The following is a 57,671-nucleotide window of genomic DNA, read 5'->3' as shown; positions in this document are numbered from 1 at the left end:
TGCGAAAAGCTCGAGCCGCACTTTCAACAATCTTACCTCGTACTTTTATCTTATGTCCTTTGGGATAGGGCATGATCATTCACTCCATAGTTTCATCATTATGCTTTTTAAAATATTATAGTCATCATAATAAAGCCTGTCAATTTGGCGACTGAATATATCTGTTGCTTTACAAAAGGATAAAATACGGTTATTGACGGTATTAAAATATGATGGTTATAATATATTACGATCATCATATTTTAAAATGACTTCAAATCGGGAGGTATCAGAATATGAGTAAGCTTGAATCTGTGGATACGTTAGTTATTGGATCAGGTCCAGGGGGATATGTGGCGGCGCTTCGTTCTTCGCAGTTGGGGATGAAGACGGCGATTGTTGAACGTAAACAGCTCGGCGGGGTCTGTACACATGTGGGTTGCATACCATCCAAAGCCTTAATTGCGGAATCGCATCGCTATGATTGGTTCAGACAGTTCAATCAAGCTGACGCGGCAGCGACATTTAAGACTGCTCAGGATTTTAAACAGGGAGTTGTGAATAAACAGGCAGGTGGCGTCCACTATTTGTTAAAGACTGCGGGTGTGACCATTCTGGAAGGAGAGGCCAGTCTGGTGGATGAGCACACAGCCATGATCCAGCAAACTGGACAGGAGCAAAGCATTTCTTTTAAAAATCTCATATTGGCAACGGGGTCTCGTCCAATTGAGTTGCCCGCATTTCCAGTTGGAGGTCGCATCTTATCTTCCACTGAAGCATTATCTCTACAGGAGTTTCCGAGTAGTCTGATTGTGATCGGCGGAGGTTATATTGGGGTGGAGCTTGGACAGATGTATGCCAAATTCGGAACCAAGGTAACGATTCTGGAGGGAGGCGCACAAGTATTGCCTGGATTCGAGGAGGAACTGGCAGCCCCGGTAGTCAAACAATTAAAGGCGGACGGCATCCAGATCGTAACCGGAGCGATTGCCGAAAAGGTGGAGCACAATGCGGATTCCGTTACACTGCATTATTCGAAAAATCAGGAGCGGCAACAAGTTACAGCAGAATATGTACTGGTTACAATCGGCAGGAAACCCAATACAGACGGCCAGTTAGGACTGGAACGCATAGGTATGCCCGTAACGAACAAAGGACTGGTTGAGACGGATGAACAGTGCAGAACGGTTATCCCGCACATTTATGCCATTGGAGATATTACAGCCGGTCCGGCACTCGCTCACAAGGCATCCTATGAAGCCAAAGTAGCTGCAGAGGCCATTGCGGGTCTCACCTCCAAAGTGGATTACAAGGTGATTCCGCTTGTCGTGTTTTCTGATCCGGAGCTATCCAGTGTTGGAGTAAGTGAGACGGAAGCCAAAACACAGGCCGTTCCGGTGGTTATCGGGAAATCTTCTTTCGGAATCAACGGAAGAGCATTGGCGTTAAGGGAAACCAAAGGTTTTGTGAAAATAGTGGCTGACCCGACTTCAGGAATTGTCATTGGCGCGCAAATCGTCGGCGTGGAGGCATCTACACTGATATCGGAGCTTGCACTTGCGATCGAGATGGGCGCAACCGTGGAAGATCTGGCCATGACGATTCACCCTCATCCCACTTTGGGAGAAGTGATCATGGAGGCAGCCGAGAATGCGGTCACCAAAATGAAAAAGCAAAAATAGTCAGCAAATTTAACCATACACGAGGATTGGGAATGGGAGAGATATAAGAATGAAAATAAAAGCAGGTTTGTATATTGGAATTACGATGGTGCTCATTGTTGGAGGTTCACTTTTGGCTGTTAAAGGAAAGGATGCTGTAAGTCAGGCCGAGAGCCGGAAACAAGGCATACTTGAGGCAGAGCAAACGACTTTATTTTATCTGAATAGTCCCGGGACGATTGCAGAGGTTGGTGCATCTACGGGGGATTCTGTGAAAGAGGGAGAGGTTCTTTTCAAAGTGAAATCAACCGGGGAGGGAGATGTGGATGTACTCGCACCATATGACGGATTAGTTGACCGAGTCGCTGTAGAGAAGGGAGATCAAGTCCAAGCAGGAGTCCCGCTAGCATTTGTGCAAAAGAAGACGTATTACACCGACCTTTACATACAGGAAAGTGAAATTCAACAGCTTGAAGTGAATCAAAGCATTGATGTTCATTTCCCTTATTTGGATCAGCCAACGCAGGTGAAGGGGAGCGTTATTTCCATCTCAACTGCTCCTCAGTTTGCGAATTTGCGTATGTCGCGGGAAAAAGGGCAAGCCGATTTAAGTATGTTTCTGGTCCGAATATCGATGGATTCGAATACCGATTTGCTTCCGGGGATGACGGCAGAGGTGAAACTTGATGAAATCACTGATTGACGAGTGGAAGTACGTCGCGGGCAGTAAGTATATACGGCTAATTTTTATTGGGCCAATGATTGCAGCCCTATTTTTTGGACTAATGTTCTCGCAGAATCAACTCAGTAAATCACCAGTTGTGGTCATTGATGAGGATCATAGCGAATATTCACGGCAATTGATCTCCAAAATAAATGCGTCACAATACATGAGCGTCAAAAGCGTATATGCGAGCCGAATGAGTCCTGAAACATTGCTTGCCAACGAGCAGGCTGTAGCGGTCATTATGCTTCCCAATCAGTTGGGATTGCGCCAACAACAAGGGAAATCGACAAATATCGGCATATTGATGGATAACACGATGCCCTCGGGGCTAAGCGGTATTCGCACTGCGATTCAGGAGATCATACAGACAGAGAATATGACCCTTTCCATGACACGTCTGATCCAAAAAGGGATGGATGCCGAGACAGCTAAAGGAATCGTGTCACCGTTATCCCTTCAGCAGCGGATGCTGTTTAATCCAACCTCCAGTTATGTCGGTTTTATGGTGCTTGGATTTGTAAATATCGTAGTATTGATGATTACGACAAGCGCAGCGGGATCGATTGTACCTCGGCTTCGTCAGGAAGGGAAACTGTTTGCCAACGGAAAGTCACCTTTTCAACTATGGGTTCGGAGTGTACCTTACGCTGTGTTCAGTTCACTTTCGCTGCTTCTATCCTATGGATTATTAAAGCAGGTGGGGGGAATGCGGTTTGAAGCAGAGGCTTATCTTTTTATCATTCCGTTAGTTGTTTATGCTTTTGCCTTGTCACTCATGGGTATGCTGATTGGATACACTGCCAAAGATATGTCGAAAGTAAGCCTACGAACCGGTTTTGTATTGTATCCCTCCTTTCTGGCTACGGGAATTCAACTAACGCCACTGGCGTTCCCAGAACCGTTCCAAATGTTCGCATGGGCATTACCCATGAACTGGCTTAACCGTCTGATTCGTGGAATGGCGTTTAGGGACGGGGCGCTGACAGCCTATAGTCAGGAGTTGGGGGCATTGCTGATTATTATTGGCGGAGTGTCCTTGTTCATGGGATTACTGTTTCTGCGGGAAACAAGGAAAGTTTCTTCCAGCAGAGCACCCCTGTTGAATACGGATATATTGCCGAGCAGTAATTAATTATTTAAGAATTGTTAAACAACGAAAAAAGGCGCACGGGAGTCATTCCTGTTGCGTCTTTTTGTTTTCTTTTTAGATCTCATCGTGCCTCTCATACGGTGAGTTATTTTCCATCGTTGAGGGCTTTATACAATTGTTCTTCGTAAGTTTTCACACTATCGCTATCGATATCTTCTACACCTGTAAATACATTTTTGGTGTTGTGATAAAAAGCAAGAGCGAAGTCCCTGACGGCGTGAACATCGTGATGTTCTAACACAATCGATTGAAACAGATTGCTTAACATATATTCAGCATTTGAGCCATCTTTTAGATAATTGAAACTCATAAATTCTTGAAGGACATGATACTTAAATTCTTCGAGTTCTTCAGTAGTAGGATTGTATTCCCGAGCAAGCTTTTCTGTTGCTTCGACTTTTTCTGTAGGTGATTGATCGCTTCTAGCAAGTTCGTTAACCGATGTCTGCCAGTCTATCGCTGCTTGCTCCGTCTGTTCGACGGCATCAGATGTAGATGCTTCCTCTGTTACCACATCTGTATTCTCAATCTGTGATACTACTGTACTGACTTGTCTAGTTTCCTCTGTTTTGGTCACAGTGCACGCACTTAATAGAGAGGACAACACAAGAACTGATAAAACTAGTATTGATTTCTTCACAATATTTCCTCCATTGGTATGTAATCTTAGTTAGTCTATCAGACTGAAGGTTATGTTACTATGTTCAGTTAAAATCGTATTAAAAAAATGGATAGTGATCGTAAGAGGGAAATACCATAGATTGTTTCTCATTAATCGTCATCATTATATGATATAATTTCTCACTGAGAGTACAGAAATGGAGAGCAAGAACGGCTTGATCCAGCTACTCCATAGCTGCGCCCATTTGTGACCTACTGCTCAGATGAAGACTTCCAAGGGAGCACTGGCTTTTAGGATATAGAGCTGCACGCAGATAAAATTATATATTGTGGGAGTTGTCTAACGAATCATGAATAAAAAAGAAGTCGCGCATATACGCAAGCAATTTAAACTCGATCACGATCTACTGAATATTTACGATATTCTCAATGTGTATATTACGAAGGAAACGAATGAGGTATATCATTGGGAGCGTCACCCGTTCGAACTGGTGGACAGAGAGAAGCAGGAGCTGTACATGGGCAATTTCAAAAAATTGCTAACAGGTGATTTAGATCAGAAGTTGTTTGAGTTGAAGTTCCAGGAAGCGGCGGAGGACCCGGCGCAAGTACTACTTCACCAGGCTTTGGTAACAGGTGATCCGGATGAATGGCAGGATCTGATGCTGCTGCTCGTGGATCGAATGTTAGTGGATGCGAAGTTTGAGCGGGATATGGTAGCTACGTTTGTGCGTGGACAGTATTATCTGCCGACCAAGGCTAGAAACGAAGCCACGGAAGAGAGTGAGAAGAATGAGGTGTTCGCTCATCCGTTCATTCTGTGCAGCGTAAATTCCACGGAGAAACAAAGGAAGACACTCTTGTTTGATTACGTGGAGAGAGAATTCAAATACAACATCATTGTAGATCCAATTATCAAATTAAGCACGCCAGAGCAAGGATTCCTGTACCCTAGCGTAACGGACAACTACTCCGATGTGAATCGTGTTCTATATTGTACAGGGAAATCCAATTTCCCGGATCCGCATTTTGTTGAAAATGTATTGAATGGAGAAAGATCCGTAACCGCACTGGAAGAACGGGCGATCTTCGAAGATATCGTCAAGGAAGTGGCTGGTGAACAGCTAGATTCAGCCACCATTGCACATGTATACGAGGAGATCAACCGAGTCATCGAAATTAACGAAGAGTCCCATGAGGAAGAACCTCCAAAGCTGGATTATAAAGATCTGGAACGTGTACTGACCGCAAGCGGTATAGAGGATCTGACAACAGAGAAAGTAGAACGTGCCTTCGAAACGATCGTTGATAACAAGAACTATGAGATGAAGGCAACCAGTGTTATGCCGAAGTTTACGTCCAAGTCCATTAAGATCGAGACCAAGGTTGCTACGATTTCGGTTAGCCCGCAAGACCTGAGATATGTGAAACAGGTGAACTATCAAGGCAGACGTTGCATCATGATTGAAGTGGACGAAGATGTCGTGATTGAAGGCTTTACCCTTAATACAGAAAAACTTATAAATGAGTAATTGATTCTAGACAATGATGATGTAAAATCATCCGACCAGAACGAACGAACGAACGAACGAACGAACGAACGAACGTCCATCTATTGCAAAAAGCCCAAGCCTAAAGCAACACTGAACTGCTCCCTGTCATAGTAGACCGTAGAAGACTACGATGGGAGCAGTTCATTATCGCCAAGGCATGGGCCTTTTTGCTGTTTCATGATTGCTGCAGCAGTTGTTTGATATCCGCTGCCGGACTGGAACCAAGTTCCTCTTTGAGCAGTTCCTCCAGCACCAGATACTGGCGCTGCGCTTCGGTTCTTCGTCCAAGCGATAGGTACAACAGGATGATCTCGCGATGAATATCTTCCCGAATCGAATCAATCTGGAGGATACGTTCAAAATAATACAGCGCCCGTAACGGCTCGCCTTCCTTCGCATGATAGTGGGCAGCAGTTTCCATCGTCATGATGAAATCCAGCTCCAGCTGTCTGGACCACGCGAAAGCCCACTCATAATGCCTTCCCTTCAGAAGTTCACCCGTATACAACGTATCCATCCGCTCGAAGAGATCGGGTTGATGTGCTGATGCCTGACGCATCTGCCGGAACAAAGCCTCGAACTCGTACAGATCGCAGTCAATCGCTTCCCGATCGATCCGGATACCGTTCCGGTCCTTGAGAATAATCGGCACGTCACTATTATCGCCGATGGCACGCCGCACGTAGTACAGTGTGGAATTGATGTTAGTCCAGGCTTTCTGCGGACTGAGGTCTTTCCACAACGTATCGGCCAAGGCATCGCGGGTGGTTGATTTGGTATACAGCAAGAATGCAAGTAACTCTTCGGTTTTGGGCGTTCTAAGCTTGATGGGACTGTCTGCTCCAGCACCGCCAAACACGGTGAATTCACCGAACAGACGAACGTTCAGTTTGGGTCCAGGCACCGCTGGTTCAGGTGTTGTCACGGACTTGTGAAGCTTTTCCTGCAATCGCTTGATGCTGCGGTTCAGTCGCTCAGCCGTGACCGGCTTGATGACGTAATCGATCACCTCTTTGTCGAAGGCTTGCACCGCATATTCCTCATATCCAGTCACCAGCACGATGGGAAGCGAAGGATGATGTTTACGCAATTCACCAATGAGTTGCATACCCGAGATGCGAGGCATCGTAATGTCCAGAAATGCCGCATCGAAGCTATTCTCTGCCGCATATTCACAGGCTTCCTCCGGGTCATGGAATGCGCGAGACACCTCAACTTCTCCGCTTTCTGTCAAAATGCGATTCAGTCGCTTCAGCGACAAATCCTCATCGTCCACGATGATGACTTTCATCTTCATGTTTCATAACCCCCGTTCCCATTTGTGCTTAGACGTTGATTTGGAAGATCAAAGGTAATCCGCGTTCCCTCGCCGTCCAGACTTTCCATCTGAAGGTGTCTGCCATACAGCAGGTTCAACCGGCTGGAAATATTCCATAGTCCAACGCCGTTACTGCCGTCCGTGGATTGCCGAATCTCGTCCATCCGTTGCTTGGTTATGCCGATTCCGTTGTCCTCGATGGTGAACCGTGTTTCAGTATCATTCAGATTGCGGATAGACAACATGACCCGACCACCGCGAATGCTGGACATCAGGCCATGCCGAATCGCGTTTTCAATCAGGGGCTGTAACGTGAGCGGTGGAATGTCCATGTTTCGGTTCACATCCGCATCCACATCGATAATGACCTCCAACCTTGAGCCAAAACGGGCTTGCTCTATGGCTACGTATGCCTCGATCATCTCCAGTTCGTTCATCAGGCTAGTTTTTGAGTCCAGATGTTTAAAGTGCACACTCCGCCGTAAGTAACTCGATAATTGCAAAATCAATTGTTCTGCCCGATTCGGCGCATCCACGCACAATTCGGCAATGGCGTTCAGGGCGTTATATAGAAAGTGCGGGTTCATCTGTGACCGTAAAAAGGATATCTCGGCATCTCGCGCAGCTTGCACGGATGTTTTCATCCGAGTCAAACCGCCGATCCGTGCCAGCAGTTCCTCTGATTCGAACGGTTTGGATACAAAATCATTGGCACCTTTCTCCAAGGCCAGCTTCAATTGATTAGCTTTATTACTCGCCGTCAACATGAGTACAGGCAATTCGGAAGGAGAGAAGCGCTCCCTGATTCGTTCCAGCAATTCGTAACCCGACATGTCAGGCATCATGATATCAGCAATGACGAGATGCACGGCAGGTAGCTTGTCCAGCAGCTCCAGTACGGAAGGGGAGCGTGAAGTGACTGCGTAACTGTATCCTTCCAACTTCAAGAGATTCACTATTGTCTGCAAATTAGCCGAGTCGTCATCCACAACGATGATCCATTCGTCTTTATTCCCTTGTACAATCGTTGGTTCTTCGAACCGGAGTAGCCGATTACCAGGACCTGTAGGAGCGATGGTAAGCGGCATGACGTTGGAACGTTTCTCACCTTTGCCATCCGCCAGCGGAAAGTTCAGGATGAACGTAGCACCCATGCCGGGTGCTGATTCCGCATGAATGGTTCCGCCATGCAGCTCGACCAGCTTGCGTGTAATGCTTAGTCCTAGACCGGTGCCTCCAGCAACGACTGGCCCCGTATCCGCTTCCTGCTCGAACGGCAGGAAGATATGTTCCAGCTTGTCCGTACCGATACCACGGCCGGTATCCACAATGCGTATTTCCGCTTTGCCTTGCACAACCGTAGCTTTGATGCTTACCGTGCCACGTTCCGTGAACTTAACGGCATTGCCGATCAGATTATGCAAAATCTGAATCAGTCGGTTGCCGTCTGCATAGATCGGCGGGAAATACGCCGGGATGCGGTTGATAAGCTCCACCTTTTTTGTACCAAGCAGGAAGGAGTGCATACGCATAACCGATTCGACAAACGAGTACAGATCGGTCGAAGACCGCTGGAGCGGGATGTCGCCATGTTTCATTTTCGAATAATCCAGCAATTCATCCACCAAATAGGTTAATCGTCGGCCGCTTCCTGTCACGATCGCCAGATTGTGCGCCTGTTCGTCGGTAAGCGGGCCCTCGGCGCCTTTGAGCAGGCTTTCACTGATATTTACAATCGCGTTCAGCGGTGTTTTGAGCTCGTGCGAGGTATTGGACAGGAAGTCGTCCTTCACCTTGTCTAGCAAGAGCAACTGATCTTTGAGGGTGCGGACCGTACGATAGGCCTCGAAGAACCGAAGCACCGCCAGAAACAGCATCAGGATGCTGAACAGGACAATGGAAGCCTGCCCGATGTTCATATTTTCCTTGAGCGAGATCGAGAAGAGATTAATGTCCAGACAGTACAGCACGATGCTTAAGAGAGACGCATACCACAAGAAAGTAGACAATCGATCGCCCTTCTCGCTGGTTAGAAACTGTGATGCACATTGATACAGTAACCAGAGCAGCAGCAACGTGTACATAACGACGACGTAAGGTGCAACAACCCCATAGACAGAAATAGGCAGGAGCGCGACCATGCATAAGTAAGCTCCGAAGATGATCAGGATCACCGTCGTGAGCAAACCGGACAGGATGCCTGTTTTGAATCGGTAGAAGTAAAAGGTTAACAGACCCAGACATGCGACAGAGCAGAAATCTTTTAATTTATAGAGCGTGCTAAAGGAGATTTCCGTGCCCACCATGGATAACACACGTTCGCTGACCATGCCGTTATAAAGTGCATACAGCAGACAGATTAGACCAATCAGCAGCAGGGAATCGTCCCTGTTTCGGTAGAGTGCAGACCCCAGGTAACTGATGAGGAATATGATCGAAATGGTACCCAGGACTGCCAGCGTGCCGAATTCGATAGCTGTGCTGGCTTGATGTTTTTTCAGCATAGCTGCTTGTTCACCGAAAAAGAGTGGACCCGGAATGCCAGAGTCCGTGTAATCGTAATTAGCCACCCGGATCAAAATCTCAATGTCACCGCCATGATAGGGGAAAAAAACAATCTGGGGGGAGTTTCCAGGTCGGTAACCTGCAGATTTTGCCACGGCATGCCCGTCTTCCAGCAGCTTGTTGCCATTGATGTAGATTTCGCTAGCAAAACGAATGTTCATTTTTTTGATCGCCAGCGTTCCCTCAACAGGTGCATTACGCAGCACTAGTCGATACGTGGCGAAGCCGTGGGTAGGCAGTCGTTCACCATCCACTTTAAGTCGATTCCAGGAGCCGGGAACGGTTGCATAAGTGTCGGGTGCTTTCGTTGGACCAGCCTGATTCGATGTTGCAGATTCGTCAGGAAGCAATCGCTCCCAGTAAAATTCCCACTCCCCGTCCAGCTTGATCCGCTCGTCTTGTTCAGGGTTCCAGGCCGAGAGGTCCAGAACACCTTGACGGGCATGAAGCGCAGCAGATTGTGGTTCTCTGATCGTTGACAGCAGCAGTACGGTAATGGCAAGTACAACAGTCAGGACAACGCCTGAAATTTTTAATAACACGAAATGCTGCTCCTTTAGAGATTGTTCAATCCTTTGGTAGCTTCGGACAAAATCTCTTGTATTCTATCGGCATTGTAGCGAATATCTCTAGGGGGCGCAATCATATTTCGACAAATTCCTTCATACCCACCCCGTGAATTCCAATATCGACGCTTTTGCAGACTGTGCTTCTGTATGAGCCCCTTTGCGCCAGGCTTTGGGGGATTCTCCCATCAGTTTGGCGAAGCAGCGGTTAAAGCTGGAGATGGAGCGGAAGCCAACTTGCTCAGAGATGGATAGAATGGAGGCCTCGGTGCTTTTTAATCGTTTGCATGCCTCTTCAATCCGGGTACTGTTCAGAAAATCAAGCGGCGTGGTTCCCATAATTTCATGGAACTTGCGGCGAAAATGCGTTGTACTCAGATGACAAAGTTCAGCGAGGTAATCGATGGTCACAGGCATCATATAGTTTTTGGTGATAAACTCCAGCACGGGTGAGATGACCAAGTCACCTTGGAGGTCTCGTTCCCGTTCCTGATCCTGAGATGACAAGCGTTCGCTGCTCGCATGAATTCGAAGCAGTTCGATATATAGAGACATCAACAAGCCGTACGCGCTCTCCCGATAATAGGGAGACTGCTGCTTCATTTCTTCAACGATTGAAGTTGCGAGCATATGAATTTTGGGATGCTGTTCCTTATTAAGAATGCAATTGGTTCCCTGAATCGCCCATAGATTCGGTTCAATGTGAGTTTGTGCTGTTTTGAGCGAATGACGGAAGAGTTCTTCCGGTGAAAAAAAGATATAAGCCCACAGGCTGGCGTTATTAGGTGAACTGTATGTGGTATGCGGAAGATATCGGGGAATGAACGTGATGTCGCCTGCCCGAAAAGGCACAGATTCCCCCTTAATCTCCATGATGCCTCCATCTGAATAACAGATGCCAATCTCCATGTGGTTATGGAAATGAAGATGCTCACTCTTGATATCGGATATTCTCCAGCGGTCTCCACTGAGTAACAGGACAGGGAAATCAATGGGCAGGCTGTAGTGACGATATTCAATGACAGGTTTCTTCGGTTTGGGCATTTTCGAGGACTCCTATGTATAAATGATTGAAATTGCGCAGTTTTGTTATGAATATGCTTAGATTGAGACTATTTTACTGCGTACAATGGAATAAGTAAAGCGTTTACAAAAATGGACGGACACCTCTCAGGGCGCACTTGGGGGCGTGTGCGCAGGGAGAGGGGAATAACAATGCTTCAAGTGAAATATGACAGGGATCAGATTCTACACGTAATCGAGAACGTTACCAAGAAAACACTGGATATGGATCTGACATGGGATTGGCCCGGTGGAGTGGCTTATTATGGTGTATCCAGAGCCTATCAAACGACAGGCAACCAAGAGATTCTGGACAGGCTGGTGAAATGGGCAGACGAATATATCGAGCTAGGCCTGCCAAGTTGGACGGTAAATACATGTGCTATGGGTCATGTGCTCATCACTTTATATGAAGAAACCGGAGATCAGAAATATTGGGATATTGTCCTCAGCAAGGTCGATTATCTCCAGAACCATGCACTTCGCTTTGGAGACAATGTGCTTCAGCATACGGTATCCGTTTCCAATGATTTTCCGGAACAGGCTTGGGCGGACACCTTGTTTATGGCGGCATTTTTCCTGCTCCGCGTAGGTAGCAAATTAAAAGATGAGGCCATGATTCAGGATGCGCTGAATCAGTATTACTGGCATATCAAATATCTTCAAGATCCGACCAGCAGTCTGTGGTATCACGGTTATAACAATATCAACAAGGACCACATGTCCGGATTTTACTGGGGCAGAGCGAATGCTTGGGGAGCCTATACGATGTCTCAGGTGAAACCTCAATTGAACGACTGGTACTTGTATCCGCAATGTATGGATGTAGAGTGTGCCCTTCGTGATCAATTGGCGGCTCTCAAGCTGGTACAGACCGAGAACGGCTTGTGGCGTACGGTTCTGGATGACGAAGAATCGTATGAAGAGGTGTCCGCTTCCGCGGGTATTGCAGCAGCGATGATCAATAACGGCAATCCACTACATACCAAATACGTGCAAAAGGCACTGGAAGGCATCCTGAACAACATTAGCGAAGATGGACGCGTGCTAGGTGTATCTGGAGGTACCGCGGTGATGAAGGATCGGGATGGCTATCGTAATATTCCAAAAGACTGGATTCAGGGCTGGGGTCAGGGCCTGGCACTCGCTTTTCTGTCCGATATGTTGAGATAGGGAGGGAACCACATTGTCCAAACCAACCAAAGGCTCCTTTACACTACCGGGAGAATCCGGTTATGAAGCACTGACGCTGGAACTTGCCGATCGCTGGGGTGCGGATGTGATCCGTGACAGTGACGGTACAAAGTTGTCCGATGAGATTATTAATGCCGGATACGGCATCTATTCAACCATTTGCATTATTCGGGATCATAATGAGTGGGCATCCCGTAATCTGGATAAGCTGCAGCAATGTTTTCTAATAACGAATCCAAAGGTCGCTGTACAAGATTATGTATCCATCTATCTGATGGAGGACTTCTTTGCTGAACAATTCAGGGTGAATGATTCCAAAGAAGCGTTTAAGTATTGGCAGGTGTACGACCGAACGACTGGGGAAGAAGTTCCTAGAGGACAGTGGAATTATGAAAGGGAATCTGGCAATGTTGTCATTACCGGCGTTGCTCCTTGGCATAAATACACGGTGAGTTTCATGGTTTATCGGATATGGGAAGAGATTTCCATGTACAATCACACGACGAATAATTGGGACAAAGAGCATCTGATGCAGATTGACCCGATCTATACAGACACCCAAACCTATTTGCTGGATTGGATGGAAAAGTGGTGCCAAGGCCACCCGGAAACAACGGTTGTACGTTTTACGTCCCTATTTTATAACTTCGCCTGGATCTGGGGCAGTGATGAGCGGAATCGCCATCTGTTCTCGGATTGGGGTTCATACGATTTCACAGTAAGTTCGAGAGCACTGGATCTGTTTGCTCAAAAATATGGGTATTCACTCTCCGCCGAGGACTTTGTAAATGGCGGTAAATATCAGGTCACTCATATGCCTGCGGATCAGCGCAAACTGGATTGGATGGCATTTATCAATGATTTTGTCATTGAATTCGGTAAGAAATTAATTGATATTGTGCACAAGCATGACAAGCTGGCGTATGTCTTCTATGATGACAGCTGGGTGGGCATGGAGCCGTACAATGATCGCTTTGAGGAATTTGGATTCGACGGCATGATCAAATGTGTGTTCTCTGGTTATGAGGCAAGAATGTGCTCCGGCGTTAAGGCTGATACCCATGAGATTCGGTTGCATCCCTACTTGTTTCCGGTTGGCTTAGGCGGACTTCCTACCTTCAAGGAGGGAGGTGACCCCACCCTGGATGCGAAGAAATATTGGATTAATATCCGGCGTGCGCTGCTGCGGGAGTCGATTGACCGGATTGGACTGGGTGGATATTTGCATCTGGTTGAGCCTTACCCGGACTTTGTGGATTATATCGAAAAGATTGCCCATGAATTCAGGGAAATGAAAGAGCTGCATCAAGAGGGAAAACCGTATCAGATCAAAACAAAGGTAGCCGTGCTGCATAGCTGGGGCAAGTTAAGATCGTGGACCTTGTCCGGTCATTTTCATGAAACGCATATGCATGATCTGATTCATGTGAATGAGGCATTAGCCGGGTTGCCTGTTGACGTGCAGTTTATTGATTTTGATGATATTTGTCAGGGCGCATTGAAGGATGTAGATGTTATCATCAATGCCGGCTCTGCAGGTTCAGCATGGAGCGGTGGAGAGCACTGGAGTGACCACAAGTCTGTGGACTTATTGACACAATGGGTGTATGAGGGTGGTACCTTTATTGGCATTAACCAGCCTTCGGCAATGGATGGGTACGACAGCTATTTTAGAATGGCGCATGTGCTTGGAGTGGACGAGGATACAGGTGCAAGGGTTGTTCATGGAAAATGGTCGTATGAGGTTAATGATCAGTATGGTTTGGTGCCTGAGGGGGCCAGCATACTTCCGAAAGATAACATTTATCTAACTGATGGATCAGCAGCTGTAGTGAGTGAAACGGATGGTCAGATCACACTGTCCACACATGCTTTTGGAAAAGGAAAAGGGATCTATTTACCTTCCTTCGAATTCAGCTGGGAAAATACAAGACTACTTCTGAATTTGATTCGATTTGCGGGCAATGAATTCCATGAAACAAAGTACATCACGGATAACTTGTATACGGAGTGCGCCTACTACCCCGAGAGCAACATATTGGTTGTGATCAATAATAGCAATCAGGTTCAGTTCACGACGATCAATACAGAGCATGGAAAACAGACCGTGGAATTGGAGCCGTATGATACGGTAATCACCAAAATTGGTTTAACAAAATCGGTATCCCCATAGAATAATGACTCGATAGACCGTATTCCTTAACCAGGGAGCGGTCTATTTTAGTTATTAGTTGAATCAATTTCATTAACGTATATATTGCGGATCTTACAGAATCCCCGAACGAGAAAGCCAAATTCTTTAGATGTGGGATGAAAGTGAAGTCGGATACGGAGTATCACTATTGTGATGCTTCAAGTATCCGAAATGTCTGCCTTCTTAATTTTTTTAGTTTGTTTCAATTCATCTATTAAACTGATACAATATAGATATGAATGAATATAGAAGAACAAACACAACCGTATCTTTGTTGAACTATCATTTTGTGTTCTGCCCACGATACAGAAGAAAGATATTTCTCAAATTAGAGGTAGAACAGCGCTTCAAGGAACTGGTGCATGAGGTATGTGCAGAGCTTAAAATTGTGATTGTTGCCATGGAGTGCGACAAAGACCATACACATATGTTTCTCAATGCACTTCCAACATTAAGCCCTGCTGATATCATGGCAAAAATAAAAGGAGTCACATCAAAAAAACTACGAGAAGAGTTTCCACACCTTCTGCATTTGCCCAGTTTGTGGACACGTTCCTATTTTGTTTCTACCGCTGGAAATGTATCAAGTGAGACCATCAAGCGTTATGTTGAACAACAAAAGACAAGGGGGTGAAGTAACTGTCTCAGACCCTAACAGTTAAGGTAAAGCTGCTGCCGACTAAAGAGCAGATCCAACTATTGCAACAAAGTAGTCATGAATATATCCGAGTTGTTAATACACTCGTGGCCGAGATGGTAGAAGAAAAGAAAAGGTTGAAGAAGACAACAAAAGACATTCCTGCTAATCTACCAAGTGCAGTAAAAAATCAAGCGATTAAAGATGCGAATAGTGTCTTCTCTACCAAAGTTAAAAAAAGTAAATACGCAATCATACCGATCCTAAAGAAACCGATTTGCGTATGGAATAACCAAAACTATTCTCTTGACTTCACGCACATTTCCATTCCATTCATGGTAGAGGGAAAATCTAAGCGTTTAAAAATTCGTGCATTGTTCATCGACAAGGACCATCGAAACGTTGACCTTTTGAAGCATAAACTTGGTACGCTCCGTGTCACGAAAAGCTCAGGTAAGTGGATAGCCCAAATTGCTGTCACCATGCCAATAACTGAAAAAACGGGTATGCGGATTTTGGGCGTTGATTTAGGGCTGAAAGTCCCTGCCGTAGCCATCACAGATAATGATCACGCTCGATTCTTTGGGAATGGGCGAGAAAACAAATACAAGAAACGGAAGTTTCGTAGTGTTCGTCAAAAACTAGGAAAACAAAAGAAAGTGAACGCTATTCGCAAGTTAGATGATAAAGAACAACGATGGATGAAAGACAAAGACCACAAAGTCAGTCGTGAAATCGTTAATTTCGCAGTCGAAAATAAGACTTCTGTCATTCGCTTAGAGCAACTAACGAATATTAGGCAGACGACAAGAACAAGTCGTAAAAACGAAAAGAATCTACACACATGGTCATTCTACCGTTTGGCACAATTCATTGAATACAAAGCAAACATGGCAGGGATCAAAGTGGAATATGTGAACCCTGCATATTCAAGTCAAACCTGTCCAGAATGTTCAAAAAAGAACAAGGCGCAAGATAGAAGATATACGTGCCCATGTGGATTCAAGAGACATCGTGATATCGTTGGGGCGATGAATATTCGCTACGCAACTGTGATTGGCGGTAACAGTCAATCAGCCTAAGATGCTATATGCACTGTCTTAGGAGGGGTAATGGCATACCCTAATCTTAGCATCTGTCCAAAGCAGAAATGAAATGAGGACGTTAAGCTTAGCTAAGAATCCCAATCACTTTAGTGATCTTGCCCCTTTAGGGGTGGGAGTGTCAATGTATAGTGTTAACACTATCTAGTAGAATATGTATATAAAGATAGGGATCATGAGCTCTACTATATTATTATTGTTTTCATCTTTTTAAAGGAGAGAGTGCCCTAATGTACAGTTATAAATTGTTGGACACAATAAGCATGGAGACACTTCACGAGGCGTTTGTGGATGCGTTCTCCGACTACCAGGTTAAAATGGATTTGCCTTTTTGGAAGTTTCAACAGATGCTCCAACGAAGGGGGTATCACCCCGAAATATCTATGGGAGCCTTTAAAGATGAGAGAATGGTCGGATTTGTTATCAATGGACTCCGAAGCTGGAATGGAAAGGCAACTGCATATGACCTTGGGACAGGCGTTGTAAAAGATTGCAGACGGCAAGGCATTACAAGCGATCTGCTCTTGAATATTCAAAAGCTGTTAAAAGAAAAAAATGTAGAGCAATATTTGCTGGAAGTCATCCAATCCAACGAATCTGCAGTTCAGCTGTACAGTAAACAAAACTTCAAAATTCAAAGGGGATTTTCATGTTTCCAGTTGCAAAAAGATCAATTCATACCGCAAACGACCTCCACGGTGGAATGTGTGGAGAGAATCGATGTGGAGCAGTTTAAGGAATTTTGGGATGTGGAGCCCTCCTGGCAAAATTCAATTGATTCCATCTACGCTGTACCGGAGGCTTTTATCTATGTGGTAGCACGTCAGGATCACAGCATTGTTGGTTATGGCATTATAGATAAAAAAACAGGTGATATTCCCCAGCTTGCAGTGAACCAAAATTACCGGGGCAAAGGTATTGCAAGCAGCATCCTGACAGAGATGGTGCAACGCACAGAATCGCCTAGAATCAGTGTCCTCAATGTGGAGTCTCATCTGAAACCGATGCAAGATTTTCTCCTGGTCAAATCAGGCTTTTCATATCATGTGGGCCAGTACGAAATGCTCTTGAAATTATAACGAGATACCCGTTTCGACTTAAGATCAGATCGGGTTCATACGAAAATATGTGGGGTGTTAGTGTCTGTCTTGTTGGGCCAGTTGAACGGGAGGTTGATTAAAGGCTTCCCGGAAATCCTGGATTGCAGTATCCAACCCATCCTGTACTCGTTATAATAATGTTGATATATGACATGGTTAGAGGAGACAAAGACATAACATGAGCCGAAAGAAATACTGTAAGCGTATTCAGTTTCTGGATGATTGGAGTCTCAAAACCAAGTTGTACATATTGTTCATTTTTTGTGTGCTGGTCCCGGTCCTGGTCACAAATACCGTGTTTTACCAAAGCATCAAAGGTAACATTGAAGAGAAGGAGCATAGCCGATTCAATGAAATGCAGCAAAGGATCAAGTTCAACCTGCGGAACAGTATAGACAATAGCTTGTATGTGTCCAATTTTCTCTATACCGATGGAACGCTGAACCGGTTCATGGAGTTCAAGTATCGTGATCAGGAAGACTATTATTCTGCCTACTATGATATGCTTAGCAACAACAATCTGGTCAGGTACTACTACAGCTACCAGCAGGTGAATCAAATTACGTTTTATGTTGGCAATGATACCTTCGTCAATGGAGGAAACTTTATTAAGCTGGATGATGAGGTGAAGAAAAGTGATTGGTATCAAGCGCTGATGAACACGAGCGACCATATCATGATCTATTCGTATTTTGACAAACAACAGGCGGAGATGTCGCAAAGTCAGGGAGGACGCAAAGTAAGCATTATCCGCAAGCTGGATTACTTTGGGGAGCAGCAGGTTGAAAAGGTGTTAAAGGTTGATCTGGACTACGCTTTCATCAACAAATCGCTTAAAAATGAGGGAGCCAATGGGAAGGTGTATGTCGTTTCGGATGGCAGGGTCATTTTCTCGAACGATTCAAAAATGAATCAGATGCGCAAGTCATTTAATCTGATTGCAAACAGTCCAATTGACCCTGTTCAATCCATGCAATCGATTCCCGTCGTATCCGAGGATTGGCAGATTGTCGTCAGCACGGAGAAATTGGACGTTCTGTCGGAGATTGTTAATTCCAAGCTTAATTTGACTTTACTAATCATTCTTAATCTGTTGGTGCCGACACTGCTAATCTGGTTGATATCCAGATCACTGGTCATCAGAGTTAATCGGATAGCAAAGCACCTGGACCAAGTGAAGCATGAGAAATTTGAGGTGATATCGGGACCTGTGGGCAAGGACGAGATCGGCAGCCTGACCCATAGTTATAACATGATGGTCATCAAGATCAAGAACCTGATTGAGATTGTATTTAAGGGTCAGGTGGAGCGGCAAGCCCTTGAGCTCTCCAAGAAACAGGCGGAGCTGAAAGCCCTTCAGAGTCAGGTGAATCCCCATTTCATGTTCAACACGCTTGAAACGATCCGTATGCGGAGTTTGATCAAGGACGAGCTTGAAACCTCCGATGTCATTCATAAACTGGCACTGCTGTTACGTCAGACGATCAATTGGGGCGATGATCTGATTACAATTGCAGAGGAAATCAATTTTGTGGAGAGTTATCTGAGTATCCAGCAGTATCGCTTTGGTGAAAAGCTGCAATTTGCAATCCGGATCACAGACGAATCCATTGCTGCCATGATGATACCCAAGCTAACCGTTCTCACCTTTGTGGAGAATGCTTGTATCCATGGCATTGAGGGGACGTCGAATGATGGGGTCGTGGAGGTATTATTCGAAATTCGAAGTAATGAACTGTACATTTCCATTCGAGATACCGGAGTCGGTATGGATCAGGACAAGCTGGCCTCGCTCCGCAAAATGATGCAAGACCCGAGTATGGATCGGATGAGTGAGCTTAGCAGCATTGGTATGATGAATGCATATATTCGGCTGCGGATGTATTTTGATGATTTCGTTCAGGTGCACATATTCAGTGAAAAGGGGAAGGGAACAACGATTGGCATTCAAATTCCTCTTATGCAGGCATCTCAAGAATAAGGAGCGAGGATATGATCAACGTGCTGATTGTGGACGATGAGCCATTTATTCGCCAAGGACTTCTATTGTTAATTGATTGGGAGTCTTACGGATTTCAGATTTGCGGTCAGGCCTCCAATGGTATGCAGGCATTGGAGTGCATACGCGCTATGCAGCCCGATCTGGTGATTTCCGACATTAAGATGCCGGAAATGGACGGAATGCAGCTTGCCAAAACCTTGTACGAGCAATATAACGGTGACATCAAGCTGATTCTTCTGAGTGGATTCTATGAGTTCGGATATGCCAAGCAGGCGATTAAATACCAGGTGGATGACTACATTCTCAAGCCTATTGTGAAGACCGAACTGGTTCAGGTGCTTGAGGAGTTCAGGGTCGCATTTAATGCGCGGACGGAAGAGAAGCGATTTCAGCAAAAAAAAGATCGGATTATTATGGCTCAGCATATGCAGTCAATCATGCTTGGGGTGGCTGAGGAGGATGCTGTTACGAGTCTGCAGCCCCATTATCAAGATGTTGGAATACTGCGTTGCATCCTGATTGAGGCTGAAGCCGGTCCAGAACAGGGAACGGATTGGTGCGCTCGGGTTGAGGCATGGGTGGGCAAGCCCTTGCCGGGACAAATTTTGAAGCCCTTCACAGGTGATAAAAATGCGGTTCTGCTTATGGTTACGGACCTGATGGTGAACCGTGAGGCAGTGACCTTGGAGCAATATTTGACCCGATTACATGCCGATCTGAGCCATGGTCAAGAGGCGGCTATTGCTTGTTATGTCGGGAAGGAAGTACATGAGTTGGAGGCGCTGCACGAGTCTTATCAATCCTGCGGCATAATGAAAAGCTTACGTTTCTTCACCACTTGCAGGCCCATTTATTACTTCGAACTTATGGATACGACCTTATTTGTTAATCGGCCGGGACAGTTCGAAAAACAATTATTTGATGGGCTAGTCAAGTCTATTGAGGAACAGCAGACGGATGAGTTATACAGTCATGCAAAGGCCATTTTTCAATTTTTTCTGGATGAGCGAATCGAGCCTGGTATTGTCCGCATTCACTTGCATTATTTGGCATACACATTGCTGGATCTCGTGAATAACGATACGGTTACTCCAGATTCGGGGTTGATGGAATCGACTTTTCTGAAGGTGAACTACGCGATGTTATCCATGGAGGAAAACATTGAACATTTATGCGAATTCTCGCTCATGTGCGCAGAGAAACTGAAGGAGCAGCAAAAGTCAAATGCGATGGGCGTATTAGCCAAAATCGAGGCCTTCATTCACGAGCATTACAGAGAAAATATCAGTCTGAAATTGCTCGGGGAGCAGTTTTACATGAATAGTGCATATCTGGGTCAGATTTTCAAAAAGCATTTCTCAATCAGCTTCAGTGATTATTTGAATCAATTGCGTATTGAGGAAGCCGCCCGGCTGTTGCGCAGAACAGATCAAAGAGTATACGAAATCGCAACAATGGTGGGATATCGGGATTCCGATTACTTTATTAGCCGGTTCGAGAAACTCATGGGGGAAACTCCTGCACAATATCGTAAAAGTGCCCATGCTGCGTACTCTCTTGATTAACATCCTGCACTCCTTGACGGAGCGGCGGGATATTTTTTTTCGTAGATGCTGGAATTAGTGGGATTCCATCTATAGTTTATCCCGTTGAGAGGGGCATGGAAGCATGATAATTTTAAGTCAGCCTTTGGAAAGCGCTTTCCAAAAAGCTTCTGTCAATATAATCGATGGAGGGGTCATGATGAAAAAGGATGTTAGAAAAAGAATCAAGTATAGTGCTCTGCTCGCTTTAATACTGGTCATCGCACTCACTGGATGTACACCGGGATCGTCCTCGAAAGGGGAAAAGACAGCAGATGGAAGGGAATTGAAACAATTTTCCGCATTTTTTGCCGTACCGGGAAAAATTGCGCCTGACGATAATCGGGTGTTAAAGGCTATTGAGGAGAAAACAGGCGCCAGAGTCACGATGGACTGGCTTACAGGCCAAACAGCTAAAGAGCGGATTGGTGTACTCATTGCAGGCGGCGAATATCCCGATTTTATCGATGGGAGTGATGGTACTCAGCAACTGGTAGCAGCAGGAGCGTTAGTACCACTTGAGGATTACATCGATAAATATCCAAACATCAAAAATTATCTGGGCGAAGACTGGAAGAAGATGAAAAATACGACGGATGGACATATCTACTTCATTCCTCAATTCGGCAATATACAAGAGAAATCGATGAAAGTATCCCATGACGGAGAAGCATTCTGGATTCAGAAGGCCGTACTGGAGTGGGATAATTATCCGACAATCAAAACGCTTGACCAATACTTCGACTTGATTGAACGGTATAAAGCAGCTCACCCGACCGTTGATGGTCAGCCAACAATTGGATTTGAAATTATCTCCTATGACTGGCGTTATTTCGCACTGGAGAACCCTCCGCTCTTCATGGCTGGTTATCCTAACGAAGGTGCAGCCATCGTTGATAAAGAAACGCTGACGGCCAAAAACTATAATACCATTCCGGAAGCGAAGGCATATTTCAAGAAGATCAATGAGGTATATCATCAAGGTTTGGTCGATAACGAAACCTTTACAGCAAACTATGATCAATATATCTCCAAAATTTCAACCGGACGTGTGCTGGGCATGGTGGATCAAGGATGGCAGTTCCTTGACGCCGAGGCATCACTCGTGAAGCAAAAATTGTATGACAAAACCTATGTACCGTTGTCCATTACACTCTCAGAGGATGTTAAAGGGCGTTATCAGAACAATCCAATCCTTAACGTAAATGGTGGCTTGGCCATTACAAAGAGCTGCGAGGATATCGAGGGAGCACTTCAATATATTAATGATTTGCTGGACCCTGAGATGGAGGTATTGAGAACCTGGGGACAGGAAGGCGTGGATTATCAAGTCGATGACAAAGGCGTGTTCTCCAGGAATGAAGAGCAACGTGCGAATTCCAAAGATCCGGACTGGGTGCTGGCAAACACGGGAAGCCCGTTGGTCTATTTCCCGCATCATGAAGGTATGACCGCTGACGGGAAGAATGCCCTTGACCCTAAGGAGCAGCCTGAGGAGTACCTTGCTACATTGAATGATATCGACAAAAAAGTGCTGAAGGCTTATGGATATACGAAGTTTACCGACTTCCTTGAGCCTGCGGAGGAAAATGAACCGTGGTTCCCAATCTATACCTATAATTTTGAACCGAATAAACCGGAGACCATCGCCAGACAGAAAATGGATGATGTAAAACGCAAATGGCTGCCAAAAGTGATTATGACTTCACCAGCCGAATTTGATAAGGCCTGGGAAGAATATCAAGCCACGCTCAAGGAAAGTGCAGATATTAAAGCGTATGAAGATGCGCTGACGGAAGAAGTCCGCAGACGTATGGAACTGTGGGGATAAAGGCCTGTCACACAGAAAGGCTATGGGGAACCCCGTAGCCTTTCTTACACGCTAGATTAGGAGATTGGATAGGAATGGAATCGATTCACCTAGACTGGGTGATATAGATAAACTCGTAAGCAAGGAGAGAAAAAACATGGCCAAAAAGGAGCTGCAGCCTTCGTTAAAAACCAGCCATATCCCAGCGGGAACAAGCTGGATCGGGTACAACCTGTCCAGAATGAAAAGTCAGCGACAATTAATGTGGATGTCATTTCCGTTTATTGCGTTTATCGCTATTTTTGCGTATGGACCATTATGGGGCTGGTTGATGGCGTTTCAGAATTATAGACCGGGCATTGGTTTTATGGAGCAAGATTGGGTTGGAGTGGATCATTTTCGAACGTTATTCACGGACCCTACATTTTTACGTGTCATTCGCAATACGCTGGCGATGAGCCTGATCAGTCTGTTTCTGGGATTTGTCGGCTCAATTGGTCTGGCGCTCTTATTGAATGAACTGCGAATGGTATTGTTCAAACGCGTGGTACAGACGGTTTCCTACCTTCCACATTTCCTGTCGTGGATCATCGTAACAGGTATTGTTGCGAATGTATTATCAACGGAAACAGGAATAGTGAATGTGCTGTTGACGAAATTGGGCCTGATTGATGCACCGATCAATTTTTTTGCCGAACCCAAATACTTCTGGGGGATTGTAGGTCTGTCCAGCATGTGGAAGGAAATTGGCTGGGGCACGATTATTTATCTGGCGGCCATGGCGTCGATTAATCCGAGCTTGTACGAGGCAGCTTCCATCGACGGAGCCGGACGGTTTCGTAAAATGTTCAATGTCACGCTTCCAAGCATCAAACCAACGATTATTATCCTGCTTATCATCAACGTTGGTAACGTACTGAACGCGGGTTTTGAGATTCAATACTTGCTGGGGAACGGACTTGTGCAGGATGTATCCGAGACGATCGACATTTTTGTTTTGAAATACGGGATTAATCTCGGCAACTACTCACTTGCCACCGCAGCAGGCATTTTCAAAAGTGTGGTCAGTCTGGTGCTCATATTTATCGCCAACGGGATTGCCAAGTCTCTTGGTGAAGAGCGATTGATATGATAAGGGGGCAGAGCTGTGAAACGATTTAGTAGAAACCGAAGCTTGGGAGACTCTATTTTTTCCATCACCAATGGCATATTTATGTTGCTTGTCATGGTTGTTACGTTATATCCTTTTTTAAACACCATTGCCGTATCTTTCAATAACGGGCTGGATACGATCCGCGGCGGGATCTATCTCTGGCCGAGGGAATGGACGCTGCAAAATTACGTCTCCGTATTCCAGAACCCGAATCTGACACAAGCCGCATTTGTTTCGGTCGCCAGAACGGTGGTGGGAACGGTTGTACAGCTGTTCTGTACAGCCATGCTGGCCTATGTACTGAGCCGCAAGGAGTATATGTTTAACAAATTGGTCACAACGCTGTTTGTCATGACGATGTATTTCAGCGGCGGCTTAATTCCGGGATACATGCTGATTAAACAAGTGGGGCTGCTGAACAGCTTCTGGGTATACATTATTCCCGGGTTGATCGGGGTGTTCAACATGATCGTCATTCGTACTTACATTCAGGGACTGTCGGAGGGATTGATTGAATCCGCGAAGATGGATGGAGCCGGAGATTTTCGGATTTTCATGCGTATCGTGCTTCCCTTATCCAAGCCGGTTCTGGCTACGGTTGCACTGTTTATTGCTGTAGGTCAGTGGAACTCCTGGTTTGACTCCATGTTGTACACGGCGGGGAATCGGAATTTGACCACCTTGCAGTATGAACTGATGAAATTGTTATCCTCTGCGACCTCACAGGGGGGGACCGTCAACGTGGATTCATTCAAAAATGTAACCAACATGGTGACGCCTGTATCCATTCGTGCAGCGATCACGGTTGTGACGGCAATGCCGATTGTTTTACTGTATCCGTTCTTGCAAAAATACTTTGTGACTGGACTAACCATTGGAGGGGTAAAAGAATGAAAAATGCAAATCAAAGCGAACAATGCACGTTTAATAATCCGATTATGCCCGGGTTTTATCCAGATCCGTCCGTATGCCGGGTGGGTGAAGATTTTTATCTGGTGACATCAACATTTGCCTATTTTCCTGGCGTTCCGATCTTTCAGAGCCGTGATCTAGTGAATTGGAAACAGATTGGCAATGTGCTGGACCGTCCTTCGCAATTAAATCTTCAGGGAGCAGGCCATTCACAGGGGATATTCGCTCCAACGCTTCGGTATCATGAAGGCACCTTCTATATGATTACAACCAATGTATCACATGGCGGCAATTTTGTTGTAACCGCTACCGACCCAGCTGGGCCATGGTCAGATCCTTATTTTATTGAAGGCGCCGAAGGCATAGACCCTACGATTTTCTTCGATGACGGCAAAGCGTATTACCTTGGTACACGTCCTTGCTCTGAGGGAGTTCGTTACAATGGGAACTGGGAAGTGTGGCTGCGGGAGTTGGATCTGGACAGTATGAAGCTGGTGGGAGACAGTTACGTTCTGTGGCGCGGGGCGATGGTGGATGTTATCTGGCCGGAAGGACCGCATCTGTATAAGATCGATGAATATTACTATTTATTGATTGCAGAGGGAGGCACAGGGCCAAACCATGCGGTGACCATTGCTCGTAGTAAAAGTTTGACCGAAGGATACGTCGGGAATCCGAATAATCCAATCATTACACATCGCCATTTGGGTAAACGTTACCCTGTTGTTAATGTAGGACATGCCGACTTGGTGCAGGCTGCGAACGGTCAATGGTTCATGGTCATGCTTGCTTCGCGTCCATATGGGGGGAGCTATAGCAACCTGGGGCGGGAGACGTTTCTTGCTTCTGTCGTTTGGGAGGACGGATGGCCTGTTGTTAATGAGGGCCGCGGCATCCTGGAGGAGCAGGGCACGTTGGATTTGAAGCCTGTTCCGGTAGAGTCGCAACTGCGATTTGACCATTTTGACAGTGATAAACTGGGCTTGCAATGGATGTTCCTGCGCAATCCTCAGGAGGATCTCTATTCATTAACCGAACGAAAAGGATACTTGCGACTGAAGCTGAAACCGCAAACATTGAAGGAAAAAGAAAATTCCAGCTTTGTTTGTCTGCGTCAAAGGCATATGGATTATGTCGCAGCTACAGCGATGGAATTTGTGCCCGGGAATGCCAATGAAACGGCTGGTCTTGTCGTCATTCAGAACGATCTGTATCACGTACGGATTGAGCGTGCTCTGGTCGAGAAACAGCAGGTGCTGCGTGTGCTGACCTGTATAGATGGTCAGGATACCCACATTGCGCAAATCGCGCTGGAGGGTGATGTATCGCGGTTGTATATCAAACTGGCCGCAACAGGTCAGCAACTAAACTTCTATTACAGCACAGATGGAAGTCAGTATCATCTGGTGGCGGAACAGGTGGATACAAGCAGCTTGAGCACTGAAGTAGCCGGCGGCTTTGTTGGCTGTTGTATCGGAATGTTTAGCAGCAGCAACGGTACTTCTTCCGATCAGGTAGCGGACTTTGACTGGTTTGAATATGGTTCATATAAATAATATTTAGATGACAGAATAACAGCAAGAAAGCTCAATCCGGTGGCGTTAGTCCAGGGATTGAGCTTTTTTCGTTCCTTTTGCCAAATGGCTATGGGGAGGCGTTACAGTCTATTGTCCAGCTTCATGTGCTGAGCTTTTTATGATGTTAACTATTTTACGCAGTGCATCCCTGGCTTCCGGAATCGGATAGAGGACAAAGACATGGGTAAACGTACGTTTGATGATCGATTCTTTGATCCGTCAGCAGTTTGTCGAGCTTCACGGGAATGCTGATCGTTTAAGGTGAACACCTGCATGTCTTCATGGGAGCGCTCTTTGATGGAAGATGACAGTTTTGTTTTACCCAAGGTATAAGGTTTAATGTTTTCCAAGCCCATATGATCCAGGTGTTTGCGGGTAAGCTCGCGTGTTGAAAAAAATTTCTTGGTATCTAACGTTCCGATATACGGTCTGTGGAGACTATAAGTAAAGTATAAAGGTTGAAGTGTACTTCAAGGTCAATCTTCATTTTTCCATCAAACCGTTTACTCTTAGAGTAAAGCATGGTACCCGTTCTATGTTATGATATTTGCATCTTCAAAAGTTCGATTGAAGGGGCATAGCGTATGAATCAGAGCATACAACAGTTTAAAGCGGATTTTTTCAAAGCGTTGGCACACCCGATGCGGATTCAGATTCTGGAGCTGCTGAGTGAAGGAGCCAAGAACGTGAATGAACTGCAAAGCATTCTGGGATCGGAAGGCTCTGCCGTTTCACAGCAACTGGCTGTATTGCGCAGCAAAAACGTTGTCCACGGAATCAAAGAAGGGACAACCGTCACCTATTCACTGCGTGATCCGCTGATTAGGGACCTGCTGGCAGTCACCAAACAGATTTTTGACAATCATCTGGTTGATGCCATTTCCATGCTGGAAGATATTCGTAAAGAGTCCTGACACAATAAACAAGAGCAACTGGGTGTAAGCTCCGGAGGTTCTTGTTTTTTTGTGTTAGGTTCCTGCTGGGATTGTGGGTAATCCGATTGACAGGATGTATGCAGGGGAGTAGTCTTTTAAATATATTCAAATATTCAAATATATGAAGAAAAGAAGGTTTTGGTACATGAAATGGATGGGGAGATATACAGGGTACAATGCTGCCGCTTTTCGCAAGGATCTGTTATCAGGACTGATTGTAGGTATCATTGCGATTCCACTCGGTATGGCCTTTGCCATCGCTTCCGGGGTCAAACCGGAGTATGGATTGTATACCACAGTCATCGCAGGGATTCTCATTTCCTTGCTGGGTGGGTCCAAGTTCCAGATTGGTGGGCCAACGGGGGCATTCATTCCGATCCTCTTTGCCATTGTGATGCAGTATGGATATGAGAATCTGCTGATCGCCGGAATGATGGCCGGTTTGATGCTTGTACTTATGGGCGTATTCAAGCTTGGGGCATTAATTAAGTTTATTCCAAGGCCGGTGACTATCGGTTTTACGGCAGGCATCGCCGTCATTATTTTTAGCGGACAAATTACGAACTTTCTGGGACTTCGAGGCATCGAGAAACACGAGGATTTCTGGTCCAATATGAAAGAAATCGGGATACATATCTCGACGATTAATATATACAGTGTGCTTACAGCTGGAATCTGTCTGGCTGTTCTTCTGCTTGTGCCCAAGTTTGCACCAAAGGTGCCTGCATCACTGGTGGGGCTGGTTCTTTCGACGGTAGTCGCGGCGTTCTTTTTTGAAGGGCAGGTGGCTACAATTGGTTCGTCCTTTGGCGCCATACCTAACTCTTTGCCTCAGTTTCATGTGCCAGAGATCACTTGGGAGCGTATTGTGAACTTGCTGCAACCCGCTTTTGTCATCGCCATGCTGGGTGGAATTGAATCGCTGCTATCCGCAGTTGTTGCCGATGGCATGACCGGAAGTCGGCATAACAGCAATCGAGAGTTGATTGGGCAGGGGATTGCTAATATGGTGACGCCGTTATTTGGTGGTATTCCTGCAACAGGAGCGATTGCACGTACAGCAACAAATATCAAATCCGGCGCAGTATCGCCATGGTCTGGCGTGATTCACGGTGTAGTGGTTTTGCTGGTACTTGTTCTCTTTGCGCCATATGCATCCCACATTCCTCTTGCCAGTATGGCTCCCGTTCTCATGCTGGTTGCCTGGAATATGAGTGAACGAAGATCCTTCGTACATGTCATGAAAACCAAAACGAGCGATTCACTCGTTCTGCTGATTACCTTTTTGCTGACCGTATTTACAAGTTTGACAACGGCTGTAGAGGTTGGGTTGATTCTGGCTGTTCTTTTATTTGTTAAACGCATGAGTGAGATGTTAAAGGTTGCCAAAGTACTGCCCGATCCCGATCATAAACATGAGAAAGTCATGGCCCACATGGTTCGGGAAGGACATGACTGTCCGCAAATAAGCCTATATACAATTGAAGGGCCACTTTTTTTCGGCGCAGCGGATATGTTCGAGAAGTCGGTCATGGATTCGATTCATCGGCGACCAGGTACTCTGCTGTTGCGCATGGGCAAGGTGCCTTTTATGGATACAACAGGTGAATCCAATCTGGCCCGTGTTGTCAAACATATGGAGAGATCCGGGGGCAGAGTTTTACTTTCAGGCATTCAGGCGCAACCGTTGGAAATGCTGAAGAGAACAGGTTTGATTGAACGGATTGGTTCGGATCATATGTTTGAGCACACGGGTGAAGCTATCAATTATGCATTGCAGCATCTGGATGTTCAGAAATGTAAGGGGTGCAAACATTTTGCCTTCCGTGAATGTGCTGCATTGTCGAGCACTGGCGGCGATCCAGCGCGTAATAACCTGCTTAAATCTGGAAAGCGGGCCAATGCAAATAGCCCTATCTAATCCCGCTGATGCGAGATGGAACTATAGGAGTCTAAAGAGTATTTACTCATCAAAATATATATTCTGGAAAATAAATAAAAAATATACTATGTTATAGGTTGATAGGTGAAAAGGATTACATCGTTAATCTGATGAGAAATAATCATATTAAACCGAAGGAGCAACCATATGTCCATTCAACCGACTGCTTTACGTTCAGTGCTTAACCCCAGATACCTCGAGTCTGCATTGAGGGATGAGTATGACATTGGAACATGGGAAGAATGTTTGTTTTGGCTTAGGGGATTGAATGATACCTACCGGGTTCGTACATCCAGTGGCATGTATATTCTCCGTATCTACCGCACTGAAATTTCGGAGGAAGATGTTCAGTATGAGCTTTCGTTATTGTCTCAACTGAAGAACGTTCTAGGTTCTGCGGAACATACTGACATTGGAGAATACATCGAGAAGAAAGATCATACGGGATATACGGTGTTGGAGGCTGCGGAAGGCAAACGGGTTGCTGTGATGTTTCGGTATATTGAGGGTACGGAGAACAACCTGGAGGATGAGGAGTCTTGTTACGCCTTTGGCCAATCTGCGGCTGAATTGCATGAGGCTATGGATCAGGTGAACATGGAGCTGCCACGATATGAGCTGGATCTGAAATTACTTATTGACGAACCCCTTGAGCGAATTATCCACTATATCGGTGAGAACAATGAAGCAGCAGCATTTCTCCATACGTTTGCCACAACATTAAAAGAACGCATCGTTGCCACTTCCAGACAAGATCTGGACTTTGGTCTGTGCCATGGCGATATGCATGGGAATAACAATGTATTTCAACAGGAACATCAGTTCATCCATTATGACTTCGAGTGGGCAGCCAAAGGCTGGCGTGCCTATGATTTAGCTCAAGTGAAAGTTCGAAAAAGGCAGTCTGATGAGCGAAAAGCAGCATTATGGGATGCGCTCATGGCAGGATATCGTTCAGTCAGAAGCTTCTCTGCCGAAGATGAGCAGGCGGTTGATCTCTTTATTATTGCTCGCCGATTCTGGGTGATGGGACTAGATGTTGCTTTTATTGAGAGTGATATGGGTGCGCTGGACTATGGTTCGGATTGGCTGGATAGTTTCGTGGAAGAATTCCGGGAAGCAGATATCGTTAGTTAATCATTCAATGAAAAAGAGAATATAGTTACCATCATCATGCCGCCATTCTGGCGGCTTTTTTAGTTTGAATGAACGTACATACCTGTGTGCTGTAATACGTTTACTCTGCGAATTCAACAGGCTTGTCATTGAATTTGTACCCGACACCCCGAATTGTACGGATATAGTGTGGCTTGGCCGGATTTTGTTCCAGCTTCTTCCGCAGATTATAGATATGCACCATAACTGTATGCGTATCGCCCATATGCACATCATCCCAGAGCAGCGAGAAAAGCTGTTCATTTTTGTATACGCGGTTAGGGTTCTTCGCAAGATGGAACAATAATTTGAATTCCTTGGCCGACAAAGCAATGGGTTTGTCACCGACGAGTACACGATGGGTGGCTGGGTCGATGAGTAGTTGATCAAATACCAGCGTTTCATCCACCTGCTCCTCTTGTTTCTGTGGCATGTTGTTTCTCCGAATATGAGCCTTGACTCGTGCAATCAGCTCAATTGGACTAAATGGTTTGGAGATAAAGTCGTCCCCTCCCAGCCCAAGTCCGATGACTTTGTCTGTGGCTTCATCCTTACAACTTACGAACAAAATAGGCACATTACTCGTTTTACGAATCTCGCTACAGATTTGAAAACCATCCATCCCAGGCAACAGCACATCCAGGAGTACAAGATCAGGTGAATGCTCCTGTGCAGCTCGAAGTGCCTCCACGCCAGTGTATGCAGATATAGTCTGAAAACCTTCCCGTTTCAAAGACATCGTTAACAATTCATTGATTTCATGATCATCATCGACGATCAAAATCGTGTTTTTCAAAGACATAGGGCGTTCATTCTCCTTATGTATATCGCTTTGGTCAAAGTCCGTATCCTTCCAATCGTTCGTCGAAAGTCCTCGATGTATTCTGTTTCAAGTATCGCATGTGGACCGGGATAAGTCGATTGGATACATTAAATTTGATATGAAATTGAGGTTAACTTGAATTTCAATTTATGGTCTTGATGATTCGGCTGCTTCTATAATTAATGATATTAAAACTTGGGCGTTCCAGGTTTGAGCTCTGGAGGGAGATAGGTCTAGTGAATGGAAATGGGGGGAATCACCTGAAATGGGTGTTGTGGAGTGTGGTACTGCTTGGTGCACTGGTAATCAGTGGGTGTTCATCTGACACTGCGCCAGACCAGATCAGAGAAAAGACGCTTGGAAGCTCATCAAATGAAGTCATCGTGGGAGCTGTATGGCCTTTTGAGAAGCAGAATGAACAATTTCGTGAAGGACTTCAGTTGGCGCTGGAGCAGATTAACAAAGAGGGTGTTCTGGGAGGAAAAAAAATTAAATTGCTGGAGATGGACGATGGCGCTTCCACGACAAAGGGCATGGCCATCGCGCAGCAATTTGCCGATAATCCCTCCGTCAGTGCGGTCATTGGGCATCGGGGTTCTTCCGTAACCGTACCGGCTTCACGCATATATGCCAATGCGGGCATTGTACTGTTGTCTCCGGCATCGACCTCGCCCAAACTGACCGATGTGAGCAGTCCTTATATTTTTAGAAATATACCGAATGATAATCAGATCGGGCAATCCCTTGCCCTGTATGCTGCGGGCACGAAGCATGAGAATATCGCAATCTACTATACCGATGACGAGTATGGTAGAGGGCTCGCGAATGCATTTGAACGTCAGGCTACACTATCCGGACAGAATGTGGTTGACCGCGTATCAGGTTATAAGGACGGAGCCGACATGATGCGGATTGCGAATAAATGGGAGACACTGGACACGGATCTGATTATGATCGCGACAAGAGCGGACGAAGGAATTACATTTGTCAAAGCAATCCGTGCGGCGGGTATGGATACCCCTATCATCGGGGGAGATGCGCTTGATTCGGCTGAGTTTGCACAAGGCGGCGGGTCCGTAGAAGGCACAATCGTCGCTTCCGTATACGATGATCAGGGACAATCGACCGTCAATCAAGATTTTCGATCAACCTACATTGAACACTATGGTAAGGCACCGGACAAATGGGCAGCACAGGCATATGATTCACTGAAATTACTCGCTGCGGGTATAGAAGAAGCAGGTTCACGAAGTCCGAAAGCGATAGCAGAAGCTTTGTCCGACCTTACATCTTGGGAGGGGGTTACGGGGGAACACTTTTTTGATACCCAGGGTGATGTTCAGGGAATGAGCATTGTAATGAAGAAGTTACAGCAGGGCAAATTTCAGACACTGAAGCCCGTTTCAGATTCATCACGAGATTCAGCGAAAGGGGGAGGTCAGGATGAATAAACAGGTTTTTCGAAAAGTAGCCCTTGAGCGGCTGTCTTCTCCTGAACAGCTGGATAATCTGGTACGTGTCACCTCTCCCCGAGGCTGGTTGGTGCTCATCGGAGCAGGTTTAATTCTGGCAGCTGCGCTGTATTGGGGAATCTTTGGCACCATGACCACGAGGGCAGAAGGACAGGGTGTATTGATTCGGCCGGGCGGCCTAAAAACGGTACACACCTCTTCAGAAGGCGCAATCTCCGATATTGCAGTGGTGGAGAATGATACGGTTCAGCAAGGAGAGGTGATTGGTCGAATCGAGCAACCGGCATTGCTTGACCAGATCAGGCAAACGAAGCTTGCTATCACCAATCTGCAAAGTGCCTCATCTCAAGGCAAGTCAGGGCGTGTTGCGGAGCTGGGCAAGTTAAAACAGCAGCAGGAGCAGCAGTTACTGAACTATGAGTACCAGACTCAAGTGGTCAGTCCTTACACAGGAAAGGTCACCGAGGTGTTAGTTAAGAATGGAATGTATGTGGGTGAAGGAACGGAGATGTTCCGGATGGAGACCTACGGGTCTCAGACGGATGAATTAATAGGGGTTATGTATGTGCCCGTAAATCAAGGCAAGCAGTTACTTCCGGGCATGGAAGTCCGTGTCTCGCCAAGTACCGTCAATCGTGAAGAATATGGCTCCATGATCGGGCAGGTCGTTTCGGTATCTGAATTCCCCGTAACGGTACAGGAGTTACAGTCTACATTGGGTAACGAGGGTCTTGTGGAGCAGATGGCCTCGCAAGGTCTCTCGCTGGAAGTGCGCGTGAATCTCTCGCCTAACTCGGAGTTGTCGAGTGGTTATAACTGGACAACGAAACAAGGTCCGCCTGTGCGTCTGAATAGCGGAATGACGGTGGATGGAACCATTACGGTTCATTCGCAGCGACCGATTGCAACCGTCATTCCCTATTTCAAATGAGGAGTCAATATAGTCGAACAGGCATAGGGAGGATGATGGAGTAGTGGCCCCAAGAAGAGTGAAAACGCCGACGGTATTACAAATGGAAGCTGTAGAATGCGGAGCTGCCTCACTGTCGATCGTACTTTCCTATTACAAAAGTTTCATTCCACTGGAGGAGCTTCGGATATCCTGTGGCGTGTCCCGTGATGGCAGTAAAGCGAACAATATTCTCAAGGCAGCAAGGCAATATGGAATGGAAGCCAAAGGGTACCGTAAAAATCCCGAGGATCTGAGAAACATGCCATGGCCGGTCATCATCCACTGGAACTTCAATCACTTTCTAGTATTGGAGGGCATTCAGAAGGATCGGGTGTTCCTCAATGATCCGGTTACGGGCCCGCGGGAGATTACCTTTGAGGAATTAGATCAGTCGTTCACGGGTGTTGTACTGACGATGAAGCCTGCGGAGGGTTATGTCCCACAAGGCAAAACGTCAAGTCTGCTTAGCTCTCTCTCCAGTCGAATCCAAGGTTCGGAGAAGGCACTGGTCTATGCGATTATAGCAGGATTGTTTCTGGTTCTGCCCGGTCTGGTCATTCCGGTGTTCAGCAAAATTTTTATTGATCAGGTCTTACTTGGACATCTGACCAATTGGTTATTCCCGCTTCTGGTTGGTATGGGAATAACGGCACTGCTGCGTGCATTGCTGATTTGGCTGCAGCGCTACTACTTGCTCAGACTGGAGATGAAACTGGCTTTAAGCTCATCCAGTCGTTTTTTCTGGCATGTACTCCGGTTGCCGATTGAATTTTTTTCCCAACGGCATAGCGGAGACATCGCATCAAGGGTGGCCATCAATGATCGGGTCGCGCAGCTGTTGTCTGGACAGCTGGCAGTCGCTGCACTGAATTGTGTCATGATCCTGTTTTATCTGCTCCTGATGTTGCAGTACAGTGTATTGCTAGCTGTAGTTACGGTAGGGGTATCCCTGCTTAATGTTATATTCATGCAATTCATCACGCGTAAGCGCAACGATCAGAATCTGCGCCTGTTGCAGGAAAGCGGCAAGATGCAGGGTGTCTCCATGAATGGACTTCAGGTTATTGAGACGTTGAAGTCCAATAGCTCTGAGTCTGATTTTTTCGTCAAATGGTCAGGTTATCAGGCAAAACTGTTGCAATCCAATCAGCAATTTGGCGTATCAAATCAGTTTCTGATGTCTGTTCCCACACTGTTGACCAGTCTGGGGGCTGTTGCCGTGTTATTTTTTGGCGGTTTTCAAGTCATGGACGGGGCGTTGACCATTGGTTCGTTGGTCGCTTTTCAAAGTCTTGCTGCAAGCTTCAGTCAGCCTGTGAATGAGATGGTCATGCTGGCAGGAACGATTCAGGAAGCAGGAGGAAGCATGAAACGTTTGGATGACGTGTTGCAATATCCGGTGGATCGTCAGATTCAATCGGATCTGGATGAAGCAGACGAACAGAAGGACAGTGCCAAGTTATCCGGTCAGGTACAGATCAGTAATCTGACATACGGATACAGCAAGCTGGAGGCACCATTAATTGACCAGTTTAATCTGTCTATTCAGCCAGGTATGAAGGTGGCTCTGGTTGGCGGTTCGGGCAGCGGAAAATCCACGATTGCAAAACTGATTGCCGGAATATATGAACCGTGGGAAGGTGAGATTCGATTTGATGATCTGCGTCGGGATGAGATCTCCAGGCATCGGATGGGCAATTCCCTGGCCGTTGTGGATCAGGAGATTGTGCTGCTTGAAGGCACGATCAAGGAAAATATTACATTCTGGGATGCAACGATTCCGGAGACGGATGTCGTTCGTGCAGCCAAAGATGCCGTCATTCATGACCATATCGCAGAACGTAGCGGTGGGTATGATCACTTGATTTCGGAGAATGGCGGTAACTTCAGCGGAGGACAACGGCAGCGGCTGGAAATAGCCAGAGCCCTTTCAGGCAATCCGTCGATTTTGATCCTGGATGAGGCGACGAGTGCACTTGATCCGGCAACAGAGAAATTGGTCGATGACAGTCTTCGGCGCAGAGGTCTGACCTGTATTACGGTGGCTCATCGTTTGAGCACCATCCGGGATGCCGATGAGATTATTGTACTGGAACGCGGGAAGATAATTGAACGGGGTACGCATACGTTTTTGATGGAGCAAAACGGATATTACACCCGTCTTATTCAGAGTCAGTAACAGGGTTGCAGGAGGGGGTGAAAGCGTGGCAGAGCCGATCAGGACGAAAATGGAGTCATTTTTTACAAAGGTTGGAATGATTCATGATGTGGAAGGAAATAACCCTATTCTGATTACGGATGAGAACAGTGTATGGTACGTGGCTTCCGGTTACGTGGATGTATTTGCTGTAGTCATGGAAGGAGAGAACGCCGGAACAAGACATAAACGCCGTTATATGTTCAGTCTGGATGAGGGAGCGCTTTTGTTCGGCTTTGACAATGGTCAGATGGTGGAGCGAATGGGCTTGTTGTTAACAGCGTCTGTTGGTACCAAAGTATTCCGGATAGATAAAGAGTTACTCCTGAACCGAAGATTAAACGACCAGTGGGATAACGAGTGGCTGGCATCCAGGGTAGATCAGTGGGTTGGTAGTTGGTCGGCAGCACTGAATGTACGGAATTCACCACTTGAATTTACACTGTTGGAACCTGGGGAAGATCAGAATCTGATACCTGATCAGACCTGGAGGCCGATGCGTACCGTCTGGATTAAAGTACAGGATGGCACGATACTCTGGGGGAAAGAACATCCCGTTACTACAGAAGTTGCTTGTTACATACCCGTAACGTCCTCGGGTTGGCTGGAAACGCAACAAGCGGCTGTCGTCGATGTAAGAGCAACACAGTCCTGGTTACCCACAGATCCGTCACTTCACGGGTTATATGCCTTCCATCGATTAGTCGCCAATAGGCTTGCGGTCGTGGTTGCCAAGGAACGCTTGCAGGAACAGGAACGCTTGCAACAGCGTACGGAGCATGATGATTCCTTAATGGACCATGCGCTCAAAAAACTGATTGCCGTTACCGGGCCGGATGAGCAGCAAGTTGTCTCCTTTTATTCTACTGATCCGCTTTACCCCGTAGGCAAGATCGTTGGGGACTATGCTGGTATCGTGATGAAGCCTGTTACACGAAAATTAAAAAGCCAATCAAAGCGTTCGCCTGTCCAGGAGATGGCGGAAGCTTCCGGTGTGCGTTCCCGCCAAGTCGCACTTAAAGGGGAATGGTGGGAAGCGGACAATGGACCGCTTGTTGGATACCTGGAGACATCAGGCGAGCCAATTGCATTAATCCCGGCAGGGGCCAATTCTTATCGCTGGGAGAATCCAATGCACGGGGAAAATGGGTTCGTTAATGATGAAATGGCGGCTACCATACAGCCGATGGCGTACATGTTTTACCGGCCTTTTCCTGCGCGTGAGCTTGGCATCAAAGACCTGCTTCAGTATGGTGCTCACCACTCGGTTCGTCGGGATCTCGTGATGGTGATTCTGATGGGGGCACTGGCTGGATTACTGGGCATTATGGTCCCGCTCGCCAGCGGTATTCTGGTGGATACCATTATACCGGAGTCTTATCGAGGGCCGTTGGTACAGATGGCCTTTATCCTCATCGCGGTCGTGTTATCGATTGCCTTGTTCCGACTCGCAGGTTCACTTGCCGCGCTGCGTATGGAAGGACGCGTGGAGAATGCGGTTCAGGCTGCCATCTGGGATCGATTGCTGAATCTGCCGGTTTCGTTCTTCCGAAACTATTCAGCCGGGGATTTGGCTTCCAGAGCGGGAAGCATCAATGCGATTCGGCAGCTGTTATCCGGTGCAGTAATCAGTTCGCTGCTAACAGGTGTGTTCTCCATTTTTCAATTTGCATTATTGTTCCGGTATAGTCCTGTTCTTGCCTTGGTGGCGGGTGGTCTTGTCCTCATCTCCATGTCATTTACCTTTGCGATTGGCCTGCTACAGGTACGTTACCAGCGCCGATTGTTGGAGCTTCAGGGACAGATTGCCGGAACAGTACTTCAGCTATTGAACGGAATGAGCAAATTTCGGATGGCAGCAGCCGAGAACCGGGCTTTCTTCTTGTGGGCCAGAGCATTTGCGGAGCAGAAAAAGTGGTCCTATAAAGTTCGGATGCTGGATAGCTTCTCCAGTGTATTTCAAGCCTTTTTCCCATTGCTGACATCAATGGTGTTGTTCTATCTGGTGGTATCTACCCGTTCAGAAATGTCGGCAGGACAGTTTATCGCCTTTTTCGCTGCATTTACCAGCTTCCTTATGGCCATGCTCGGTATGGCTACAGCACTGTTATCCGTGGTGAATATTGTTCCATTATATGAACGGGCCAAACCCATTCTCAAAACGTTACCTGAAATCCATGATCAGTTGGAAGATCCGGGTGAGGTGAGTGGAGCGATCGAGATTCGCCATATCCAGTTCCGGTATGAAGAGGATCAGGCACTTGTGTTGAACGACCTGTCGATGGATATCAAATCAGGACAATATGTAGCCTTTGTCGGGGCATCAGGCTGTGGAAAGTCTACCTTGATGCGATTGTTACTGGGTTTCGAACAACCTCAGAGCGGTTCTATTTATTTCGATGGTCAGGATCTGCGTTCGCTTGATATCAGCTTGCTTCGGAGTCAGTTCGGGGTGGTGTTACAAAATAGCAAACTGATGTCCGGTGATATCTTCACGAATATCACAGGAACGTCGGATCTGACGATTCAGGATGCTTGGGAGGCCGCAGCCATGGCTGGATTCGATGATGACATCCGCAGCATGCCGATGGGCATGCATACCGTAATTTCCGAAGGTGGAGGTACACTGTCTGGTGGACAACGGCAGCGTTTAATGATTGCCAGAGCCATTGCCAAACGGCCGAAGATTCTCTTTTTTGACGAGGCAACAAGTGCATTGGACAACCGAACACAGCGTATTGTCAGCCAAAGCCTCAGCAAGCTTCAGGTGACAAGGATTGTGATTGCACACCGGCTCAGTACGATTACGCAGGCGGATCATATCTATGTATTTGATAAAGGCAGAATCATTCAGTCTGGCACCTATCAGGAGCTGATGGAGCAGAACGGGCTCTTCGCGGAACTGGCCAGCCGTCAGCTGGCGTAGATTTGAACTAAACTTGAAGTAACCTTGAGCGTTGCTTGAAACTGGGCTGTTATGCTGAATAAGGTAAGAAACCAAATCGATCTATTGGAGGAATCATTACATGAGTTGGACAGAAGAGCAGATTCAAGAAACGGTTAACGCAGTTATGGCTAAGGCAAGTTCGGATGCAGCATTCCGCGCATTGGCTGTAAGCGACATCTACGCAGCAATTCAGCAAGAAACGGGTCAAGAAGTACCACGTGAGTTCAAAATCAATGTAGTGGATGGAACAGGTTACCACGCAACGATTGTATTGCCAGAAGCACGCGGCGAGGCGGATGAGTTGACAGAAACCGAGCTGGAATCTGTGGCTGGTGGTAGCAAAGACGGCGCAACTGATTTCTTCAATGGCGTGGGTAGTATTGCCGAGGATGCTGCAAGAGCAGCCATCCGTGTTGGAGAGAATTACGGTAACGCACAAGCCAAGTAGTCTTCCTTATATACTTCATACTTATATTAAAAAGCATGGAATGAATTGGAGTGTGATCCCCTACCCAGGTAGGATCGCACTCCAAATTGCTTAACACGAGCCGAAAAGTCCGCTGTCTGAACAGGAATTCAGTGCAGCAGTCACCATGGCTACAATGACGAACAAGAGGTGCCTGCGTGTCAAGGAAGACAGCTTTCTCATTGAAATGGATCAAATCATTCTGGATGATTGTGCTCTGTATGGTATCTGGAATTGCGGCAGGATTATACGTTCCTGAGTTGGCTCATGCCGTATCACGTTTTGGCGATCTGTATCTGTCCTTTTTGAAGATGTGTGTCATTCCCATTATGATGACCGCCATCATCTCTAGCATCGGCAGTCTGTTTATCCAGAGCGGAGCGATGAAGATGATCGTTCGCATGTGCATGGTATATACCATAGCGTTGATATTCTGTGGTCTGCTAGGTCTCGGTCTTGGTGGAATCGGCCGTCCGGGTGCAGGGCTGCCAGAAGAATCCAAACATGTACTTGGGGCTATTGTATACGATCTGAGCGCCGATAACAGTGCCCTGTCCATCGAAGAGAAGCCGCAGGGGATATTTTCGTTTTTGCTTAACATGATTCCATCCAATATATTCACAGCGCTGACGGAAAACAATACGCTGCAAATCTTGTTTTTTTCCGTGATCGTTGGGGTGGCAGTCGGCATGATGCGGACACCGCAGGGAGATGACGTGCTGAAGATTGCTGATGTATTGTTTGGAGCGTTTCAAAAGGTGATCTCCTGGTCCATGTACGCATTGCCTTTTGCACTCTTCTGTATGATGGCAGGGCAGTTCGCGACACTAAATTTGGATATTCTACCTGCCATGATGAAGTTGATTATGATGTTTTACATTTCCAGCGTGATTCTGATTGTGCTATCTATTGTGATCATGGCTGTAACATTGCGGAAGCCTGTCTGGGTCATCCTGTCTGCATTGAAGGATGCGTTAATTCTGGCATTCGGTACACGGAATAGTATCGCCACCGTTCCGACCTGTATGGAGGCACTGAGTATGAAGCTTCAGCAAGATCCGCGTATCGTACAATTGGTCGTACCTCTGGGCATGATCATGTGCCGTTACAGTATGGTGCTTGTGTATACGCTTGGCATCACCTTTACCGTCCAATTGTATGATTTTGACTTTACGTTGTCGCAGTGGATCGTGGTGCTTGCAGGGGCTGTGGTGATATCGATTGCTGGTGCAGGCTCCCCGGGTGTTGTCTCTATTGGTATGATCGCGGTTATTGCGGAGATGCTCGGTCTGCCTTCCGAGGTCACCATCATTCTGCTTTTGGCTATGAATCCAATTATTGATCCTATCATTACGGCTGCGAATGTATCCATACAATGTCTAACCACTTCACTATTGTCAGCCAGAAAGGATAACTATGATCACTATCAAACGGCTAACACTCCAGGACAGGTTGAAGTATAAATCGTTCATGTTTCAGTGGTTATACAAACAAGTGGAACAGAGCTTGAATGATCCAATGGAATCTGAACGGTTCATGTTAATCGGAGCAGAATCGCAAGGTGTCCCCGTGGGCCTGCTTGTGCTTGAGCAGCGGGGTGGATACGGGCATGCAGTCTTACAGTGTATCTTCGTATCGAAGCCGTGGCGCAGGCAAAAAATCGCTACATCGTTGCTCCAGGAAGCACGAATTTTATGTATGGAGAAAGAAATGGCTACGCTCTCTCTGAGCTATTACTCTGACAAGTCTTCGTCGGATACGATCGAAGCTTTATTGCATAAGGAAGGCTGGATACAGCCTCAATGTGAATCAGTCGTTTTCCATATCCATCTTGGAAGCGGAATTGCTGAGGCGACCTGGTTAAGGGAACGAGCTATCCCCAATGGGCTGGAGTTATTTCTATGGGCAGATCAGGAAGAGGGACAACTTAGACAATCCATTGAAACAGGAGAGCTTGATTTCCCTTCATTTTTGTCTCCGTTCAAAACCTTTGCTCCCCTGGAACCAAGCAACAGCTTTGGTATTCAATCCACACAGGGAGTTCAGGGGTGGTCGATGACGTATCGACTGGACGAGGATACGATCTTGTATGATGCACTGTATATTGCGCCGGAATATCAACAGTTCGGTCTGGCTTTTCAGATGCTGGGCAGATCCATCCGGGTTCAAACGGAGGCAGGCATCCCCCACGCGATGTTCACAGTTAACCAAAGTACACCAATCATGATGAAGCTTTCCCGGCAGTGGCTTGCACCGTATTCTTGGAAGACGAGTGAGAAGCGAAGCAGTTATATCCGATTGGGATAAGGAGAGGAGGGCGAATATGAGCGACAGAGAGAATACCAACACGAAGGATCGTATCGTGATTACAGGCATGGGCGTATTATGCGCACTTGGCGATCACCCGCAGATGGTATATGAGCGTATGCTTGCTGCTGAGACCGGAATTCGGGAAGTAACCCGCTTCGACACGGATAAGTTACAGAGTTCACTTGCAGGTCAGTTGGAGGATTCCATCCGTGAAGGAGCACTTGCAGGCACAGCGGAGCTATCCATGGACTTATGTGCACGGTATGCCATCGCTGCTGCGAGGAAAGCGTTAATCGATAGTGGCCTTTCAATAGCACATGGGGATAACATGAAGCACCACGACAGGGCAAAAGGAACAGGTGGAAAGCCATCCGTTCTTCCTGCGCGGATCGGACTCACGCTGGGTACGTGTAACGGTGGAGTTCTATCTTTGGAAGAACAGTGGAACCTGTCTGAGTTGGACGTTGATCATACGTCCCGGTATCCATTTTATCAGCAGGGCGATGATGCAGCGCGAGTTCTGGGTGTGGCAGGTCCGGTCGCAACGTTAAATACGGCATGTGCTGCGAGTGGTAATGCCATAGGCTATGCAAGTGATCTCATTCGCTGGGGGTATGCCGATGTGATGCTCGCTGGTGGATCTGATCCATTGTCGCATAGTGTATATGCCGGATTTAATGTACTCCGTGCACTTAATTCCCGTCCCTCTTCACCCTTCAGCACCCAATACGGATTGAATCTGGGAGAAGGTGCTGCTTTTGTGGTTCTGGAGAGACTGGACGCCGCACTTGAACGTGGTGCTACGATCTATGCTGAATTATGTGCCTATGGGTTGAGTAACGATGCCCATCATATGACGGCTTCTCACCCGGAAGGTGCGGGTATACAACGTGCAGTGGAGATGGCGATCAGCCTTGCTGGAGTATCCAAAACAGATATTGAATACGTAAACGCACACGGGACTGGAACACAGGCAAATGATCGTGCTGAAATTAGTGGTCTGCAGGGTAGTTTCGGGCCTAATCTGTCGATTCCTATCAGCTCAAGCAAAGCCTATTTTGGTCATACATTAGGTACTTCGGCTGCATTGGAGCTGGTTACCTCGCTCTACGCTATCAGGCAAGGATACGTTCCCGCTACGCTTCATTTTGAAGAAGCTCGCGAAGGCTGCGAGGATGTTGATATCATTCAACATTCGATGCGTCCGATGCGCCCGGAATATATGATCTGCAACAATTCTGGCTTCGGAGGACACAATGTTTCGCTTGTGCTGCGTACAAATGGAATTGAAGAAGAGCGGTATTCAAGCGTGCAGAATCCTGAACGTGAGAATTCACTTGCAGGGCATCCGGGCGAGGCAGTCCCCCGACGACGTGTTGTCATTACTGGAGTGGGTGCCGTCAGCAAAGGGGATATCCGTAAGGGAAATGTACTCGGGGCTTTCGGTAAGGATACCAAACAGGTAACGGAGACGTCCTTCTTCTCCTTAAAAGATTACGATAAGAGCAAATATGAGCGCAGAATGAACCAGCTCACACAGAATACGATAGGTGCAGTCCTTGCAGCGATGGAGGATGCAGCGCTGGGCAAGTCTCAGCGGGAACATACGGGTTTTATCTACGGTACAGCACGAGGAAGCACGAGCAGTATTTCGAACTTTCTGGAATCTGTATTTGTCAAAGGCCCCGAGTATGCAAGTACGATCTATTTCCCGCATACGGTCATTAATTCCATTGCTGGTCAGACGGCCGAGAAATTGCAATTTAAGGGATTCAATAGCTCCTTTAGCACAGGAGGCAATGAGGGATTGACTGCCGCATTGTATGCAACGGGCAAGATCCGAGAGGGAGCCCTGACATCTTGTCTGATTGGTGCTGGAGATGAACGATCCCAGCTTGCGGAGGATATCGACCGGGCTAAAGGATTGCAGGACAGCCGTTACGAGATGACGGAAGGCAGTGTCTGTATGGTCCTCAGTGACCTGGAAGAAGCTGATCAGACGCGATCCGGGATCTATGCGGAATTGAGTGGACTCGGTGTTGCTTCTGGCGCAGCACAGGACGCTTCGGGACAGAGCGAGGCGTTGATCCGGGCAGTTACCGATGCACTCCATGAAGCTGAAACCAGCATGGGGCAAATGGATCTGATTTTGCTCAACTCAGTGGGACGTCCCGGTGAATTGGAGTTAGAGCAGGTCGCTGTATCCTCGATCGGGGAAGCTGTGGCCGTACCATCCGTGCCATCCGTGCCGATCATTAACCTTAATGCATGGGCAGGCTATGGAGAATCGTACAGTTCGATGTTACATCTCGCGGCGGCTGCAGAGCTTGTAAGCCCGGGAGCCATGCATGAGCTTGCCAAAGGTACCTACGCCCATCTGGGCCTGCCTGAGCGCTCTTCTGCATACCGCCATATTTTGACCATCAGTTCTACCGTTAATGGCAGTTATTCTGCGGCAATCGTCAGTAGCGTCGCTGAGTGAACCGTGTTAATTGAAAAAAATTATAGGAGGCTTACACATATGACAGTGAATTACGAGGTAGAGATGGATGAGATCAAACAGACAATCAAACAAACGTTGTTAATTGATCGACTCAAACTGGAGGACATCACCGCAGAGGAAATTACGGATGACATGATTTTGTTCGGTGAAGAACTGGGACTGGACTCTGTGGAGGCGTTTGAGGTTATGGTTGGTATGGAAGAAGTATATGGCGTGATGGTCGAGGACCTTCCCGCGACAGAGTTAAAGATTCATCTGAGAAATGTGCAGTCGATTGCCGAACTGATTATGGCCAGAAAGACCAAAGGGACGCGAGTCCAATGACCTTTCGTGATCACGTCGTTGTGGTTACAGGGGTATCACGGGGCATAGGGCGGGCGATAGCGCTGAGATTCATTGCAGAGGGAGCCATTGTGGCAGGCATCTATGTCAGGGATGACGCTGCAGCGGACCGGCTAACAGAAGAGGTGAGTGCAGCAGGCGGACGGATGCGGTTGTTCAAGGGCTCTGTTGCGGACCATGCTTTTGTAGCAGATGTGATGAAAGAGGTATTTGATACATTTGGCCGTGTGGATGTCCTGATCAATAATGCCGGAAGATCGAGCGACCAGATGGCACTGCGGATGGAAGAGCAACAGTGGAATGAGGTGCTGGACACCAATTATGTTGGTGCCTGTTATTGCTCACAGGAAGCGGTCAGCTACATGGTTCTTCAGGACAGTGGAAGCATTATCAACCTGGTGTCGGTGAGCGGTATATATGGGCGGGAAGGTCAAAGCAATTATGCAGCTTCCAAAGGGGCTTTGATGGGGCTGACGAAGTTATATGCCCGCCTGTATGCATCAAACAACATTCAGGTCAGTGCCATCGCACCAGGTATGATTGATACCGAGATGACGGGGGAGGTGTCGCAAGAGAAGCTGAATGATTTTCTGCGCCACACCCTCACCGGAAGGCAAGGGTCTGCGGAAGAGGTAGCTGAAGCGGTGATATACCTCGCAGGACCCGCGGCACGTTATCATACCGGACAGACATTAAAACTGGATGGCGGCTTTTTGCGTTAAGGGCAAACTTGAATAGGAATCAGAGGGAGGGAAGCTAATGAAAACGGCGTATGTGCATCATGCAGAGAGTACAGCTATGCAGATGATGGTTGTATATTTGTTACATCGTGGCTTGCAGATTACAGCAAGCTTCGCCACATCAGAACAAGCAGAGCAGTTTCATTCCGATCTGTCTGTGCACGACCAGAAGAACTGCCGGACTATCGTTGCGCCGGACCTGGGAATGAAGGGAATTGAATCCGTACTGTCAGCATCTGCCGAGCATATGCAGGGGCTCGACTTCTATATTCATGGCAGTAGCTGGGTGGATGAACTGTCTGAGCTCCAAAGTGATCCGGCGGCTTTTGCTCTAACCAGCCATCGTCAGTTAAGTGAACTCTTTCTATATACCCGTGCAGCAGGTCATTTTATGGCGCGTAAACAAAGTGGACAGATGATCGTACCCATACTGGCGGATATGATGCACTATAGTGGATTTCCTTCTTCTCCGGTGTATAACCAGGGTGCCCAGGCATATGTCAAAAGCTTTGCCAAAGAGATGACGCCTTTTCGAGTCTCGGTCAATACGTTAACGTTTGGTTACTACCGTATGGAGAACCACATAAATGCCGGACGAAGTCGCAGGAAGATCTATGATATGTTCACCTTAAAACCTTCTGTGCCTGAATTGGAAGAGCTTGTACAAGGTCTAGGCCTGTTACTTGATTATGGTCAGGGCATGAGTGGTCAAAATATAACGTGGGGTTACGGTATTCCGTCTGTTCTCTGATATGATCTGAGACAATACGGCTTCAGTAATCTTCGAAAGAGGCAGAAGATGGGATATCAACAGAATGGAAACGATGCGGAGCAGGAGAACCCCCAGTCCGATGAACTGCTGGAAGAAGAACTGGAAGAGGTTGTCGGTGGACTGGCAACTGTTTCAATTGCGCGTTGCAAAGTCTGCCACATACGAATTGCAGTGTACGAGATGAGCGTATGTGCAGCTTGTTTTCGCAAAACGCAGCTTCCACTTGCAGGAGAAGGGGGCTAACCATGATCAGAAGTTACGGCCGGCTGTGCATCTTGCTGTTGTTCATGTTAACTATAGGACTTATCCTCTCATCCTGTACAAGCGTATCCCGAGACGCTGTATCAACCATAGCAAGTCCGCAGACTGAAACGGCTCAGTCTCGGGCAGCAGAAACGGACATCACAGCAGCTAAGGCAGCTAAGGGAAGTGAGCCAAGAGTTTATACTGCGGAAGAATTAGAAGGATATCCGCAAGATATTCGGGATATTTTGAGCAGGGGCAAGCTGAGGATTGGATTGAAGGTAGAGGATCGTTATCCGTTCTTTTACACCGATGAAGAAGGGTTACTGCGCGGGAGCGATGTTGAGCTTGCCAACGACATCGCTCTTAAACTTGGAGTTAAACCAGAGTATATCCGAACAGCGGATTCTTTCGATGAAGTGATTGATCAGGTGTCTTCCGGGGAGGTGGATGTCGGCATATCCAAATTGAGTATCACCCTGGAGCGGGCGAAGCGAGTACTGTTCTCCAATGCATATCTGCATTTCAAACAAGCACTGCTGATTAACCGCCTTCAACTTGCGGAGCTCGGCAAAAAAAACAAATTTCCCGATGTGCTAACGCTGCTTCAGCAACGTGGAACACAGATCGGCATTGTTCAAGGCACGTCTTACGTAGGCTTCACACGTGAGCTGTTCCCCACGCAGAATCAGATTGCCTACAAGAATACTTCCGAATTGTTTGATCGTGTGAGGCAAGGCGAAGTGATCGCTGCAGTCTATGATGCTTTTGAAATTTCACGTTATTTGGATCAGAATCCAGCCTACTCCCTTGATCTTCAATATGTGCAGCTGGAGGATCAGGATGACGATATTGCCATCGCCGTTGATCCGCGCCGCATGCATCTCCACCAGTGGATCAATACGTATCTTCACATGCAGGAGAAGAACATTCAGCGCTGGCTTGAAAACTATGGCATCTGAGCAATAGGGTTGTGCTATGATACATGCATGAACCCGATGGTTCGGTTTTTTATTCAGTTAAAAGAGGGGACACCGTGGTGGGAATCTCATGAATAAACGTACTTCTTTCCTGTATTACATCATCCCTGTTATGCTATTTTTTCTGATTTTTACGGTACTGATCTTGTTCGAATTACCTTCTAATCAGATGAATGCAGAAGTTCAGGATGGGCGTTTAACGATTACCAGTGAAGCTCTGTCCTCTGGAGAAGGAAGTCGGTTAGATGGCGAATGGGCATTCTATTGGAAACAATTGCTGGAGCCCAAGGATTTTGCCAGTGAACGAACGGGTCCGGTAAGTTACGTTAATGTTCCAGAATCTTGGGGGAATTATGAAATCAGTGGGCATAAGCTGGATAATACGGGATTCGCCACGTATCGTCTGGTGGTGGATTTACCAGAGCAAGATATAGAGCTGGGATTACTAACCACAGGGATAACCTCCGCACACCGATTGTGGATTAATGGCAAACTTGTATCCGAAAGTGGGATTGTTGGACGAACGGTAAAGGAATCTTCTTCATATAAGGTGCCTGCTCTAATCCGAATGGAGGCAGGGCAGACCCAAGCTGATATTATCATTCAAGTTTCGAACTATACACATCGAAAAGCGGGTTTGTTTGGCTCTCTAACGATCGGTGAATATAATCAATTGAATCAATCCATGAAATACAAAATGGTATCCGAGAGCATGATTATTGGCTGCATGTTGATTATGGGGCTCTACCATATCCTGTTGTATGCATTGTTGCGCAAAAATCGGGAGTCTCTGTATTTTGGTCTGATCTGTATTCTGCTGGCCATGAAGAATAGTTCTGATTCCCAGTACATTTTATCAGAGCTTATTCCGGGCATGAGTGGTGATACATTCCTTAAAGTTGAGTATTTAGGCTTCTTGGGCAGCTCTTCACTTGCTCTGCTTTTTTGTTACTCCATTTTCCCCAACGAGGTGTCCAAACGATTACGTGATATATTTTGGATTCCAGGGTTGCTGTTCACTTTATTTATCCTGTTCACACCTGCACAGGTATACACGAAGTTTGCGTTGTTCATGCAGGCATACGTGATTCTGATCGGGATTGTGATCATTCAAAATGTGGTCCGAGCTGCCATGAAAAAACTTGCTGGGGCACACTGGATGCTGGCAGGTACGATCGTATTCTTCATTACCGTAGTGAATGATATTTTAATGAATAACGGTATAATTCAAACAGGAATCTATTTCTCATATGGTCTTCTCTTTCTCATTCTTTGTCTGTCGATTATTGTATCCACCAAATTTTCCAATGCCATGAAAACCAATGAACGTTTATCTTCGCGCCTGCTTGAATTGGATCGGGTAAAAGATGAGTTTCTGGCCAATACCTCCCACGAGCTTCGTACACCGCTCAACGGAATTATCGGGCTTACGCAGTCGTTGCTGCACAGCATGGATGATCGGTTGGAAGATAACCAGCGAATGCATCTGAACATGATCGTCTCAAGTGGTCAACGTATGTCTTTTCTGATTAACGATATTCTGGATTATGCACTTCTTAAAAATAACGATGTACGTCTGAATCGAACCAAAATAAATCTGCACCAATTGGTTCAGGTGGTCCTCACCGTGGTTAAACCGCTCATTACTGGTAGGGATCTTCTATTACACAATCGAATTGATCCCCATTTTCCACCGATCGAAGCAGATGAGAATCGAATGCAGCAAATTTTGTTTAATCTGGTAGGCAATGCGATCAAGTACACACCATCGGGTCATATCGTGATTCGTGCACAGATTGTGCAGGGCGATGTGGAAATTCAGGTAGAGGATACAGGGATTGGCATACCGGAGGATAAATTTGCAATGATTTTCAATCCATTCGAAAAGCTGGAATCCATTGATAACACGGGTACCGGACTTGGACTGAAAATCACCAAGCAACTTGTCGAGCTGCATGGAGGAGAGATTAAAGTACAGTCGAAAGTGAATCATGGCTCCCTTTTCTCGTTCACCATCAGGCAGCATAAGAAGAATGTTCCAGCTGCGCTACCGGATAAGCAAAACAATGAATCCATTCAGAACGGCGTAAGCGCCCTTCGTTCTGTTGCAGCAGCTAAGACAGCAAGTTCACATGCTCTTAATAGGGAAGTCAGTTCCGCGAAAGAATCGGAGATCCAACCTTATCGTGTATTAATTGTGGACGATGAGCCCGTTAACCTGCAAGTGGTGATTCAGCAGCTTGCACCACTGGCATGTGTGTTTGAAATTGCGAACAGTGGCACTGAAGCACTCGCGCGTATGAATGAGTTGCAGAATTTTGATCTGGTGATCACGGATATGATGATGGTCGGCATGTCTGGATATGAACTATGCGGATTGATCAGGGAGCGTTACAGTCTGATTGAGTTACCTATTCTAATTATGACAGCAAGTAATCGAGATGATACAATTACAGCCTGTTTTGCCGCCGGAGCCAATGATTATATATCAAAACCGATTGGACGTAATGAACTCATAAGCCGTGTACGCACACTGTTGTTGTTAAAAAGGTCTGCTCAGGAGCTGAGTCTGAACGCACAGCAGCTTGAAGAGTTGAATCAACAGTTATCCGAGTTAAATACCAACCTGGAGCATCGTATTCAGGATCGTACAGTAGAGCTGGAGCACAAAAATAAAGATATGGGCCGTCTGGAATTGTCACGCAGACGATTGTTGAGCGATATATCGCATGAACTGCGCACACCGATGACTGCGATTCAGGGTTATGTGGAGGCAATTGTATCCGGATTGGTGGATAACGAAGAGGATCAAAAAGTATATCTGCAAATGGTCTTAGTGAAGGCGCTGGGGCTAAACCGTCTCATTCACGATCTATTCGAGTTGTCCCGACTGGAGTCGGGCAAGTCTGAAATGATCTTTATCATGATGAGCTTGCAGGAGTTAATGGATACCATTCAGGACAAATTCAGGCTGGACATCGCACGTGCTGACATGAGCTACGAGTTTCAGATGAACATTACGACTGCTCAGCGAAGTGATTATCAAGTCGTGATTGATATGGATCGGATTACTCAGGTGTTGACCAATCTGGTGTTTAACGCGATTCAGCATACAGGTGCAGGTGGAATGATTCGTCTTCATTGTTCCATTGAGGAATGGGAAAATGACGGTGATTCTCCAGGACGACTTACCATCCGTGTGGAGGACAATGGAGCGGGTATTATGGAAGAGTCACTGCCATTTGTATTTGATCGCTTTTTCCGTGAGAAACATGATCGGCATGTGGTTCAGGGCAGTGGAATTGGACTTGCGATTGCGAAGGAAATTATTCAGTATCATGATGGAAACATACACGTAGAAAGTGAAGTCAGAAAAGGGAGTTCTTTTTATTTCACGCTGCCTCTGTATGTTCTGGATTAGGGAAAGACAAGGATTTACAGTAATTAAGCCATTAATGAGTGGCGTTCAACAGGAAAAACGAGTACTCAGGGTTCACCCGGGTACTCGTTTTTTGTTTTGCACGGAGCATCTTAAGAGTCGAATTAATTTGCTAGTTTGATGATGAAGAAGCGGCAGCAGCCGATGCTGCGGCGGTTGCGGCCATGGCTGCTTGTTGAGCGATGATAATATTTGTGATACTGGTTGAGATTGCTGTCGTAAGCACACCGTTCCGCAGATTCTCCACATGTTGAATGGCTACCAGAGCTGACGAGAACAGGAGCAACTCCTGTTTGTCGATTGACCAGGCACCGAAGCCTTTTTGAGTCCGTAACCAGTCATTTGTTTCCGCGACTTCATCCACTAATGAGTCTCTGTCCGAAGGCAGTAGAGAAAGTATTCCGAGAGAGGCTAACGTATACGTTTTGTCCATTCGAAGATCCCTTTTGCGAAAAGCTTCATTTAAGGCAATCACACGAGCACCTGCATCCGGGGGATCATCTCCAAGAACCAGAACCTGTGTTAACGCCTGCACACTGTTTCTGGAAGAGAACTCTGGTTTTAATTCCCCGTAGAGTTGTTCCATACGTGCCACACCAGTATCCACCTCGAGATCGGAAAGGGCTAACATGGCAGCGAAAATGTAGTCATCCTGTCCAGTGAGGAAACGATGCTCTGCTTTCATGCCGTCATAAAATGATTTGGCCCGCTCCACCGTAGGTTGAAACTGGTCAGGTGATGTCTGAGTAGCGATCTGATAGGCGGCAATAACCAGATAATCGGAGTTGCGAAATTTGATCTCTTTCATCAAGTCATAGACATGCAAGGTGTCTGCCAGCTTCGTCTCTGCATCCGTTGTAAGGGAGAGCATGGCAGCAACGCTAATGGCCGAATTACCTCTGAATGCAGAGAAAAGCTTTGTGTTTTGCTTAATCAACTCATGGCTTTGACGAATAGCTTCCCCATCCGCTGTTTTATTCTCCGCTGCATAGAGCAGGGCAGCCAGACGTTGCATCATCGCATGTTGCCATTTGAACGACTCCTTGATGATCTGGGTATTGGAAACAAATAATTCAACTCGTTCTGCATGATGCTGCTGCATAGGCACACCTCCATATTCACTGTTATTCAACAATACCCTTCCAGCTTCCTTCATTCTGTCGGTGTAAACAGATTAGATGATTAGGAATATCAAATGAATTAAAGCGATTATTCCCATAGGGTAGATCAATGATCTGGAGAACCCGTTTTTAAATTCATTTCGAGGATGTTTTTCGAAAAAGAAGTGTAATACGGTATGTATGATGAAAAAGATATCCAGCACCCAAAATGTAACGGTCTGATATGAGCTAAAAAGAAGAGAGAGGATGATGGTATACATTGGCAGGTGAATCCAAGTGAAATACCTATAGGCTTTATCATCTTCCATATCTTTTAACACCATAAACAATTTCCACTCGGACCGCCTGATGGCATCCATTTCGTGAAGCAGAAAGAGAGACAGGTTAAACAAAAATAAAACCAGTAAAAAGTCAGGCATGCTAAGTCTCCTTTTCCTATTCAATCTGCTCCTATCTTACTAAAGGTAATTTAATTTGGCAAAATATGAAAAAAAGGTTCACACTCCGTTCATACGTGCTTGATATGCTCTCGAAAGAAAGCGTAAGGAACAGGTATTAAAAAATATACGGAGTGGTGGGGGCAAGTTATGTCATCGTTGATAAGAAAGCTTTTTGGGAAAATGATTTTACTGGTGTTATTGTTAGGCATGATATTAGGGGCAACTGGATTAGGGACCATGCCACTATCGGCAGCAGTATCCAATCCGGGATTAAATTCGGGTAAATTGGAGCAAGGAGTCGTAGCTAATCTGGAGGATACTGATCAGTTAACGGCATTCATGGATGGGATGATGGATGTGCAAATGCGATCTTTACAGATTCCAGGCGCAGTCATTTCGATTGTGAAGGATGGGAAGATCCTGCTCTCCAAAGGGTACGGACATTCGAACATCGAAGAAAATAAACCCGTTGATCCCGAAACCAGCTTATTTCGAATTGCTTCAACAACAAAGCTGTTCACATGGACCGCGGTGATGCAATTGGTTGAGGCGGGCAAGCTTGATCTCGATAAAGACATCAACACTTATCTGAAAACGGTGAAAATACCGAAAACCTATGAGGAACCGATTACGTTGCGCCATCTCATGACCCATACCGCAGGCTTTGAGGAAGGCGGTGTAGGTTATCAGATCACTACCGATCCGGGGAAACTTCCCGTCTCTATTGCTGAAACGATGGCGAAACATATGCCTGCACGGGTTAAGCCACCAGGCGAGATGCTGTCGTATTCCAATTACGGAGCCTCACTCGCGGGACTTATCGTCGAAGAAGTCAGCGGTATTGCCTACAATGACTATATACAGAAAAATATATTTGATCCGCTGGGCATGAATTATGCTACGGTAGAGGAGCCTGTTCCAGCGTCTCTGGAACCTTATGCCGTCCTTGGATACGCCCGAGCTAACGGCGAGTTTGTAACCAAACGGCCAACGTATGAGGGAGGATTCCGTCCTGCGGGATCAGGAAGCGTCTCGGCGAACGATATGGCTCATTTCATGATTGCCCATCTTCAAGACGGGCGATATGAAGATAAACAAATGCTCAAGCCGGAAACAGCCAAGCTCATGCATTCTCCGGCATTCCAATTTGATGAACGTTTACCCGCCATGGATCTGGGCTTTTATGAGTTGAATATGAATGGGCTGCGTGTGATCTCTCATGGAGGGGCCGATGAGCTGTTTAATACAGCGCTTTATCTTGTACCGGACAAAAAAGTGGGCATCTTTGTTTCCTATAGTGGAGGGGAAGGCGGAACGGCAGCAGAAGGGTTGGCGCAAGCCTTTTTTGACCGATACTATCCTGTACATGAAACTGAGCAGCCTAATGAAGCTTCTATCGAATTAGGGGAGTCTCTGGAAAAATATGCAGGCTCTTATCAATTTACACGCCGTAATCACACGAAGATCGATAAGTTTTTCAGTTTTCTGACTCAAATCAATATTGAGTTTTCGGATAACCGACTGTTTATTGGAAGTGGTGCAGATCAGCAAGTGTATACTCCGATTGGCGTGAATTTATTCCAGGAGGTCGGAGGGACACATCAGATGGGGTTCCGCACCGATGCAGAGGGCAAGGTCACGTATCTGTTTCTGGATATATTAAACCCAATGCCGCTGGAACCTGCACCGTTAATGAACCAATCGAAGTTCTGGCTCCTCTTGCTCGGCATTTCGGTTGTTCTGTTCATCACTGTATTGCATGGATTTGTTTATCGCAGACGCGAAATCAGAGTGATGCCAAAAGCACAGAAATGGGCAGTTCGGTTGTCAGCTATTACGTCTATATGGGGACTATTAACCTTGGGCGCAACACTTCTGGTGATGAACATGGATTTGATTGATCGGCTTAGCCATATTCCACTATCTTTACGTCTCTATCTGTTTATGCCGGTTATCCTTGTAGGGTTGACTGCGGCAATATTCATCATGAGCGTCCTGGCATGGAAAAACCAATATTGGACGTTACTGAAGCGTGTGCATTATACGTTCGTAATGGTAGCAGCAGTGATCTTGAGTTTATTTTTCTATCATTGGAACCTGCTGGGATGGCATTTTGGTTGAAAACCTGCGCCCAGATAGGAAGAACAAGATAGATATCGGAGGCATACATTTCATATGACCAAAATCCTAGTTGTGGATGACGATGTGCATATTCGTGAGCTGATTACCTTGTTTTTGCGGAATGAAGGATTCGAGATTGTGGTAGCCAAGGACGGTGCGGAAGCACTGGAGATTGTGGGGAAATCCCCAATTGATCTGGTTATCCTTGATATTATGATGCCGCGTTTGGATGGTTGGGAATTATGCAGGGAGATCCGGCGTATGGATCTGAATATGCCATTGCTAATGGTCACGGTAAAAGGGGAATCGGCCCAGAAAGTAAAGGGATTTCAGTTGGGAACAGATGATTATTTAACGAAGCCCTTTGATCCGCTGGAACTTGTGATGCGAGTAAAAGCTTTGCTGAAACGTTACTTGATTGTCTCCTCCCAGACCATTCAACTAGGGGGCATTATGCTGAATCGACGCAGCTTTCAAGTGATTCGTGGAGAGGAAACAATCAATTTGCCTTTAAAAGAGTTTGAATTGCTGTTCATGCTGGCAAACCAGCCTGGGCAGATATTTACCAGAGAACAGTTAATCATCAAGATCTGGGGGAGTGATTACGAAGGGGATGACCGGACAGTTGATGTTCATATCAAGCGACTAAGGGAAAAATTCGCTGGTGATGCACACCATTTTCAGATTGAAACGGCTCGTAGTCTGGGCTACCGGTTAGTCATCACATGATCAAAACCTTATATGTTCGTATTATTTGCACGTTTCTGGTCGTCATCGTTTTCAGTTTGCTGACCTCTTTCTTCATCGGGATCTTCCTTTTCAAAAAAGAAGTAAATCATATCGGTCAGAATGACATGATTTCTGTAGGGGAGGAACTGATCCGTCTATATGAGCAAACGCAACCTGAGGACAGGGATGCTTTCATCAAAAGTATGGTGAAAGTGTCCACCTATCCCATTCATCTATATGACGTTTCGGGTAACGTAACCTATTATGACCTAGACCATACAGAGACCGTTGAAATTGCACCAGAAGTGGTTCAAAAGGTGTTGCAGGGTCAGGTCTATCGTTCTCCCGGAGAAGTGGAGCAGACGTTCATCGGTCTTCCTTTTCCATACAAAGGGGAACCACAAGCCATGTTTATGCAGTATTCTCCGCAGAATGAAAATATCATTAATCGGATGGTTTTGCTGGTATTATTGCTTGCACTGTTGATCGGAAGTTTGTGTATCCTTATTGCTGCAAGGTATTTGGTCAAACCGATCCAGGTGTTGACGCGGGCAACCAAACGACTGGCGAAGGGTGATTTTAATGTGGAAATCCAAACAAAGCGCGTGGACGAAATGGGAGCATTGACGCAGAGTTTTAATGAAATGGCGAGTGAGCTTAAACAACTGGAACAGATGAGACAGGATTTTGTTTCCAATGTATCTCACGAGATTCAAACGCCGCTGACCTCTATTTCCGGTTTTGCCATGGCGTTGAAAAACAGCAGCCTGGTTGCGGAGGCCGATCGTAACTATTACCTCGATATCATTATTACGGAGAGTGGACGACTATCCAGACTAAGTGATAATCTGCTGGAGCTTGCGTCTCTGGATTCCGATCATCATCCGTTCGAGACAACCACCTATAATCTTGATGAGCAAATCAGGCAAGTGGTGGTGACTTGCGAGCCTCAATGGTCAACCAAAGGCATTCCAGTTCATTTAGAATTGGCGGACGGTATCAAAATAAGGGCAGATCAGGATCAGCTTAACCAAGTGTGGATGAATTTATTAGGCAACAGCATTAAGTTTACTCCCGTGGGAGGGCGTATCGAAATACGCATGAGCCAGTCTGTGGATGGAATCTTTTTCACGATAACCGATTCGGGCATTGGAATAGCGCCAGAGCAACTGGATTATGTTTTCGAGCGGTTTTATAAAACAGACCTGTCACGCGATCGCAGCATCAGTGGTAACGGTCTGGGCCTCGCCATCGTCAAAAAAATCGTGATGCTTCATCACGGAACTGTCGAAATGAAAAGTCAGGTGGGCATGGGGACAACGGTGATCGTTCATTTACCTTCTGGGTGATTACAAAAATGGATGTAGAGCTGCCAAAGATATTTTTCTGGTAGCTCTTTTTTGTATGGATTTTTAGATCCCTATTCCAGTGGCGATAAAAATCAGGATTATTCTGATTGCAATAAATCATCAGGGGTTATCCTAATCATGTCAGGTGAGGGTATGAGGAGCGGCACCTTTTTCATGTAAAAGCCCTATTTAGCTAATCTTCCTCACATTCCTTGTTGTATTTCTGCGGCACATCTCGTACAATTTGATGAAGTAATTCTGCATTGCGTTAATGTGAATGTGAAAAGGGGAGAATCGTTTGGAATCAAAGCAACTATCTAGAGGGCTAAAGCCCCGCCATGTAGAGCTGATTGCACTCGGAGGTACAATTGGCGTTGGTCTGTTCATGGGATCGGCGAGTACGATCAAATGGGCAGGACCATCCGTGCTGCTGGCTTATTTATTGGCTGGTATCGTTATCTTTTTTGTCATGCGTATTATGGGTGAAATGTTGATTCAGGAACCGGTAACCGGTTCGTTTGCTACATTTGCTCACAAATATATTAGTCCGCTTGCCGGATTTCTGACCGCCTGGAGCTACTGGTTCCTATGGGTTACGGTGGGTATGGCGGAAGTTACGGCGATTGGTATCTATGTCGGGTATTGGTTCCCGGATATTCCACAGTGGCTGCCTGCACTTGCCGGGGTGCTGATCATTGCGGCAGCGAATCTGGCGGCGGTGAAGTTCTATGGGGAATTTGAATTCTGGTTTGCGATGATCAAAGTGACGGCTATTGTTGCGATGATCGTGATCGGAACCGGGCTCATCTTCTTCGGCTGGGGGAATGGGGGTCAGGCCATTGGTCTGTCGAATCTGTTCAGCCATGGTGGCTTCTTCCCTGGAGGCATCAAAGGTTTCCTCTTCGCATTGTGTATCGTAACGGCTGCGTATCAAGGGGTGGAGATGGTCGGTATTACAGCAGGCGAAGCGGAGAATCCGAAACACACTTTGCGTAAAGCGATCAAAAATATCGTGTGGCGTATTCTTATTTTCTACGTTGGTGCCATATTTGTTATCGTAACCTTGTACCCTTGGAACGAAGTAGGCGAGACGGGCAGCCCGTTTGTGCTCACCTTTGCCAAAGTTGGTATTGTTGCTGCAGCGGGGATCATTAACTTTGTGGTGCTCACGGCGGCCATGTCGGGATGTAACAGCGGGATCTACAGTGCGGGACGGATGTTGTACA

General features: G+C 46.5%; 44 protein-coding genes (2 of these 44 cut by a window edge). 36 read left to right on the top strand and 8 right to left on the bottom strand.

Features of this window, described 5'->3' with window-relative positions:
• Positions 1–73 carry the beginning of a TetR/AcrR family transcriptional regulator gene (locus tag J2Z28_RS15070; RefSeq protein WP_211083098.1) on the bottom strand. 503 nt of this gene lie to the left of the window's left edge, so the window shows 73 of its 576 coding nt (coding positions 1–73); the start codon lies at positions 71–73; the stop codon falls past the left edge of the window.
• Positions 74–275: 202 nt separating this feature from the next.
• On the opposite strand from J2Z28_RS15070, the gene lpdA reads away from it, so the two are divergent.
• From lpdA to J2Z28_RS15055, 3 genes are read left to right on the top strand one after another with little or no spacing between them, the layout of a single operon-like run.
• On the top strand, positions 276–1,661 hold the full coding sequence (gene lpdA / locus J2Z28_RS15065) for a dihydrolipoyl dehydrogenase (protein ID WP_211083097.1): 1,386 nt from the start codon (positions 276–278) through the stop codon (positions 1,659–1,661).
• A gap of 49 nt (positions 1,662–1,710) precedes the next feature.
• Entirely contained in the window at positions 1,711–2,343 is a 633-nt protein-coding gene (locus J2Z28_RS15060; RefSeq protein ID WP_211083096.1) for a biotin/lipoyl-containing protein, read from the top strand.
• Positions 2,327–3,499 (top strand): ABC transporter permease, encoded by a 1,173-nt coding sequence (locus tag J2Z28_RS15055; RefSeq protein WP_211083095.1) that lies wholly within the window; start codon positions 2,327–2,329, stop codon positions 3,497–3,499. The genes J2Z28_RS15060 and J2Z28_RS15055 overlap by 17 nt, the downstream gene beginning before the upstream one ends.
• A 103-nt stretch (positions 3,500–3,602) precedes the next feature.
• On the opposite strand, the gene J2Z28_RS15050 is transcribed toward J2Z28_RS15055, so the two are convergent.
• On the bottom strand, positions 3,603–4,157 hold the full coding sequence (locus tag J2Z28_RS15050) for a hypothetical protein (RefSeq protein ID WP_211083094.1): 555 nt from the start codon (positions 4,155–4,157) through the stop codon (positions 3,603–3,605).
• A gap of 331 nt (positions 4,158–4,488) precedes the next feature.
• On the opposite strand from J2Z28_RS15050, the gene J2Z28_RS15045 reads away from it, so the two are divergent.
• On the top strand, positions 4,489–5,670 hold the full coding sequence (locus J2Z28_RS15045) for a DUF4317 domain-containing protein (protein ID WP_211083093.1): 1,182 nt from the start codon (positions 4,489–4,491) through the stop codon (positions 5,668–5,670).
• Positions 5,671–5,866: 196 nt separating this feature from the next.
• On the opposite strand, the gene J2Z28_RS15040 is transcribed toward J2Z28_RS15045, so the two are convergent.
• The 3 genes from J2Z28_RS15040 to J2Z28_RS15030 all read right to left on the bottom strand — a co-directional run bounded on the left by J2Z28_RS15040 (position 5,867) and on the right by J2Z28_RS15030 (position 11,184).
• Positions 5,867–6,988, bottom strand: a complete 1,122-nt coding sequence (locus tag J2Z28_RS15040) for a response regulator (RefSeq protein WP_211083092.1) — start codon at positions 6,986–6,988, stop codon at positions 5,867–5,869.
• Positions 6,985–10,116 (bottom strand): ATP-binding protein, encoded by a 3,132-nt coding sequence (locus tag J2Z28_RS31685; protein ID WP_211083091.1) that lies wholly within the window; start codon positions 10,114–10,116, stop codon positions 6,985–6,987. Before J2Z28_RS31685 ends, J2Z28_RS15040 begins: the two co-directional genes overlap by 4 nt.
• Before the next feature lie 120 nt (positions 10,117–10,236).
• Positions 10,237–11,184 carry an AraC family transcriptional regulator gene (locus tag J2Z28_RS15030; RefSeq protein ID WP_211083090.1) on the bottom strand — a complete coding sequence of 316 codons (948 nt, stop codon included), beginning with the start codon at positions 11,182–11,184 and terminating at the stop codon, positions 10,237–10,239.
• A gap of 171 nt (positions 11,185–11,355) precedes the next feature.
• Between J2Z28_RS15030 and J2Z28_RS15025 the strand changes: the two genes are divergently transcribed.
• The 14 genes from J2Z28_RS15025 (at position 11,356) to J2Z28_RS14960 (ending at position 30,481) form a co-directional block, all read left to right on the top strand.
• Positions 11,356–12,375 carry a glycoside hydrolase family 88/105 protein gene (locus J2Z28_RS15025; protein ID WP_036668334.1) on the top strand — a complete coding sequence of 340 codons (1,020 nt, stop codon included), beginning with the start codon at positions 11,356–11,358 and terminating at the stop codon, positions 12,373–12,375.
• Positions 12,376–12,388: 13 nt separating this feature from the next.
• Entirely contained in the window at positions 12,389–14,569 is a 2,181-nt protein-coding gene (gene gnpA, locus J2Z28_RS15020) for a 1,3-beta-galactosyl-N-acetylhexosamine phosphorylase (RefSeq protein ID WP_211083089.1), read from the top strand.
• A gap of 256 nt (positions 14,570–14,825) precedes the next feature.
• The gene (gene tnpA, locus J2Z28_RS15015; RefSeq protein ID WP_047840510.1) at positions 14,826–15,224 is read left to right on the top strand and encodes an IS200/IS605 family transposase; all 399 of its coding nucleotides are present in this window, start codon (positions 14,826–14,828) and stop codon (positions 15,222–15,224) included.
• Between the two features lie 5 nt (positions 15,225–15,229).
• Positions 15,230–16,309, top strand: coding sequence for an RNA-guided endonuclease InsQ/TnpB family protein (locus tag J2Z28_RS15010; protein WP_211083168.1), 1,080 nt, complete (start codon positions 15,230–15,232; stop codon positions 16,307–16,309).
• A gap of 251 nt (positions 16,310–16,560) precedes the next feature.
• Positions 16,561–17,409, top strand: a complete 849-nt coding sequence (locus J2Z28_RS15005; RefSeq protein WP_211083088.1) for a GNAT family N-acetyltransferase — start codon at positions 16,561–16,563, stop codon at positions 17,407–17,409.
• A gap of 199 nt (positions 17,410–17,608) precedes the next feature.
• Positions 17,609–19,411 carry a cache domain-containing sensor histidine kinase gene (locus J2Z28_RS15000; protein ID WP_211083087.1) on the top strand — a complete coding sequence of 601 codons (1,803 nt, stop codon included), beginning with the start codon at positions 17,609–17,611 and terminating at the stop codon, positions 19,409–19,411.
• 11 nt (positions 19,412–19,422) lie between these two features.
• On the top strand, positions 19,423–20,997 hold the full coding sequence (locus tag J2Z28_RS14995) for a response regulator (protein ID WP_211083086.1): 1,575 nt from the start codon (positions 19,423–19,425) through the stop codon (positions 20,995–20,997).
• Between the two features lie 175 nt (positions 20,998–21,172).
• The gene (locus tag J2Z28_RS14990) at positions 21,173–22,846 is read left to right on the top strand and encodes an extracellular solute-binding protein (protein WP_235200699.1); all 1,674 of its coding nucleotides are present in this window, start codon (positions 21,173–21,175) and stop codon (positions 22,844–22,846) included.
• A 136-nt stretch (positions 22,847–22,982) separates the two neighbouring features.
• The gene (locus J2Z28_RS14985; protein ID WP_036606005.1) at positions 22,983–23,957 is read left to right on the top strand and encodes an ABC transporter permease; all 975 of its coding nucleotides are present in this window, start codon (positions 22,983–22,985) and stop codon (positions 23,955–23,957) included.
• A gap of 15 nt (positions 23,958–23,972) precedes the next feature.
• Positions 23,973–24,872, top strand: a complete 900-nt coding sequence (locus J2Z28_RS14980) for a carbohydrate ABC transporter permease (protein ID WP_036668326.1) — start codon at positions 23,973–23,975, stop codon at positions 24,870–24,872.
• Positions 24,869–26,446: a glycoside hydrolase family 43 protein gene (locus J2Z28_RS14975; RefSeq protein WP_211083085.1), complete on the top strand. Its 1,578-nt coding sequence runs from the start codon at positions 24,869–24,871 to the stop codon at positions 26,444–26,446. Before J2Z28_RS14980 ends, J2Z28_RS14975 begins: the two co-directional genes overlap by 4 nt.
• A gap of 605 nt (positions 26,447–27,051) precedes the next feature.
• Entirely contained in the window at positions 27,052–27,381 is a 330-nt protein-coding gene (locus J2Z28_RS14970) for an ArsR/SmtB family transcription factor (RefSeq protein WP_211083084.1), read from the top strand.
• Between the two features lie 166 nt (positions 27,382–27,547).
• Complete coding sequence (locus J2Z28_RS14965) at positions 27,548–29,323, top strand: SulP family inorganic anion transporter (protein ID WP_211083083.1); 1,776 nt, start codon at positions 27,548–27,550, stop codon at positions 29,321–29,323.
• 168 nt (positions 29,324–29,491) lie between these two features.
• Positions 29,492–30,481, top strand: a complete 990-nt coding sequence (locus tag J2Z28_RS14960; protein WP_211083082.1) for a phosphotransferase — start codon at positions 29,492–29,494, stop codon at positions 30,479–30,481.
• Positions 30,482–30,581: 100 nt separating this feature from the next.
• Here the strand turns inward: J2Z28_RS14960 and J2Z28_RS14955 are convergent, their stop codons facing one another.
• Complete coding sequence (locus tag J2Z28_RS14955) at positions 30,582–31,301, bottom strand: response regulator transcription factor (protein ID WP_076253775.1); 720 nt, start codon at positions 31,299–31,301, stop codon at positions 30,582–30,584.
• A gap of 257 nt (positions 31,302–31,558) precedes the next feature.
• On the opposite strand from J2Z28_RS14955, the gene J2Z28_RS14950 reads away from it, so the two are divergent.
• The 14 genes from J2Z28_RS14950 (at position 31,559) to J2Z28_RS14885 (ending at position 50,667) form a co-directional block, all read left to right on the top strand.
• On the top strand, positions 31,559–32,773 hold the full coding sequence (locus J2Z28_RS14950; RefSeq protein ID WP_211083081.1) for an ABC transporter substrate-binding protein: 1,215 nt from the start codon (positions 31,559–31,561) through the stop codon (positions 32,771–32,773).
• Positions 32,766–33,725 carry an NHLP bacteriocin system secretion protein gene (locus tag J2Z28_RS14945; RefSeq protein ID WP_211083080.1) on the top strand — a complete coding sequence of 320 codons (960 nt, stop codon included), beginning with the start codon at positions 32,766–32,768 and terminating at the stop codon, positions 33,723–33,725. The genes J2Z28_RS14950 and J2Z28_RS14945 overlap by 8 nt, the downstream gene beginning before the upstream one ends.
• A gap of 43 nt (positions 33,726–33,768) precedes the next feature.
• Positions 33,769–35,925: an NHLP family bacteriocin export ABC transporter peptidase/permease/ATPase subunit gene (locus J2Z28_RS14940; protein ID WP_211083079.1), complete on the top strand. Its 2,157-nt coding sequence runs from the start codon at positions 33,769–33,771 to the stop codon at positions 35,923–35,925.
• Positions 35,926–35,950: 25 nt separating this feature from the next.
• Positions 35,951–38,869, top strand: a complete 2,919-nt coding sequence (locus J2Z28_RS14935; protein ID WP_211083078.1) for an NHLP bacteriocin export ABC transporter permease/ATPase subunit — start codon at positions 35,951–35,953, stop codon at positions 38,867–38,869.
• Positions 38,870–38,969: 100 nt separating this feature from the next.
• Positions 38,970–39,338 carry a hypothetical protein gene (locus J2Z28_RS14930; protein WP_017690595.1) on the top strand — a complete coding sequence of 123 codons (369 nt, stop codon included), beginning with the start codon at positions 38,970–38,972 and terminating at the stop codon, positions 39,336–39,338.
• A gap of 176 nt (positions 39,339–39,514) precedes the next feature.
• On the top strand, positions 39,515–40,819 hold the full coding sequence (locus J2Z28_RS14925; RefSeq protein ID WP_076253771.1) for a dicarboxylate/amino acid:cation symporter: 1,305 nt from the start codon (positions 39,515–39,517) through the stop codon (positions 40,817–40,819).
• A 7-nt stretch (positions 40,820–40,826) separates the two neighbouring features.
• A complete protein-coding gene (locus J2Z28_RS14920; RefSeq protein WP_211083077.1) occupies positions 40,827–41,663 on the top strand; it encodes a GNAT family N-acetyltransferase in 837 nt (278 codons plus the stop codon).
• Between the two features lie 16 nt (positions 41,664–41,679).
• Positions 41,680–44,148, top strand: a complete 2,469-nt coding sequence (locus J2Z28_RS14915; RefSeq protein ID WP_211083076.1) for a beta-ketoacyl-[acyl-carrier-protein] synthase family protein — start codon at positions 41,680–41,682, stop codon at positions 44,146–44,148.
• A gap of 39 nt (positions 44,149–44,187) precedes the next feature.
• Positions 44,188–44,493: a phosphopantetheine-binding protein gene (locus tag J2Z28_RS14910; RefSeq protein ID WP_211083075.1), complete on the top strand. Its 306-nt coding sequence runs from the start codon at positions 44,188–44,190 to the stop codon at positions 44,491–44,493.
• Positions 44,490–45,233, top strand: a complete 744-nt coding sequence (locus tag J2Z28_RS14905; protein WP_211083074.1) for an SDR family oxidoreductase — start codon at positions 44,490–44,492, stop codon at positions 45,231–45,233. The genes J2Z28_RS14910 and J2Z28_RS14905 overlap by 4 nt, the downstream gene beginning before the upstream one ends.
• Positions 45,234–45,270: 37 nt before the next feature.
• Positions 45,271–46,002 carry an SDR family oxidoreductase gene (locus J2Z28_RS14900; RefSeq protein WP_211083073.1) on the top strand — a complete coding sequence of 244 codons (732 nt, stop codon included), beginning with the start codon at positions 45,271–45,273 and terminating at the stop codon, positions 46,000–46,002.
• 48 nt (positions 46,003–46,050) lie between these two features.
• Positions 46,051–46,266: a hypothetical protein gene (locus J2Z28_RS14895; protein ID WP_211083072.1), complete on the top strand. Its 216-nt coding sequence runs from the start codon at positions 46,051–46,053 to the stop codon at positions 46,264–46,266.
• A 2-nt stretch (positions 46,267–46,268) separates the two neighbouring features.
• On the top strand, positions 46,269–47,228 hold the full coding sequence (locus J2Z28_RS14890) for a substrate-binding periplasmic protein (RefSeq protein WP_211083071.1): 960 nt from the start codon (positions 46,269–46,271) through the stop codon (positions 47,226–47,228).
• 88 nt (positions 47,229–47,316) lie between these two features.
• On the top strand, positions 47,317–50,667 hold the full coding sequence (locus J2Z28_RS14885) for an ATP-binding protein (protein WP_211083070.1): 3,351 nt from the start codon (positions 47,317–47,319) through the stop codon (positions 50,665–50,667).
• A gap of 130 nt (positions 50,668–50,797) precedes the next feature.
• Here the strand turns inward: J2Z28_RS14885 and J2Z28_RS14880 are convergent, their stop codons facing one another.
• Entirely contained in the window at positions 50,798–51,787 is a 990-nt protein-coding gene (locus J2Z28_RS14880; protein ID WP_211083069.1) for a DUF4003 family protein, read from the bottom strand.
• Positions 51,788–51,859: 72 nt separating this feature from the next.
• On the bottom strand, positions 51,860–52,225 hold the full coding sequence (locus tag J2Z28_RS31680; RefSeq protein WP_341343812.1) for a DUF6713 family protein: 366 nt from the start codon (positions 52,223–52,225) through the stop codon (positions 51,860–51,862).
• 168 nt (positions 52,226–52,393) lie between these two features.
• Between J2Z28_RS31680 and J2Z28_RS14875 the strand changes: the two genes are divergently transcribed.
• The 4 genes from J2Z28_RS14875 to J2Z28_RS14860 all read left to right on the top strand — a co-directional run.
• Positions 52,394–54,367, top strand: coding sequence for a serine hydrolase domain-containing protein (locus J2Z28_RS14875; RefSeq protein ID WP_211083068.1), 1,974 nt, complete (start codon positions 52,394–52,396; stop codon positions 54,365–54,367).
• 54 nt (positions 54,368–54,421) lie between these two features.
• A complete protein-coding gene (locus tag J2Z28_RS14870; protein ID WP_036605998.1) occupies positions 54,422–55,096 on the top strand; it encodes a response regulator transcription factor in 675 nt (224 codons plus the stop codon).
• On the top strand, positions 55,093–56,445 hold the full coding sequence (locus J2Z28_RS14865; RefSeq protein ID WP_211083067.1) for a HAMP domain-containing sensor histidine kinase: 1,353 nt from the start codon (positions 55,093–55,095) through the stop codon (positions 56,443–56,445). Before J2Z28_RS14870 ends, J2Z28_RS14865 begins: the two co-directional genes overlap by 4 nt.
• Before the next feature lie 298 nt (positions 56,446–56,743).
• Positions 56,744–57,671, top strand: partial view of an amino acid permease gene (locus J2Z28_RS14860; protein ID WP_076319983.1) — the 5' portion only. The gene runs 452 nt beyond the window's last position; 928 of the gene's 1,380 nt are visible here — the first part of the coding sequence; the start codon lies at positions 56,744–56,746; the stop codon falls past the right edge of the window.

This window comes from Paenibacillus xylanexedens (assembly GCF_017874615.1).
Taxonomy (GTDB): Bacteria; Bacillota; Bacilli; order Paenibacillales; family Paenibacillaceae; genus Paenibacillus; species Paenibacillus xylanexedens.
This window is presented reverse-complemented; position numbering and strand designations above follow the sequence as displayed.

Bases quoted from the DNA above. Each gene is read 5' to 3' on its own strand.
- lpdA (WP_211083097.1), top strand. From the start codon at position 276: ATGAGTAAGCTTGAATCTGTGGATACGTTAGTTATTGGATCAGGTCCA.
- J2Z28_RS15060 (WP_211083096.1), top strand. From the start codon at position 1,711: ATGAAAATAAAAGCAGGTTTGTATATTGGAATTACGATGGTGCTCATT.
- J2Z28_RS15055 (WP_211083095.1), top strand. From the start codon at position 2,327: ATGAAATCACTGATTGACGAGTGGAAGTACGTCGCGGGCAGTAAGTAT.
- J2Z28_RS15045 (WP_211083093.1), top strand. From the start codon at position 4,489: ATGAATAAAAAAGAAGTCGCGCATATACGCAAGCAATTTAAACTCGAT.
- J2Z28_RS15040 (WP_211083092.1), bottom strand. From the start codon at position 6,988: ATGAAGATGAAAGTCATCATCGTGGACGATGAGGATTTGTCGCTGAAG.
- J2Z28_RS15030 (WP_211083090.1), bottom strand. From the start codon at position 11,184: ATGCCCAAACCGAAGAAACCTGTCATTGAATATCGTCACTACAGCCTG.
- J2Z28_RS15025 (WP_036668334.1), top strand. From the start codon at position 11,356: ATGCTTCAAGTGAAATATGACAGGGATCAGATTCTACACGTAATCGAG.
- tnpA (WP_047840510.1), top strand. From the start codon at position 14,826: ATGAATGAATATAGAAGAACAAACACAACCGTATCTTTGTTGAACTAT.
- J2Z28_RS15005 (WP_211083088.1), top strand. From the start codon at position 16,561: ATGTACAGTTATAAATTGTTGGACACAATAAGCATGGAGACACTTCAC.
- J2Z28_RS15000 (WP_211083087.1), top strand. From the start codon at position 17,609: ATGAGCCGAAAGAAATACTGTAAGCGTATTCAGTTTCTGGATGATTGG.
- J2Z28_RS14995 (WP_211083086.1), top strand. From the start codon at position 19,423: ATGATCAACGTGCTGATTGTGGACGATGAGCCATTTATTCGCCAAGGA.
- J2Z28_RS14990 (WP_235200699.1), top strand. From the start codon at position 21,173: ATGATGAAAAAGGATGTTAGAAAAAGAATCAAGTATAGTGCTCTGCTC.
- J2Z28_RS14985 (WP_036606005.1), top strand. From the start codon at position 22,983: ATGGCCAAAAAGGAGCTGCAGCCTTCGTTAAAAACCAGCCATATCCCA.
- J2Z28_RS14975 (WP_211083085.1), top strand. From the start codon at position 24,869: ATGAAAAATGCAAATCAAAGCGAACAATGCACGTTTAATAATCCGATT.
- J2Z28_RS14970 (WP_211083084.1), top strand. From the start codon at position 27,052: ATGAATCAGAGCATACAACAGTTTAAAGCGGATTTTTTCAAAGCGTTG.
- J2Z28_RS14965 (WP_211083083.1), top strand. From the start codon at position 27,548: ATGAAATGGATGGGGAGATATACAGGGTACAATGCTGCCGCTTTTCGC.
- J2Z28_RS14960 (WP_211083082.1), top strand. From the start codon at position 29,492: ATGTCCATTCAACCGACTGCTTTACGTTCAGTGCTTAACCCCAGATAC.
- J2Z28_RS14955 (WP_076253775.1), bottom strand. From the start codon at position 31,301: ATGTCTTTGAAAAACACGATTTTGATCGTCGATGATGATCATGAAATC.
- J2Z28_RS14945 (WP_211083080.1), top strand. From the start codon at position 32,766: ATGAATAAACAGGTTTTTCGAAAAGTAGCCCTTGAGCGGCTGTCTTCT.
- J2Z28_RS14930 (WP_017690595.1), top strand. From the start codon at position 38,970: ATGAGTTGGACAGAAGAGCAGATTCAAGAAACGGTTAACGCAGTTATG.
- J2Z28_RS14920 (WP_211083077.1), top strand. From the start codon at position 40,827: ATGTTTCAGTGGTTATACAAACAAGTGGAACAGAGCTTGAATGATCCA.
- J2Z28_RS14915 (WP_211083076.1), top strand. From the start codon at position 41,680: ATGAGCGACAGAGAGAATACCAACACGAAGGATCGTATCGTGATTACA.
- J2Z28_RS14910 (WP_211083075.1), top strand. From the start codon at position 44,188: ATGACAGTGAATTACGAGGTAGAGATGGATGAGATCAAACAGACAATC.
- J2Z28_RS14905 (WP_211083074.1), top strand. From the start codon at position 44,490: ATGACCTTTCGTGATCACGTCGTTGTGGTTACAGGGGTATCACGGGGC.
- J2Z28_RS14900 (WP_211083073.1), top strand. From the start codon at position 45,271: ATGAAAACGGCGTATGTGCATCATGCAGAGAGTACAGCTATGCAGATG.
- J2Z28_RS14895 (WP_211083072.1), top strand. From the start codon at position 46,051: ATGGGATATCAACAGAATGGAAACGATGCGGAGCAGGAGAACCCCCAG.
- J2Z28_RS14890 (WP_211083071.1), top strand. From the start codon at position 46,269: ATGATCAGAAGTTACGGCCGGCTGTGCATCTTGCTGTTGTTCATGTTA.
- J2Z28_RS14885 (WP_211083070.1), top strand. From the start codon at position 47,317: ATGAATAAACGTACTTCTTTCCTGTATTACATCATCCCTGTTATGCTA.
- J2Z28_RS14880 (WP_211083069.1), bottom strand. From the start codon at position 51,787: ATGCAGCAGCATCATGCAGAACGAGTTGAATTATTTGTTTCCAATACC.
- J2Z28_RS31680 (WP_341343812.1), bottom strand. From the start codon at position 52,225: ATGCCTGACTTTTTACTGGTTTTATTTTTGTTTAACCTGTCTCTCTTT.
- J2Z28_RS14875 (WP_211083068.1), top strand. From the start codon at position 52,394: ATGTCATCGTTGATAAGAAAGCTTTTTGGGAAAATGATTTTACTGGTG.
- J2Z28_RS14870 (WP_036605998.1), top strand. From the start codon at position 54,422: ATGACCAAAATCCTAGTTGTGGATGACGATGTGCATATTCGTGAGCTG.
- J2Z28_RS14865 (WP_211083067.1), top strand. From the start codon at position 55,093: ATGATCAAAACCTTATATGTTCGTATTATTTGCACGTTTCTGGTCGTC.